Source organism: Flavobacterium chungangensis (assembly GCF_042654045.1).
GTDB classification, from domain to species: domain Bacteria; phylum Bacteroidota; class Bacteroidia; order Flavobacteriales; family Flavobacteriaceae; genus Flavobacterium; species Flavobacterium chungangensis.
In genome coordinates this window covers 57,672-115,342 of the sequence record NZ_JBHSFY010000018.1, presented here as the reverse complement: position 1 = coordinate 115,342, position 57,671 = coordinate 57,672, and the positions used below count along the sequence as shown (strand labels likewise).

The following is a 57,671-nucleotide window of genomic DNA, read 5'->3' as shown; positions in this document are numbered from 1 at the left end:
ATCATTATCATGTATAACCAAAACAGGAATATTGATTTTCTGAGCTGCTCGATAGGCTGAAAAATCATCCATTGTAACTTGATATTTACTTTCAAAAGAATCTCTCAAATGATTGCTAATTTCTTTTCGCAAACCCAGTTTAGATGTGAATTCATCTAAAATATCTTGAATAATATCACCACTTCCTATAATTACAGCTTTTTCTGCTTTAAATCCATCTTTAATTGCATTTAGAACAGACATTCCGCCTAAAGAATGACCAATTGCAATTTCAAAAGGGCCAAATTGTTTTTCTATTTCTAATATAGAAGCTATAAACTCTGACATTATCGTTGTTTTTCCTTTTGATTTTCCATGTGCAGGAGCGTCAAAACTAACTGTTGAATAGCCTTTGTTCAAAAGTTCATCAGCAATTTTAAAGAGTTGCGTTCCTCTTCCAGACCAGCCATGTACCAATAAAACTTTGCGTTCACTTTGCCCGTATGCATATGTAACAATACTTTTATCAATTGAAGGGACATAGATTAATTCTTGAATGCTTTTAGCATTCATTTCTAATTCTCTTTTTGGAACTTTATGCTTGATAGGAGTTGTAAAAATCTTTGCAGCAAATTTTGTAACTAATTTTGTGGATATAAAAGCACAAATTTTCGCAGATATTATAATAATCTTAGGAATTTTTAATGATTTAGTAGGATTGATTGCCTTTTTTGCCATTTCAATAAAACTTATTTAAAAGAAGGATTTTGCTTGTTTTTTTGCTAAATTTAAAAAACATAAAAGTAGTATATAAATGATTGCTTCTTATGATAATCCTAAATTAATTTCTGAAATGGAAATATTTCATATTAGCGCAGAATGTTATCCTGTAGCAAAGGTTGGCGGATTAGGCGATGTAGTCGGTGCATTGCCAAAATATCAACAAGCTGCTGGCCATTCTGTTAGAGTTGTAATTCCTTGTTATGACACAAAGTTTAAAAAGGAAAATGATTTTGAATGTGTTCATTGGGGTACAGTTGAATTAGGAAATTTTAGTTTTCCGTTTAGTGTTTTAAAAGAAAAAACAGATAAGTTAGGTTTTGAATTATATCTAATAGAGATTAATGAATTATTTAATCGTCCGAATATTTATGGTTACGAAGATGATATCGAGAGATTTTTATCTTTTCAGATCGCCACATTGGATTGGATTATAGCGCGCAATAAAACGCCAGATGTTATTAATTGTCATGATCATCATACAGGCATTATTCCATTTTTGCTTCAGTTTTCTTATAAATATGAAAGTTTAAAAAATGTAAAAACAGTTATAACGATTCATAACGGTTTATATCAAGGCTGGTTTGGTTTTGATAAACTATATTATCTGCCAAAATTTGATTTAAAACATGTTGGATTTTTAGAATGGAGCAATTCTATTAACTCTTTAGCAGTTGCCATTAAATGCGCCAATGCCGTAACTACAGTATCTCCTAGTTATTTAAATGAAATTAATATTTCAGCTAATGGTTTAGAGTCTTTATTTAATTCTGTAAGAAATAAATCTAAAGGAATTTTAAACGGAATTGATATTGAAGTTTGGAATCCGATGAAAGATCAAATGATTGAGGAAAATTATTCGATTGAAGATTTTGAAGCTGGAAAAAGAAAGAATAAAGAGAAACTGTGCGAACAATTTGAGTTAGATCCATCAAAACCATTATTTAGCTTTATTGGTAGATTGTTCGAAGAAAAAGGAGGCGATTTGCTTCCGCATGCTGCTGCTTTGGCTTTATCTGAACATTTTGAGGAAATTAATATCTTGATTCTAGGTTCAGGAAATTCAGAGATTGAAGTGCAGTTGACTCAGCTGAGAAATGATTATAAAGGAAATTACAATGTTTTTATAGGTTATAATGAAGATTTAGCGCATTTGATTTATGCAGGTTCAGATTATATTTTAATGCCTTCTAGGGTAGAACCTTGTGGATTAAATCAGATGTATGCGATGCGTTACGGAACAATTCCGATTGTTAGAAGAACTGGAGGATTAAGAGATACGGTTGTTGATTTTGGAGATGAAGGAAATGGCATTTGTCATGATCAGGCTTCGGTCGCTGATATTTGCTATTCAATAAATCGTGCTGTTAGGTTGTATGAGGATAAAATAAATTTCAATAAAGTTTTAAAAAGAGGAATGTCAGCAGATCATTCCTGGGAAAGAGTTTGCCAAGAATATATCAAAATATACAACTTAATAATTCAGCAAAATGAAATTTAAAAAGAAAAATGTAGTTGCCATTATTTTAGGAGGTGGACAAGGTTCACGTTTATTTCCATTAACAGAAACAAGATCGAAACCTGCAGTTCCGATTGGAGGAAAATATCGTTTGGTCGACATTCCGATTTCTAATTGTATCAATTCTGATATTTTTAAAATATTTGTTTTGACGCAATTTAATTCCGCCTCTCTAAATGCTCACATTAAAAACACTTTTAATTTTAGTATTTTAAGTCAGTCCTTTGTAGATATTTTGGCGGCAGAACAGACTCCAGACAATCCAACCTGGTTTCAAGGAACAGCTGATGCCGTAAGACAATGTATGTCACATTTTTTGAAACATGATTTTGATCACGCTTTAATTCTTTCGGGCGATCAATTATATCAAATGGATTTTAACGAAATGCTTGAAGCGCATATTGCTGCTGATGCTGAAATCTCTATTGCAACGTTGCCTGTAAATGCTAAAGACGCTCCCGAATTTGGAATTTTAAAAACCAATCACGAAAGTGTTATTGAAGCTTTTATTGAAAAACCACATCCATCGCTATTACCTGAATGGGAATCGGAGGTAAGCGAACAAATGCAGGAAAAAGGTAAAAAATACCTTGCCTCAATGGGAATTTATATTTTCAATAAATCTTTGTTGCAGGAGCTAATGGCTGACCAAGAAACAAAAGATTTTGGTAAAGAAATTATTCCGCAATCGGTTGGAAAACATAAAATATTAAGTTATCAATATGAGGGATATTGGACAGATATCGGAAATATAGAATCATTTTTTGAAGCTAATATTGGCTTAACAACAGATATTCCAGAATTTAATTTATTTGATAACGAAAATAAAATTTTCACTAGACCGAGATTATTGCCTCCGTCTAAATTTAGAAATTCAATAATCAACCAATCTTTAATTTCTGAGGGATGTATTATTAACGCCAAAGAGATTAAAAGTTCCGTTATAGGTATTCGTTCTCGAATTGGCGAAGGGACTGTTTTAGAGAATTGCTACGTTATGGGGAACGATTTTTATCAAGATCTAGAAGAATTGAATCACGAAAGCAGCATCAATAAAATACATGTTGGTATAGGTGAAAACTGCTTTATTAAAAATGCTTTGGTTGATAAAAATGTGCGTATTGGAAACAATGTTCATATTAGTGGAGGTAAACATTTAGATAATTTTACTAACGAATTGTACAGCATTAAAGACGGAATTGTCGTAGTAAAAAAAGGAGTTACACTTGCAGACAATTTTAGAATTGAATAAAGACTGAAAATTCCAATATAAATATTCCAAATTCCAAATTCTATAATAATTATCTCTTAAACCAACCATATGACTAAAGTAATCCCACATTCTCTTTTTACTGACTTTGACATAGATTTATTCAAAGCGGGAAAGCACTTCAGATTATATGAAAAACTTGGAGCTCATTTAATTGAAGTAGATGGAATAAAAGGTGTTTATTTTGCTGTTTGGGCTCCAACGGCTCATTCTGTTTCAGTTGTTGGAGATTTTAATTATTGGACACAGGGTGAACATGTTTTAAACGTTCGCTGGGATTCTTCTGGAATCTGGGAAGGATTTATTCCTCATATTTCAAAAGGGGCACTTTACAAATACAAGATTCAATCTAGTGTAAATGGCGTAATTACCGAAAAGGCCGATCCATTTGCGCATTATTGCGAAAAACCGCCTCATACTGCATCTGTAGTTTGGGATCTAGATTATAAATGGAAAGATGATAATTGGATGCAAAATCGTCAGGATTATAATGCTTTGGACAAGCCCTATTCGGTTTACGAAGTGCATTTGGGGTCTTGGAGAAGAGGAGAACATAATCGTTTTTTGACTTATCTTGAACTTGCCGATGATTTGGTAAAATATATAAAAGAAACTGGTTTTACGCATGTTGAGTTTATGCCAATTATGGAATATCCTTATGACCCTTCTTGGGGTTATCAGCTTACAGGGTATTTTGCACCAACTTCCCGTTTTGGAAAACCACAAGATTTTATGGTTCTGGTCGATCGATTGCATCAAGAAGGAATTGGAGTGATCTTAGACTGGGTTCCGTCCCATTTTCCTGATGATGCACATGGTTTAGGGTATTTTGATGGCTCTCATTTATACGAGCATCCAGATCGAAGAAAAGGATATCATCCAGATTGGAAAAGTTTAGTTTTTAATTATGGAAGAAATGAAGTTCGAGCTTTTCTAATAAGTAATGCTGTTTTTTGGCTTCAAAATTATCATATCGACGGACTTCGTGTTGACGCTGTAGCTTCGATGCTATATCTCGATTATTCTCGAAAAGATGGCGAATGGGAAGCCAATATTTATGGCGGAAGGGAAAATCTAGATTCGATTAGTTTTCTTAAAGAATTTAATGAAGTAATCTATTCTAATTTTTATGGTGTTCAAACTATTGCAGAAGAAAGTACTTCATTTCCTATGGTTTCAAGACCAACTTCTGTTGGAGGTTTAGGTTTTGGAATGAAATGGATGATGGGTTGGATGCATGACACTTTAAAGTATTTTCAAAAAGAAACCGTTTATAGAAAATACCATCAGAATGAATTGACTTTTTCGATGACATATGCTTTTACTGAAAATTTCATGCTTCCATTTTCTCATGACGAAGTAGTATATGGCAAAAATTCTCTTATTTATAAAATGCCTGGCGACGAATGGCAGCGCTTTGCAAATTTGAGATTATTGTACGGGTATATGTTTACACATCCAGGAACAAAACTTTTGTTTATGGGAGCTGAGTTTGGTCAGACAAGTGAGTGGAATTTCGAACAAAGTTTAGATTGGCATTTGCTTCAGTTTGATTTTCATTCTGGAATAAAAAGTTTGATTACCGATTTAAATCAATTGTACAAATCACAGCCAGCATTATACGAAAAACAATTTAGAGGAGATGGTTTTGAGTGGATAAACTATTCAGATCATCAAAATGCTATTTTATCTTACATCCGTAAAGGAAATAATCCAGATGAAAATGTGATTGTGGTCTGCAATTTTACTCAAGTCGTTCGAGAAAATTATAGAATTGGTATTCCTAAAAAAGGCAATTTAAAAGAGATTTTTAATACTGATGCCAAAATATATGGAGGAAGCGGGATAGAAAGTACTAAACCATTAAAAATCGAATCAATTTCCTATGATGGCCGAGATTTTTCTGCAGAATTGATTTTGCCTCCTTTGAGTGTTACCGTATATACTTTAAATTAAGTAAAAATCTTGAAATAAGATTTTGTCATTATATCGTTTCAAAATTATCAAATTGTTGATTTTTTGTTTGGTAATTTGAAGCTCATTCAGAAAAAACGTTTTCGTGAATAAACCTTTTATTCATAGAGCGTTACGAACTTTTTTTGTATGTTTGAGTAGAATGAAAATGTTAAATTAATTCATTGGAGATATGATTACAAACACATCATTAGAATACAAAGGCGATTTATATCCATCAAAAATTGTCTCTTATGAACATGAAGGAGATTCTATTTTCTTTAATACGGATAACAAAGTAATTTTAAAAGTAACTATTCTTCGTGATAGTTTAATCCGATTTCGTTTTACTACAAAAGGCTATTTCAGCAATGATTTTTCTTATGCCATTGATAAAACTCAGCTTCATGGCTATAACTTTTTGGAAGTTACAGAAGAAGAGACCTACTTTCAGATTAGAACTAGTAAAGTAAAATGTAAAATACAGAAAGCAGATCTTCGTCTTTCCATTTACGATTTAAATGATTTTCTGATTCTTGAAGATGAACTTGGTTTTCATTGGGAAGAAAGCTATGAATATGGTGGGAATATCGTAAAAATGAGTAAATATGCTAAAGATGGCGAATGTTATTATGGTTTAGGCGATAAGGCCACTCAAATGAATCTGAAAGGCAAAAGAGTAGAGAATTTTGCCACAGATCAATATGCTTACCAAAAAGATCAAGAACCTTTATACAAAGTGGTTCCATTTTATATTGGACTTCATAATAAACAATCTTACGGTATATTTTTCGATAATACTTTTAGAACCTTTTTTGATTTTTGTCAAGAAAGAAGAAATGTGACTAGTTTCTGGGCTGAAGGGGGAGAAATGAATTACTATTTTGTATACGGTCCTCAAATGCAGGACGTTGTTACCACTTATACAGACTTAACAGGTAAGCCAGAATTACCGCCACTTTGGGTTTTAGGATATCACCAATGTAAATGGAGTTATTATCCAGAAAGTAAAGTCAAAGAAATTACATCAAAATTTAGGGAACTTCAAATTCCCTGTGACGCCATTTATCTGGATATTGATTATATGGATGGTTTTAGATGTTTTACTTGGAATAAAAACTACTTTCCAGATCCCAAAAGAATGGTTTCTGAATTGGCAGAAGATGGTTTTAAAACCATAGTAATTATTGATCCAGGAATTAAAATTGATAAAGATTACTGGGTTTATAAAGAAGCTTTAGAAAAAGATTATTTCTGCAAAAGGGCAGACGGACCTTATATGAAAGGAAAAGTTTGGCCAGGAGAATGTAACTTTCCAGATTATACAAATCCTGCAGTTAGAGAATGGTGGGCAGGGTTATTTAAAGAATTAATTGCAGATATTGGTGTAAAAGGAGTTTGGAATGATATGAACGAACCAGCAGTTATGGAGGTTCCAAATAAAACTTTTCCAATGGATGTTCGCCATATTTATGACGGAAACCCTTGTAGCCATAGAAAAGCTCACAATATCTACGGAACACAAATGGCAAGAGCAACTTACCATGGAGTAAAACGATTTGCGTATCCAAAACGTCCTTTTGTAATAACAAGATCGGCTTATGCTGGAGCACAGCGTTACACATCGTCATGGACAGGTGATAACGTAGCAACTTGGGAACATTTATGGATTGCAAATATTCAAGTTCAGAGATTATCTATTTCAGGAATGGGATTTACGGGTTCTGATATTGGAGGTTTTGCAGAACAACCTACGGGCGAGCTATACGCACGCTGGATTCAATTGGGTGTTTTTCATCCTTTTTGTAGAACGCATTCTTCTGGAGATCACGGCAATCAGGAGCCATGGGCTTTTGATGAAGAAGTAATCAATATTACAAGAAAATTTGTGAGTCTTCGTTATCAATTATTGCCTTATTTGTATACCATGTTTTGGCAATATATTGAAGAAGGAATTCCGATGTTAAAACCTTTAGTTTATTATGACCAAGACGATACACAGACACATTATCGCAACGACGAATTCATCTTTGGAAATCAGATTTTAGTATGTCCTATACTTGAACCTAATGCTGTAGGTAGACGTATGTATATTCCTAGAGGAGAATGGTATAACTATTGGACAAACGAATTGTTTATAGGCGGTAAAGAGATCTGGATTGATACAAAATTTGATGAGATTCCAGTGTTTGTAAAAGCAGGTGCTATTATTCCAAAATATCCAGTTCAGCAATATGTAGGCGAATTAGAGTTTGATGAATTAACGCTTGATGTTTATTACAAAAATGGTAAAGAGCAGTCAGCTGTTTATGAAGATGCACAAGATGGCTACGATTATAAAAAAGGACGTTATAGTTATTTGTCATTGCGAAATATCGGAAAAGAGAAAGAACTTATTATTCAGCTTCACAAAGAAGGAAAATATATAACTCCTTATTCTAAATATAAAATCAACCTTATCGGATTGCCGTTTAAAGTGGCGGAAATTGAAATTGATAACGAAAAGATCGAGTTTGATAAAATTAATTTTGAGCAAAATAATTTCTTACTAATTGATAAAGAGTTTAATGAACTTCATATCGTTGGCGAATAGTTAAATTTTGATATTTTTTTGATTTAATATGTAAAACATTTTATCTTTTTTAATCGTATTTTTGTTATAAAAATAGATAGAATTATGAAAAAATATGTGTTTTTAGGTTTTTTTGGGGCACTTATGATAGCTTGTGCAACCAATCCAATTACAGGTAAACAAAATTTGAATTTTGTTTCGAATAGTGAATTATTTCCATCTTCTTTTCAGCAGTATAACCAGTTTTTAACAGAAAACAAAGTAATTACAGGAACAGCAGATGCAAAACTTGTAGAAACGGTAGGGTATAAGATAAAGGCAGCTGCAGAAAAATATTTAAATTATTTAGGTCAGACACAATACTTGAAAGATTATCGATGGGAGTATAAACTAGTTGATAATAAGGAAGTAAACGCATGGTGTCTTCCTGGTGGTAAAATTGTAGTTTATTCTGGGATTCTACCGATCACACAAAATGAGTCTGGTTTAGCAACTGTAATGGGACACGAAGTTTCTCATGCCTTGGCAAATCATGGAGCACAAAGAATGTCTGCCGCTCAATTACAGCAAATAGGAGGAGCAGCTTTAGGAGCAGCAACTAGCGGAAAATCTGAAGCAACACAGCAAATATTTGCACAAGCTTACGGAATTGGTTCTGAAGTAGGAGTAATGCTTCCATTTAGCAGAAGCAACGAAAGTGAAGCCGACAAAATTGGTTTGACATTAATGGCAATTGCAGGCTATAATCCAGACGATGCTGTCGCTTTCTGGAGTAGAATGGCTGCCAAATCTGGTGGGGCTTCTGCACCTGAATTTATGAGTACACACCCTTCTGATGCAACAAGAATTGCTAATATTAAAGCTTTAATTCCAGAAGCTAAAGCAATTGCATTGAAAGTTGGAACTATAAAATAAACTTTTAGTACACAATAAGCACACAAAATATTCTTTTAAGCCACTCGTTCTCGAATGGCTTTTTTTATTTTGTGAAGTTTATAATTTAATAATGTATGATTTCCATAATTTCCGTTTGATTATCATAAAAAATAGATAAATTCGTAGCCTATTTACAAAACCATTTCTATGAAAAACCTACAAAAAGGAGATAAGAAGCTTTTAAATGCTTGGGCGTTTTATGACTGGGCAAATTCAGTTTATACCTTGACTATTGCATCTGCAGTTTTTCCCATTTTTTACGAAGCATTATTCAGCGACAGAGATCATTATATTGATGTTTTCGGAATGCATCTTAAAAACTCTGCCTTAATCAGTTTTATTACGGCATTTGCTTTTATGGTGGTTTCGTTTATTTCACCATTATTATCTGGAATTGCTGATTATGTTGGAAACAAGAAATCATTTATGAAGTTTTTTTGTTACGTAGGAGCTTTGTCTTGTATGGGATTATACTGGTTTGATTTGGATAATATTTATGTTGGATTATTATTCTATTTCCTTGGATTGCTTGGCTATTGGGGAAGTTTAGTTTTCTACAATTCCTATCTTCCAGATATTGCATTTGAAGAACAGCAGGACAGAATTAGTGCCAAAGGATATTCGTTAGGATATATTGGAAGTGTTATCTTATTAATCATCAATTTAGCGATGATTATGAAGCCTAAAGTTTTTGGAATTTCAGGAACTGATGGCGAAGCGGCAATGAAGGCAATGCGTTATTCTTTTATAATGGTAGGAGTATGGTGGATTTTATTTAGCCAATACACTTACTATTATTTACCAAAAGGAAGTAAAGAATCAGGTCAGAAGTTAACAAGATCTGTAGTATTTAATGGCTTTAAAGAATTAAAAAAGGTTTGGACGTTATTACAAGAGAATATTCCTTTGAAACGATATTTAGGAGGTTTCTTTGTTTCTAGTATGGCTGTACAAACGGTAATGCTTGTAGCAACCTATTTTGGAGCTCAGGAAATTCAGTGGGAAACTAAAGAGCAAAGCACAATAGGTTTAATTGTTTGTATTTTAATCATTCAATTGGTAGCTGTTGTTGGAGCTGTTTTAACCTCTAGAGCTTCAGAGAAATTTGGAAACGTACCCACTTTAATATTTATCAACGCAATTTGGGCAGTATTTTGTGCGCTTGCCTATTTTATTACTTTGCCAACACATTTTTATGTAATGGCAACAGTTGCGGGATTTGTAATGGGCGGAATTCAAGCATTATCTCGTTCGACCTATTCAAAATTATTGCCTGATACACAAGATACAGCATCGTTTTTTAGTTTCTATGATGTTGCAGAAAAAATTGGAATTGTAATCGGAATGTGCGTTTACGGAATTATCGATCAAATTACAGGAAGCCCTCGTGCTGCAATTGTAATTTTAGCAATATTCTTTATTACATCCATATTTCTATTGAGAAGAGTACATAAAAAAGACGTTTCAAATTAATTGAAACGTCTTTATAACACAATATCGCAAATTGCAATTAATTATTGATTGATGATAGTTTTGTAATTTGCGATATTTTTATTTAAATAATTACCCTTTGTAAATTTTTCCAGAACCCGAAACTTTTACATCTCTTTTCTCTGGATTTCCTAGGTACTTAATATTTCCAGAACCAGAAACTCTTCCAGTAATACTACTTTCACAAGTTACGACGCTATTTCCAGAACCTGAAACAGTAACATCTACAGTTTGAGATTTTAAATTGGAAGCATTAACGTTTCCTGATCCCGATATTTTGCTTGTAAAAGAATCTGCTTTCCCTTTTAAAACAATATCGCCCGAACCGCTTAGCGCCAAATCAAAATTTCTAGAATCTACATCTAAATCAAAATTTCCTGATCCAGAAAGTTTTGCAGAAAAACTATCGCTATTGATTTTGTTTTTGCTTTTAACATCTCCAGATCCAGACAATGTAACTGCTGATATTTTTTCGAAAGGAACTGTTACTTGTATCTTTTTGCCCATACTGGTACGAAGTTGTACTCCTCTCTCAACATATACTTTCAATTCATTTCCTTCAACTTCAACTTTAATTTTAGACAATAAATTTTCTTCTCCTTTAAGAATAATTTTCCCTTCTTTTCCAGATACTAAATCTACATCAAAGAATCCAGAGATTCTTATGCCATCATAGTCTCCAGTTGTTCTTGTTTCGGTAGTGACAGTACCGTTTCCGCTTATTTTTGTTTGTGCGTTAGAATTTATTGCCATAAAAAATAGGCTTAATGCTGTAAGTAAAATTGACTTTTTCATTGTTTTGATTTTTAGATGATTAATTTTTTGTTAGGGAAATATTTCCGTAGTTCGAATTGATATTGATTTTATTTTGACCTTTTTTCTTGTAATACCCAGCAATTCTTTTGCTGTTGCTTTTAACCTCAGAGACAGAAATTTCTAAAGAATTATCATGTTTAATGTTTGAATATCTTGCAGAAATATCAAAATCGAATGCATAATTAGGTACGTAACCAATTGAAATATCTGTATATCCTGAGTTTATGGTAATGTTGCCTGCTTTTTCAGTTACAGTCCCGATACTGATTTTACTGTAATTGGTATCGTAGCTAAAGTTACTGGAAATTTCGCCAATAATGAAAGTTAAATAATTTCCTGATCCGCTTAAAGAATTGATTTTTTGAAACTTAAGAGTTCCATAGTTGCAATCTGCTTTAATGTTCTGGCCATCATTAAGATTAATATCTGTATAATTTGCGCTTAGATTTAAATTTCCAGAATCATTAATTTTAAGATTCGAATATCGAGCATCAATATTTCCTGTTTTTATGTACTCTATGCTTGAACTTTGGCAGTATTGAATTGAGATTTGATTACTAGATCCGTTTAGTTTTCCTAAAACAACTTTTCCATACTTGCAGTCAATATCTGTAAAAGCTTCAGCATTTGGAACCGAAATATTACCGTATTTGTTAACTAGTTTAATTGATCCGTTTTTAGGAATTTTAATCACGTAATTGATCTCAAAACTGTTATTGCTTCCTTTACTTTTAAGATTGGAGCTTCCAAGTTTGGTTACCGCAGAAACTAAACCTTTAAGCGCCGTGATGTCAACATCAATACTGTTTAATCGTTCGTTTACCCAATTTTCATTTGGTCCATTCACTTTTATAGTAATATCAAGATCAATTTTATCTTCATCCCAGGTCATTACAGTGATGCTTCCGTATTTGTTGTCAACATCGATTCCGGCATTAGAATTAACGATATAGGTCTTTTTAATGTTTTTTTGTTTGGTAACAAAAGCATCATCATTTGAAAAACCTAAGAAAGGAATCAAAAGAAATAAGATTAGTAAGTTATAGTGTTTTTTCATTAGAGTTGTTTTTAAATTTTTCGTTGTCTTCAATTCTTTTCAAAACGGTTTGTAAAAAAGAAATACGCGTTTGAAGATTACTAATCATCGCATAAATAATTTGTTTGTTCTCACCATTTTTTTGCAGTTCGTTTATGATTTTCTGATAATCAGCGTCAAAAGTTTTCATCTGATTCATAGCATCAGTAATAATCTGCTGATTTTCTGGTGAGTTTTTCTCTTTTAGCTTAACCAGTTCATTATCGATTAGAATATTGAAAATAGAGTCTGTACGTTTAGTTTCTTTAGAAGCAAATTTGAATTCTTTTGGTTTTTCATTTTTATAAAAAAGAGAAATTCCAAGCATCAATACAATCGAAGCGGCAATAGCAGTTGCTAACCAGTATTTTCTCTTAGGCTCTTTTTTGTTCAATTTTTGTAGAAAATCTACCTGATGATCAGAATTTAATTCCTGAATGTCCCATTGGTTTTCAAATCTTTTAAATAAGTCGTCTAAATTGTCTTTTTCATTTTTCATAATTCCAATTCATTTTATATTTCTTCCAATTTTTTTCTCAAACTATCTTTGGCTCTGCTCAAGGTTGTTCTGCAATTTGCATAGGTAATGTTCAAAATCTCGCAGATTTCTTCTTGATCGTAACCTTCAATGTAAAAAAGTGTCAGCACCATTCTGTAATTATCTTTTAGCTGCAAAATGGTATCTAAAACCTGTTTTAGTTTTAGAGCGTTTAAGTCAATATTTTCAGAAAGAATTCCGTCGTTTTCTTCGATTTTATAAAGCTGTTTACTTAAATCTTCTACATGAAAAGAGTTGTTTTTCTTGTAAAAATCGATGCTATAATTGATGATTATTTTTTTTAACCATGCGCCAAAAGCCACTTCTTGTTTATAGTCATTGATTTTTGTAAAAGCTTTTAAGAAACCTTCCTGCATGACGTCTTGTGCAAAATGTTCGTCTTTTACAATACGAAAAGCCACGTTATACATCGCTTTACAATAGCGATTGTATATTTCAAACTGCGCTTTCTGGTTATTGTTTTTACAGAGCGCAATTAGTTCTTCGATATTTTGGTTGTTTATATTCAAGTAGTGGCTTTTGGTTTTTAATATAGACTTGGCTTTTTTTTCTTTGTTACAGTTTTATAAAATTAATTTTATTTTATTTTTAATTTGATGAAGAAGAAAAGTAAAAATATAATTTTTTAGAACTGACTTCTTTTGCTTTTGGCATAATGATTGTCTATTTTTATGCCCTATCTTGTAATTGAAAAACGAAACACGTTTTTGGTAAAACTTCAATAAGCAATACTCTGTTTATAGATAGCACAGAAAATTTAATGACAAAAAGACTTATATTTTATTATGTCAAACCATAAAATACTTACTATTGACAATCTGTCACTTCAAGAATTTGACTCAGAGGCAGAATTAATTCCATTATTGACTCCAGAAGACGAAGAGGAAATGAATAATGAAGAACTTCCTGTTTCTCTTCCGATTTTACCTTTACGTAATACTGTTTTATTTCCTGGAGTTGTTATCCCAATTTCTGCTGGAAGAGATAAGTCTATTAAACTAATTAATGATGCTAATGCAGGCGGAAAAATAATTGGTGTAGTTTCTCAAATTAACGAAGAAGACGAAGATCCGTCAAAAGATGATATTCATAAAGTAGGAACTGTAGCTCGTATTTTACGTGTGCTTAAAATGCCTGACGGAAATGTAACGGTTATTCTTCAAGGAAAAAAACGCTTTGAAATTGACGAAGTTGTTTTAGAAGAACCTTATATGACAGCAACGATCAAAGAAGTTGCTGAAGAACGACCAGATGAAAATGATACTGAGTTTACTGCTATTTTAGATTCTGTAAAAGAATTGGCAATTCAGATTATTAAAGAAAGTCCAAACATTCCTTCAGAAGCTACTTTTGCTATTAAAAACATTGAAAGCCAATCGTTTTTGATCAATTTTGTTTCGTCTAACATGAATTTATCTGTAAAAGAAAAACAAGGTCTTTTATCGATAAATGGTTTAAAAGAACGCGCTTTAGAGACTTTACGTTATATGAATGTAGAACTTCAAAAATTAGAATTGAAGAACGATATTCAGTCAAAAGTACGTTTTGACTTAGATCAGCAGCAAAGAGAATATTTTCTTCACCAGCAAATGAAAACCATTCAAGAAGAATTGGGAGGCGTTTCTCAGGAAGAGGAAATGGACGAAATGGGTTTGAAAGCGAAAACCAAAAAATGGGACGAAAAAACGCAGAAACATTTCGAGAAAGAATTGTCTAAAATGCGTCGTATGAATCCGCAGTCGCCAGATTTTGGAATTCAGCGCAATTACTTAGAATTGTTTTTGGAATTGCCTTGGGGCGAATATTCTAAAGACAAGTTCGATTTAAAACATGCACAGAAAATTTTAGATAAAGATCATTTTGGACTTGATGAAGTAAAGAAAAGAATGATTGAGCATTTGGCAGTTTTAAAATTGCGAAATGATATGAAATCACCAATTATATGTTTAACAGGCCCTCCAGGAGTTGGTAAAACTTCAATCGGACGTTCTGTTGCTGAAGCTTTAGGAAGAGAGTACGTTCGTATTTCTTTGGGAGGCTTGCGTGATGAAGCGGAGATTCGCGGTCATAGAAAAACGTATATTGGAGCAATGCCTGGACGTATTATTCAGAGTTTGAAAAAAGCAGGAACATCAAATCCTGTATTTATTTTAGACGAAATCGATAAATTGTCAAACAGTAATAGTGGCGATCCATCTTCAGCTTTATTAGAAGTTTTAGATCCAGAGCAAAACAGTTCTTTCTACGATAATTTCCTTGAAATGGGATATGATTTGTCTAAAGTAATGTTTATTGCGACTTCAAATAATATGGCTACAATTCAGCCGGCTTTACGTGACAGAATGGAAGTTATCAAAATGTCAGGCTACACCATTGAAGAAAAGGTTGAAATTGCCAAAAGGCATTTATTTCCAAAACAATTAGAAGCTCACGGTTTAACGGCAAAAGATCTGACTATTGGCAAAAAGCAATTAGAAAAAATCATTGAAGGTTATACTAGAGAATCTGGTGTCCGTAATTTAGAAACTAAAATTGCGCAAGTAATTCGTAATGCAGCAAAATCTGTTGCAATGGAGGAGGAGTACAACAAAAAAGTTACAGATGAAGATATTGTAGCGATTTTGGGAGTGCCAAGATTAGAACGTGATAAATACGAAAATAACGATGTTGCAGGTGTTGTAACAGGTTTAGCTTGGACTAGTGTTGGAGGAGATATTTTGTTTATCGAATCTTTGATTTCTGAAGGAAAAGGATCTCTTACAATTACCGGAAACCTTGGGACTGTAATGAAAGAATCTGCTACAATTGCTTTGGAATATATTAAAGCAAATGCTAAGAAATTAGGTATTAGTACAGAATTATTCCAAAAATACAACATCCACTTGCACGTTCCAGAAGGAGCAACTCCAAAAGACGGACCAAGTGCTGGTATTGCAATGCTAACTTCTTTAGTTTCGCTTTTAACTCAGAAAAAAGTAAAGAAAAATTTAGCTATGACAGGCGAAATTACGCTTCGCGGAAAAGTATTGCCAGTTGGTGGTATTAAAGAGAAAATCTTAGCGGCGAAAAGAGCAGGCATTAAAGAAATTATTCTTTGCCACGAAAACAAAAGCGATATTGATGAAATCAAAGCAGAATACTTAGAAGGCTTAAGTTTTCATTATGTAAAAGAAATGAGCGAAGTTTTAGGTTTAGCTTTAACAGATCAGAAAGTGAAAAATGCTAAAGATTTGAAATAAACCTCAATTAAAATTTAAATATTTAAATTCCAAATTCCAATTTTTTTATTGGAGTTTGGAATTTTTTTATTGGAATTTATTTAGTGTATAGTTTTATTTTTAGTGTTATATAATTTTATATTTGCACTTGCGTTATTCCCATATAGGTACGCCAAAAACAAATGCTTAAAAAAGTTGTTTTATTTTTTATACTGTTAATTTGTTCGTCTTCTTTCGGACAAGTTGGAGGGCGCTACACTTACCAGTTTTTAAATTTGACCACTTCGCCAAGACAGGCAGCATTAGGAGGAGATGTTATTACCATATATGATGAAGATGTTAATCAAGCTATGTCGAACCCTGCTCTTATAAACGCAGACATGGACAATCATTTAGCATTGAATTACGGAAGTTATTACGGCGAAGCCTCTTATGGTACAGCATCGTATGCTTATACCTACGATAGACACGTGCAGACTATTTATGCTGGAGTTACTTATGTAAACTATGGCACATTTGAAGGTTATGATGAAAACGGCCAGGCAACTTCTAATTTTACAGGAAGCGAAGGTGCATTATCAGTTGGATATGCGTACAATGTTCCTTATACCGATTTATACATTGGAGCAAGTGGTAAATTGATCACTTCTTCTTTAGAAAGTTATAATTCGATAGGCGGTGCAGTAGATTTGGGTTTTTTATATGTAGATGAAAGAAATGACCTAAATTTCGCCCTTGTATTTAGAAACATGGGAACACAGTTTACTACTTATTCCGGAATTAAAGAAAATCTTCCATTTGAAATTGTAGCAGGTATTTCTCAAGAATTAGAACATGTTCCAATTCGTTGGCATCTTTCCTTAGAAAATTTACAGCAATGGAATATTTCTTTTTCAAATCCAGTTCGTGGAGAAACTAATATCGATGGTTCTACAAGTCCAGAAAAAGTTTCTTTTGTAAATAATGCCCTAAGACACGTCGCTTTTGGTGTTGAGCTTTTTCCTAAAAAAGCATTCAATTTTAGAGTAGGATATAATTTTAGAAGAGGCGAAGAATTAAGAGTAGACGAGCAGCGTAACTTTTCTGGCGTTTCTTTAGGTTTTGGTTTAAAAATGAATAAACTGAGATTTAATTATTCGTATTCTAGATATACGTTGGCGGCCAACACTAGTCTTTTTGGTTTAACATTAAATTTTCAATAAATGAAACTGTTCTATTTGGTTTTATTTAAGAGTATCCAAAAAAAGTAAGAGCTTTTTATTGTCAAATAGTAGTAGTCTTCAATATTTAAAAGTTTTTTATGATTTAAAAGCAGATAAAATTATCGATAAAGGTTTGGTTGCACATGGTTCTGGTTCTGAAACTGGCGTTAAAGGCAAACTTCGTTTTAGCAATGTTCGTAATTCATTAAGTACTTCATTAGGAAAATATTACATTGGAAAGCATTATTACGGAAAGTTTGGTAGAGCCTATAAACTGTATGGATTGGATAAAACGAATAGTAATGCTTTTAAACGAGATATTGTTTTTCATTACTATTATGATGTTCCATATGAAGAGAAAGATGGCTACATTTGCAATAGTTTTGGCTGTCCTATGGTTAATAAAAAATACTTTGATAGAATATCGGGACTAATTGATAGTTCTGAATCGAATATTTTGATGAGTATTTATTATTAAAAATCAACTGTCATTAAAAGAATAAAAATTTAAATATAAAAAATTGAAAAAAATTACCATTGCTATCGACGGATTTTCATCTACAGGTAAAAGCACTCTTGCAAAACAATTAGCAAAAGAATTGGAATATGTTTATGTAGATACTGGGGCGATGTATCGTGCCGTAGCCTATTTTGCTATGCAACATAATTTGATTGAGGCCGACTTTTTTAAGAAGGAAGCTTTGGTTGAAGCATTATCTGATATCAAATTAGAGTTTAAGTTTAATTCAGATTTAGGTTTTGCAGAAATGTATTTGAATGGTGAGAATGTGGAGAAACAAATTAGAACGATCGAAGTTTCTAATTTTGTTAGTAAAGTAGCAGCTGTTTCAGAAGTTCGTTCTAAGTTGGTAGAGCAGCAGCAGGAAATGGGAACCAATAAAGCCATTGTAATGGATGGGAGAGATATTGGAACTGTAGTTTTTCCGAATGCAGAATTAAAAATATTTATGACAGCAAGTGCAGAAACACGTGCGCAAAGACGTTTTGATGAATTACAGCAAAAAGGTGATAATGTTTCTTATGAAGAAGTTTTGAAAAATGTTGTAGATAGAGATTATATGGATACACACCGCGAAGATTCTCCTCTTGTAATTGCTGATGACGCCATTGAGATTGATAATTCTTACTTAAATAAAGAAGAACAATTTGCTGCAGTTCTAGAATTAGTGAATGATGTTGTTAAAACAGTATAATTTTTTGCAGATATTATTTTAAATGGTAGTTTTACCGCTTCATTTTTACTAAAGAACAATTTTTATCATATGGGGATTAAAAATAGATTGATTTTAATGAGCTTTCTTCAATTTTTTGTTTGGGGAGCCTGGCTTATAACAATTGGAAATTATTGGTTTGGAACAAAAAACTGGGAGGGAACTCAATTCGGACTAGTTTTCGGAACCATGGGAATCGCTTCTCTTTTTATGCCTACACTTACAGGTATTATTGCCGACAGATGGATTAATGCCGAAAAATTATACGGTGCTCTTCATATTCTTTATGCGGTAGTTTTATTCGGAATTGCACAAGTTACTACACCAGATACTTTTATTATTGTTATGCTTTTAGCAATGTGCTGTTATATGCCCACAATCGCTTTAAGTAATTCAATATCTTATACTTCGCTTAAATTAAATAATAAAAACATTGTAAAAGATTTTCCACCAATTCGTGTTTGGGGAACAATTGGTTTTATTGTAGCCATGTGGATTACTAATCTAAGCGGAAGTAAAGCAACCGAATATCAGTTTTATATTGCTGGAATAGGAGCTTTAATTCTTGGGATTTATGCATTTACGTTGCCAAAGTGTGAACCACAGCGTTTGATTAAAGAAAATGCTACTTGGATTGAAACTTTTGGTTTAGAGTCTTTTAAATTATTTGCAAATTATAAAATGGCTTTGTTTTTTGTTTTTTCTATGTTTTTAGGAGGGGCATTGCAATTGACAAATGCTTATGGAGATGTATTTTTAGATGAATTTAAACACTTTCCAAAATATGCTGATTCTTTTGTAATTAAATATTCGACTATTATTATGTCGATTTCTCAAGTTTCTGAGACATTATTTATTCTTGCAATTCCGTTTTTCTTAAGACGTTTTGGAATCAAGCAAGTTATGTTGATTAGTATGTTGGCTTGGGTTTTGCGTTTCGGATTGTTTGCTTTTGGAGATCCAGTTAATGGTTTATGGATGATTATCCTTTCTTGTATTGTTTATGGAATGGCATTTGATTTCTTTAATATTTCAGGTTCTTTATTCGTAGAAAGCAATACAGATTCTAAAATTCGTTCTTCTGCGCAAGGTTTATTTATGATGATGACCAATGGAGTAGGAGCGGTTTTAGGAAGTTTAACTTCGGGTTGGGCTATTGATCGTTTCTTTACAAAATCATTTGCTAATACAACAGAATTGGCTGGATTTTTACAAACGGATGTTACTAATGAGAAAATGGTGGAATTTGTAAAAGGACAAGGAAATTCAATTTCTGCAGACGGAATTTTTGCAAATCCAATTTTAATGAAAGACTGGCATACGATCTGGCTTTCGTTTGCAGCTTATGCTTTGGTAATTGCTATTGCTTTTGCTGTTCTGTTTAAACATAAACATGATCCGAAGGAAATTGAGAATTTGAGTCATTAAGTAAAAACTGTTTTTCTTGGATTAAAAATAGTCTAAGAAGACGTTTAAAATAAATTAAGTAAAATATAAAATACCACAAAGTTTCTAAATTTAGAAACTTTGTGGTATTTTTGTTATATGGAAGTTTGATGAAGTATTTTGAAACAAAATTTTTAGAAGAGGCTGACAAATTTTTAGCTTCGCTTGATCGCAAATTAGTTGCTAAAGTATTGTATAATATTGATTTGGCTGAAAAGAAACACGATCCAAAGTTATTTAAAAAACTCAAGGATGATATTTGGGAATTTAGAATTAGATACGTTAATAAGCAAGTTAGGCTTTTAGCATTTTGGGATAAAACGGATAACAAAGAGACTTTAGTTTTTGCAACTCATGGTTTTATTAAAAAGACTAGTAAAGTTCCTTTGAGTGACATTGAAAGAGCAAAGAGAATTAAGGATTATTATTTTGAAAATAAATAAAAGTTGAAATTATGGGAAAGAAAGAATTGAAATCCTATTCGCTTTCGGAAATGAAAGATAGATATATTGGTGAAATAGGCACATCTGAGCGAGATAAATATGAATATGAACTAAATATGGAAATTCTTGGCAGAATGATAAAAACTGCCAGAAAAGAAAGAAATCTAACTCAGGAACAGTTAGGGGATTTAATTGGTGTTAAAAAAGCACAAATTTCTAAGTTAGAAAGTAGTGCAAATAGTGCTACAATTGATACTGTAATAAAGGTATTCAAAGCTTTGAAAGCTGAAATAAGTTTTAATGTAAAGATTGAAAACCAGACTTTACAGGTTTCTTGAGTCTTTATCAAAGTTAAAAAATTGGACAAAGATAGTTGCACATAGTAACGCCAACTGTTTTAAAAGCTTGTCGAGTTTCGTTTCTAAAGATCTTATGAAAAACAAAAAGTTCTAACCTAGCCCCGATAGAAGTGGAAATCCTTTTGTGACGGGGTTCGGCACAAAAGATTACTTCACTTAGCTTTTATTTTAATCGGAGTTCAGTGAACTTCGTTTGCAACGGATAGCGGGACTAAAGGTATTGAAAACATAAATTGTTCTGCTTCTTAAACAATTGGCTGATAATCATATCGGTTTTGTTTTGTTAATTCAGAAAAATGTATTAATTTTGCAGTCCTTTTGGCAGAGAAGAGTTTCTATTAGGAATCAACCATTTATGTAAAACAACTTCTGTATTTTCTATCGCATAGAGAAACTCGAGAAAAACAGAATACAAATTTTTTTATCAGCATGTCTGAACAAACAAAATCACAAGAAGAGTTTTTAGCAAATTTTAACTGGCACAACTTCCAAGAAGGAATCGATGCAGTAGATGAAAAAAACTTACAAGAGTTTGAAGAACTAGTATCAAAAACTTTCATCGCTACAGACCAAGAAGAAGTAGTTGAAGGAGTTGTAGTTAGAATTACAGATAGAGACGTTATCGTTGATATCAATGCTAAATCTGAAGGTGTTATTTCTTTAAACGAATTTCGTTACAACCCTAATTTAAAAGTAGGTGACAAAGTAGAAGTATTAATCGACATCCGTGAGGATAAAACAGGTCAATTAGTATTATCTCACAGAAAAGCACGTACTATCAAATCTTGGGATAGAGTTATTGCAGCTAATGAAACTGGAGAAATCGTTAACGGTTTTGTTAAATGTAGAACTAAAGGAGGTATGATTGTTGACGTATTCGGAATCGAAGCGTTCTTACCTGGATCTCAAATTGACGTTAAGCCAATTAGAGACTACGATGTATATGTAAACAAAATGATGGAATTCAAAGTGGTAAAAATCAACCACGAATTCAAAAACGTTGTTGTATCTCATAAAGCTCTTATCGAGGCTGATATTGAAGTACAGAAAAAAGAGATCATCGGTCAATTACAAAAAGGACAAGTATTAGAAGGTGTTGTTAAAAACATTACTTCTTATGGTGTGTTCATTGACTTAGGTGGTGTTGATGGATTAATTCACATTACTGACCTTTCTTGGAGTAGAATCAACCACCCAAGTGAAGTTCTTGAATTAGACCAAAAATTAAACGTTGTAATCCTTGATTTCGATGATGAGAAAACAAGAATTCAATTAGGATTGAAACAATTAAACGCTCACCCATGGGATGCTTTAGATGCTAACTTAACTGTTGGTGATAAAGTTAAAGGTAAAGTAGTTGTAATCGCTGATTACGGTGCATTTATCGAAGTTGCAGAAGGTGTTGAAGGTTTAATCCACGTTTCTGAAATGTCATGGTCAACTCACTTACGTTCTGCTCAGGACTTCGTGAAAGTTGGAGATGTTGTTGAAGCAGTTATCTTAACTCTTGACAGAGATGATCGTAAGATGTCATTAGGTATCAAACAATTGACTCAAGATCCATGGACTGACATTACTTCTAAATACCCAGTAGGTTCTAAACATACAGGTATCGTTAGAAACTTTACAAACTTTGGTATTTTCGTAGAATTAGAAGAAGGAATTGATGGATTAATCTACATCTCTGACTTATCTTGGACTAAGAAAATTAAACACCCATCTGAGTTTGTAAATGTTGGTGAAAAACTTGATGTAGTTGTATTAGAATTAGATGTTGAAGGACGTAAATTATCTTTAGGTCACAAACAAACTACTGCTAATCCTTGGGATCAATACGAAGATTCTTTCGCTGTAGGAACTATCCACAACGGTGAGATTTCTGAAATCGTTGACAAAGGAGCTACTGTAGAATTCGGAGATGATATCGTTGCTTTCATTCCTACTCGTCACCTTGAAAAAGAAGACGGAAAGAAATTGAAAAAAGGTGATACAGCTGATTTCAAAGTAATTGAATTTAACAAAGAATTCAAAAGAGTAGTTGCTTCTCACACTGCTATCTTCAGAGAAGAAGAAGAGAAAAATGTGAAAGCTGCTGCTGAAAATACTTCATCTGCATCTTCTACAAATGCACCAGCTGCAACTTTAGGAGACAACAATGATGTATTAGCTGCTTTAAAAGCTAAAATGGAAAAAACTGAGAAAAAATAATTCTTAGATTCCTATAAATAGAAAGTCCCACATTACTGTGGGACTTTTTTTTGCTTAGACTTTATTTATTTTTTAAAATTTTAACAAATAAAGTTGTATTATTCTGTTAAAAAGTTATTTTTGTATGAAAATACTACATATGAAAAAACTCTACTTTTTTGTTTTGACTTTATGCTTTTTTAATGGTGCAAATGCACAATTTGTTTCTTTTCAAGATTTTAATCTTAAAATTAAATTACTGTCGTCTCCTGTAAATACCAACTCCAATTCGGAAATTGAAATCAGTGAAGCATTAAATACTACTTATTTAGATATTAGCAACTCTAATATTACTTCATTACAAGGATTAGAAAGTTTTACCAATCTTCAATTTTTAAACTGCAGTGATAATCCAATTATGACTGATATTGATTTTAATGGTTTAAAGAAATTGGTCTATCTAGGATATTCGAATATTCAAAGCAAAGGATATTTATTAATTGAAAATTTACCAGAGTTAACTACAATAATAGCTGATGGATTAACGAATTTGAAATACCTTCAATGTACAGGAAATCCAAAACTAGGAACATTAAGTCTAAATGGAGCAATTAATCTGACCGAAATTACGGCTTCAAATAATAAATTGACTACCTTAAACCTTCAAGGTTTAACTGCACTTAAAAAGTTATATTGTGGAGGAAATCAATTGGCTGAATTAGATGTCAGAAGTTTTACAAATTTAGAATCTTTAGAATGCGGTGGTAATCTGTTGACATCACTAAAAGTGAATGGCTTAACAAAACTTTTTTCATTATCATGTACTTATAATAAACTGTTACAATTAGATCTTAATGGATTAACTAATCTGGGTTATTTGCAGTGTTTTTCTAATCAAATAATGAGCCTTAATGTAAGCGGTTCAGCCAATCTTATTGAGCTTTATTGTGATGGAAACGCTATTTCATCATTAAATTTGAATGGTTTAGAAAAACTTGAATATGTAAATTGCAGTAGTAATCAATTGCAATATTTAAATATAAATGGATTGCCAAAGCTTAAAGGTTTTAGATGTATAAATAATAAGCTTACAGCTTTAGATTTAACGCAATTACCAAGTCTAACAAAATTAGAGTGTTCTTACAACCAATTGAAAATGTTGGATGTAAGTGATTTAGGTAAATTAGAAGAGCTTAACTGCTCAAACAATGAGCTTAACTTTTTGTACATAAGAAATGGCAGTAACGAAGCTAAAAATTTAAATTTTTCTGAAAATCCAAATTTGTTATATGTTTGTGCAGATGAAAGCCAATTGTCGCAAGTTCAAAGTCTTTTAAATAATTATGGGTATACCAATTGCAGTTTAAATGCCTATTGCTCATTTAATCCAGTAGGGCAATATTTTATTGTTTCTGGGGATAATAAAATAGACGCAGATAATAACGGTTCTGATACTCAAGATTTAAGTTTGCCAAATTTAAAGCTTAATATATCTAATGGAACTGATACTTCAAGTTATATAGCCAATGGAAATAATTATTCTATTGCCTTGCCAACAGGAACGCATTCTATAACACCTGTTTTAGAAAATCCTACTTATTTTGCGATTACGCCATCAGTTATAAATGTTGACTTTCCATCACAGACAAGTCCGTTGAATCAAAATTTTTGCATAACTCCAAATGGTTTACATCCTGATTTAGAAGTGGTTGTTTTGCAAACTATTCCTGCAAGACCAGGATTTGATGCATCATATAAAATTATTTATAAAAACAAAGGTAGTATAACACAATCTGGATCAGTGAATTTAAGTTTTAATGATTCTGTTTTGGATTTTATCGTATCAAACCCAACTGTAAATACTCAGAGTACAAATAATTTATCATGGAATTTTACAAATATTAAACCTTTTGAATCCAGAGAAATCTCGTTTACAATTAAAGTAAATGCTCCAACGGCTACTCCAGCTGTAAATAATGGCGATATTTTGGCATATACAGCAACCATAGTATCTTCAAATGCAGATGAAACACCTACAGATAATTCTTTTTGCCTCAATCAAACAGTTGTAGGTTCTTATGATCCTAATGATAAAACTTGTTTAGAAGGCTCTGTAATTACACCAAGTTTAATAGGAGAGTATGTGCATTATATGATTCGTTTTGAAAACACAGGAAGTTATCAAGCACAAAATATTGTAGTTAAAGACATGATAGATTTGACTAAATTTGATATTTCAACTTTAATTCCGACGAGTTCAAGTCATTCTTTTGTAACTAAAATATCAGAGGGAAATAAGGTAGAGTTTATTTTTGAAAATATTAATCTTCCTTTTGATGATGCTAATAATGACGGTTATGTAGCTTTTAAAATTAAAACCAAACCAACACTTATTGTGGGAGATTCTTTTACGAACGAAGCAAATATTTACTTCGATTATAATTTTCCAATTTTAACCAATACTGCAACTTCAACATTTAAAAGCACTTTGAGCACCCAGGATTTTGATTTTTCGAGATATTTCGTTTTATATCCAAATCCATCGGATCAAAATTTAAATATTTCTCAAAATGAGAATATTAATATACAATCTTTTGAGATTTATGATATTTTGGGACAACTAATAATAGCCATTCCAAACGCAAAAACAACTTCAAATATTGATATTTCTAAACTGAAAACAGGTAATTACTTTATAAGAGTAAAATCAGATAAAGGAAGTTCAAGTATGAAATTCATTAAGATTTAAATAAAAAGTCCCACAGTAATGTGGGACTTTTTTTATGTCTAAACTTAGTTTTATTTGTAAAATTTTAACAAATAAAGTTGTGTTATTCTGTTAAAAAGTTATTTTTGTATGAAAATACCACATATGAAGAAACTCTACTTTTTAATTTTATCTTTTTGCTTTTTTAATTTAAATGCTCAGACAATTACAATCTCTGATGTTACTTTCAAACAGACTTTGCTTAAAGCAAATACTACTAATACAATTGCTCAAGATAGTAATGGAAATTCTATCAAAATTGATTTGAATGACAATAAAGAAATTGAAATAAGCGAAGCATTAAATGTATACAAGCTTAATGTGTACATGCCCGTAAGAGAAGGAATCATTTTAAGTTTATCAGGAATTGAAAATTTTACAAATTTGATAGATCTGAATTGTTCGGGTTTCTATAACCAAACGCTTGATCTTACTTTACTCAAAAATTTGGAGAAATTAACTTGTTCTGGAACGCATCAAATGAAAGAGTTAAAAATTTCGGGATTAACAAAGTTAAAATACCTCGATACAAATAATTGCGTCAACCTTACTTCCTTGGATGTTTCTGGATTAACAAATTTAGAGTATTTGGATTGCAGTCGATTAGGAATATCTTCTCTTAATTTATCGGGTTTAACAAAACTTATCGATTTAAGATGTTTTTCTACTGTTATAACAAATTTAGATTTGACGGGATTAGTAAGCTTAAAAAAGGTTTATTGTAATGAGAGTCGTTTAACAGCTTTAACCCTCGGTACTTTAGATAATTTGGATTTTTTAGATTGTAGCAGCAACGGATTAAAAGCATTAAACTTATCAGGTTTGAAAAATTTAACTTATCTAAGATGCAGTTCTAATCTAATTACAAATCTTGATTTTTCACCATTAACAAAGCTAAAAACTCTTCTTGTTCAAATTAATTCGCTAACTAATTTAGATGTTCAAAAATGTTTAGATTTAGAATATTTGGACTGTTCGAGTAATTCTTTTACAAGTTTAAATATTTCTAATTTACCAAAACTTATTACGCTAATTTGTAAAGGTGATACGTTTAGACCTAAATTAAATAGTTTGACTGTTTCTCAATGCAATAGTTTAGCCTCTATAGATTGTAGTCAAAACAAATTAGAAAGTTTGAATTTAGGGGTTATACCTACCTTAAAAACATTGCATTGCACTTATAATTCTTCAATGACTACTCTTGATACGTCGGGTTTTGAAAACTTAGAGTCATTAAATTATGAAGGCAGTGCATTGCTATCTTTAGATGTATCAAAGAGTGTACATCTTAAATCTATTTATGGAGCTTCTGCTAAAATAGAGTTCTTAGATTTCTCTTCATTAAAGGAACTAGAGACCTTATACCTTTCTTACAATGATTCCTTACTTTATTTATTGTTAAAAAATGGAAAAACCTCTAGTAGTTATATTATAGGTGCTCCAAAGCTAAAATATTTATGCGTTGATGATGAAAATATAAAGTATTACCAGCAGTTATTAGGAAATCCGAAAAACTGTGAAATAAATACCTATTGTAATTTTGTTTCGGGTAAAGAGTATTATGTTATCAGCGGAGTTAATAAATATAATTTTGATAATAAAGGATGTGTGGCAAACAATTCAATATTTCCAAATTTAAAATATACAATTACTAACGGAACAAATTCTGGCAGTTTTTATCCTGCGAGTAATTCTTCTTATGCTATTCCTGTTCAGACAGGTGTAACTACTATTAGACCAATTATAGAAAATCCGAATTACTTTACTGTTTCTCCAACTTCTTTAACTGTAAATTTTCCAACTCAGACAAGCCCTTACATACAAGATTTTTGTATTTCATCAAATGGAAATCAGCCTGATTTAGAAGTGGTTTTAATTCCGATAGATGTTGCGCGCCCAGGTTTCGACGCAAAGTATAAAATAGTGTATAGAAATAAAGGAAATGTTACTCAATCTGGCGTTGTAAATTTTACTTTTAATGATAATGTTTTAGATTTAATTGTTTCCAGTGCATCAGTAGAAAGTAGGACAGGAAATACTTTATCTTGGAATTTTACTGATTTTCCTCCATTTGCAACTAAAGAAATTATTTTAACTTTTAAAGTTAACAGACCAACAGATACTCCAGCGGTTAATAATGGAGATGTGTTAAAATATAAAGTATCTATAACTTCGCAAAATAATGATAAAACCCCTTTAGATAACAATTTTACTTTAAATCAAACCGTTGTGGGGTCTTATGATCCAAACGATAAAACTTGTTTAGAAGGTGATGTTATTACTCCAGACTTAATAGGAGAGTATGTGCATTATATGATCCGTTTTGAAAATACAGGAACGTATCCTGCTCAAAATATTGTAGTTAAAGACATGATAGATTTGACTAAGTTTGATATTTCAACTTTAATTCCAACGAGTTCAAGCCATTCTTTTGTAACTAAAATTTCTGGAGGAAATAAGGTAGAATTTATTTTTGAAAATATTAATCTTCCTTTTGATGATGCAACTAACGATGGATATATTGCTTTTAAAATTAAAACAAAATCAACATTACAAGTTGGAGATTCGTTTACAAATGATGCGAATATTTATTTCGATTATAATTTTCCAATTCTGACCAATAAAGCGACATCAACATTTAAAACTAGTACTCTTTCAACTCAGGATTTTGATTTTTCGAGATATTTCGTTTTATATCCAAATCCATCAGATCAAATTTTAAATATTTCTCAAAATGAGAATATAGAGATACAATCTTTTGAGATTTATGATATTTTAGGGCAATTAATAATAGCCATTCCAAACGCAAAGACAACTTCGAATATTGATATTTCTAAGCTAAAAACGGGTAATTACTTTATAAGAGTAAAATCAGATAAAGGAAGTTCAAGTATGAAATTCATTAAGATTTAAATAGAAAGTCCCACAGCAATGTGGGATTTTTTTTGTTTCAGGTTTAAAGTTTCAGGTTTCAAGTTTATCTCGTTTGTCATTTCGAGCGGAGTCGAGAACCTTTTTTGAAAGTGATAGATTTTAATTGTTTTGAAGATAAAAACTTGAATCATAAGGAGTAAAATTGTTAGCAATGGTAAATGTTCCAATTTTTGCAATCGCCATTTCATCTAGAATATCAACAAGATTTTGTAAAGTACTTTGTTTAGTTGGTTTGATAATTACTACAGTTCCTTTAATTGACATGTTTAATTTAGTTGATTCCTGTTTTATTTCGGAATTAATTTTTTGTAGTTCTTTTCTAATTCCATTTCTTCCATAGTATGTTTTAATTACATTTTCTGAGTCTATAAAGTATGGTCTGGAAATAAATATTTTATCTTTATACAACGATATAAATACAAAATTTTGTGCAGGAAGAAGCGAACCATTTTCATTAGTGAAAATCCCATTCTCATGTGTTACAATACAATTCGTTAAATTTTCCCTATTAGAACAATTTGTAAAATAATATACTAAACTATTTGGTCTTTCTAATTGGCTTATATATATTAAAAATATTAGTGCCATATAGAAAACACAATTTATAGCAAATAAAACTGACTTAAGATTGTTGTTCTTTTTATTTATTTTTCTTCTCATTTACTAATCACTTTTCAAATAATTAGTAAAAATACTACAATTTTATAACAAAGAAAAACTAGAGTATTCTATTTGCCTATTTTATAAAATAATAAAATTTCTAGTATATTTTTATTTCCTAAAACCAGTTCGAACGATTTTGAAAACTTTGACATTGATCTCTTTATTTTAAAGCTAATAATTTAGATTCTTCTGGTGTAAAATCATTTACAATTACATATGCGCTTATATTTGCAATATCCATTTCATCTAATATATCAACTAGGTTTTTAAAGTTAGATTTTTTACTTGGTTTTATAACTACTGTAATTCCTCGTCCAGGTTTTCCTAAAGCAGCTGAATATTCGAGCATGCTTTTATTTCTTTTTAGTAATTCTTGGCGAATTCCGTCTTTACCATATTTAATTTCTTTTGGAGAAATTATTGGGGAATTTAAAATTCCCATGTAGTATATCATTTTATTGTTTTCACCTAACATTATGGTTATTGATCTATTTTCGCCATAATGGCGTGGTGGGCAATCGCAACATTCTCTATCTTGGCCGTTATCATATTCCATAGCTTTGGGTTTCGACAATTCCCTAACAACCATAAAAAATATAATCAGCAAAAACGAAACGCTAACCATTGCAGTTAAATCTACTCTCGAACTTAACTTTTTGCTTCGTACTTTCTGTGGTAAATTTTTCATAAAGAATAGTTTTGAATTTAAATTTAATAATAAAAAGAAAGCAAAATTCATGTATTCTTAAAATTTTTAGAATAAAATTTAAAATCTACTAAAGCCTTGTTTTGCTAGTACTTAGAAAGATATAGTTTTCTTTTTCGAAACTAATTTGTTTTAATTTAAAACCAAAACATTTTTTCCTGCGTAAATGAACTTATAACTTAAAATCATTTAAACATGAAAACTAGAAAATTTTTAGCTCTTGCAGTTTTAGCTTTAGGATTTGCATTTACATCAAATGCACAAAAATCAGTAATGGTTGGTGGAGCAGCGATGTATCCGAATAAAAATATTATCGAAAATGCAGTTAATTCAAAAGATCACACCACATTAGTAGCAGCAGTAAAGGCAGCCGATTTAGTTGAAACATTAAAAGGGGCAGGTCCGTTTACTGTTTTTGCTCCAACTAATGCCGCTTTTGATAAATTACCAAAAGGAACTGTAGAGACGTTATTGAAACCAGAGAATAAAAAAATGCTTCAAAATATCCTAACTTATCATGTAGCAGCGGGAAAATGGAGTTCTGCTGATATTGCAAAAGCAATAAAAGACGGAAAAGGAAAAGCAACGATTAAAACAGTAAGTGGTGGAACCCTTACGGCATGGATGAAAGGTAAAGATCTATATATTACTGACGAAAATGGCAGTAAAGCCAAAGTTACCATTGCAGATGTTAATCAGTCAAATGGTGTAATTCATGTAATAGATGCTGTTTTGCTTCCAAAAAAATAAGTAGTTTCAAATTCCAAAAAAGAAATTCCAAATTCCAAGCTTAAATTGGAATTTGGAATTTTTATTTTGAGATTTTTCCAAGATTATTTTTTAGCGGTCAAAGTACTTCCTGCAGAAGCAATTATAACGCAAACTACAGCTAGAATTTCATAGAAGTTTAAATTTTCTTGAAGAAATATAAAAGCGCAAATAGAAGCTGCTGCTGGTTCTAGACTCATTAATATGCTAAAAGTGCGGGGTGGAAGTTTTCCTAAAGCCTTCATTTCTAAAGTAAACGGAATTGCACTAGACAAAAGCGCAAGAGCAACACCCATTCCGAATAATTTTGGAGTAAGATTGTTTAATCCGCTTTCTAGAAAACCAAAAGGCAAGACTAAAATCGCCGCAAACAGCATTCCGGTTGTAACGGCATCACCATCATTCATTATTTTCGAAATTTTACCTCCTAAAACAATATAAGCACTCCAAAATGCTCCCGCTAGAAGCGCGCATATAATTCCGATAGGATCTAAGCGATCGTTTGTCCATGGTGCAATTAATAAAATACCAATTGCAGCCAGCATCACCCAACAATAATCAACCAAACGTTTTGAACCTGCTATAGCGAGTATTAAAGGACCAACAAACTCTAAAGTTACCGCTAAACCAATTGGAATTTTTTCTATTGCGAGATAAAAAATTAAATTCATGGCCCCTAACGACAGACCATACGGAATTACAATTTTCCATTGTTGAGGAGTTATCGCTTTTAGATTTGGTCTATAAGCGAGTAATAAAATTAACGCCGAAATACCAATGCGCATAGATGCCGTACCAGCTGCGCCGATTGTAGGAAATAGTGTTTTGGCAATTGCAGCCCCACATTGAACACTAATAATAGCTAATAATACTGCTGGAACAGGAGGAAGGCTGAATTCTCGGTTTTTCATAAAAAATAGGACAGAATTATAAAAAATAATTGCTGTCGGATAATAAAATGTATTCTAAATTAATTGTCCAGTGCTCTTTTTGTAACATAGGCGCGGTAACCAATAATAGCCATTTGCCATTTCGTAGCCTTAGAAATATCTAGACCCTTTTTGGTAAAGCTTGGCAAAAGTAGTTTATTTAGTTTAGCTAATAATTTATACATAGTAGATTTGTTTGTTCAAAGATATAAAAAAAGACTTTGTGTTTGAAGCAAAGTCTTTTGGGTAGTAAAATGTAAAAGTATTTAAATTTTGAGAATCAGATTTTCGTCGCCTTCGGTTTCCCGATTTATGGCATTTTTGGGAGCTTCCATCCATCCCGTTTTATTGATGACAAATTTGAAAAGATGTGTTTTATTTTTTTCAAATTTTGATTTTGGGACCGATAATTCAAATGTATTTTTACTTTTCTGAATCATTTGAAAATTCTGATCATTTGGATTCCATTGGTCAAAAGAACCCGCTATGGAAACACTTTTAACCAAATTTGGATCTAAATTCTTATCATGTTCATAAACAAAAACAACATTATCGTTAACGATCTTGTAACCGTAAATGCCAGATTGTTTTTTATTTTCGCTCAATAAATCATTAGAGAGTCTTGTAATGGCTTCACCAAGGGCATTGCCAGTATTTTCATCACTTATATTTACAATGATTGAAATTCCTAATTGGCGTTCAGGATAAACAACCAGCATATTTTGAGTTCCAAAAGCACCGCCGTGTTTCCAGCAGTTTTTCCCATTTTCATCTACTTGAATATAATCCCAGAAATAACCGTTCCAAGTTGTTGGGCTATTTAACAGGTTTCGTTGCGATTCTTGAACAATTTTGTTTTTTGTATTAAGCTCATAAGCAATAAATTTAGTCAAATCACCTAAAGTAGATTTTAGCATTCCAGCGGCGCCCCAAAGATTGTCTGAAATGTTAGGCATTAGAACGCCTTTTAGATTATAGCCGTTTGCAATAACAGTATTTGGACTTAAATTTATACCGCTTGATTGCATGTCAAGTTTTGAAAAAATATTTTCTTTCAAAAGCGTTTCATAGCTTTTTCCATAAACGTTTTCTAAAATATGAGCCGTAAGATTAAGACTTCCGTTGCTGTATTTGAATTTTGTTCCTGGTAAAGTGTCTAATTTTATAGTTTTAAGATCTTCAAAAAACTTCTCACGACTATACGTTTCATCCATTTTTTTAAAAGCCAAATAACTACTATCGTTTCTGTTTTTTCTTAATTCGGCAGTATCTGGAAGATCTTTGTCAAAACCAGTTCTAAAAGAAACCAAATCTTTAATAGTGATTGGAGTTCCGTTATATTCTAAGTTGGGGTAGGAGCCTGTAATATATTTTCTAATATCATCGTCTGGATTCAATTTTCCTTCCAAAACCGCTTGTGCCGTCAGTAAACCTGTAAATAGTTTCGTTATAGAGGCAACTTCAAAAACAGTATTGTTGTTCGCAATGTTTTCTTTTCCCTTATCAATTTCGCCGTAATGTCTCGTATAGTTTTTTCCATTCTTAACCACTCCAATTGAAATAGAATTAGCTTTTGACTTTCCTATTAAAAGCGAAGCTGTTTTGTCCATTGCAGTAAAAATATTTTTTTCAGCAGTATTCTTCTGCGCTAGAATTGAAAAGCTAAAACATAAAAACAGGAGTATAATGAGCTTTTTCATTTTCGTAAATATGTTTTTTCATTTATTAAAGAGAAGTATAGATTACTTCGCTAACATTGTGTTGATTTTCTCCAGCATTTCTTTTGCGTTATTGTTATCTGGAGAAAGAGATAATGCTTTTTGGTAGTTTTCTTTCGAAAGTGCCAATTCATTATTTCTAAAATAGCCATCAGCCAAACTATCAAACGCATTTCCAGATTTTGGATTCTCTTTTGCATTAAGTTCTAAAACTTTTATTCCGTCATGCAATCTTCCGTGATCCATTAATGTATAGCCAATAACATTCAGTCGATATTCAAAGTCCCAATCTGGATGATTCTTTTTTATGGCTAAATAATTCTGTTGCGATTTTGTAAAATCTAATTTTAAAAAATTCTGATTGATTTTTTCTCCAGCGAGTAAAAATTCATCTGTAAGTGTTTTATCTACAATCGAAGCCACATGATTAATTACTTGACTTTGTACATATAAGCCCGAATATTTATGCCCATTAGATAAAAAGATTATCGTTAAATCACGATCAATAAATTTTCTAAAAGCAGTTTCATTGCCACCAGTAAAGCCGTATGAAAGGACATTATTAACCGGTACAATTTCCCAGCCAAAAGCAAAACGATCTGTGTTGTTGGCAAACGGAAACGGTTTCCACATATCAAATTGGGTTTCTTTTTGAAGATAAACGGCTTTATCAAGATTTTCATTCCATAGAATAAAATTCGGTAAAGAAATATTTAAACCGTTTGCAGAATGAGCGTCGGTGCCAAAGTTTGAAGTGCTTTTAACGTACTTTTTTGTTTGATCATCATAGTTGTATCTAGAAGCACTATTGGGTACCGTTTCGCCAAAATTGGACGAAAAATAAACACCCGATTTTACAGAAGGAAACTGATTTTGTAAAATATATTCTTCAAAAGGCAAACCTTTAATTTTTTCGATAATTTTAGCCAGAAACAAATAATTAGTTTGATTGTAACGATATTGATTTCCTGGTTTAAAATCCATTGGTTTTTGAGACAGTAAAGCTATTTTTTCGTCAAGTGGCGCCGTTATTGGAATTTCTTGAAACCTAACGACATCAGGAAGTCCAGAAGAATGAGAAAGCAAGTTTTTAATTTTTACCTCTTGCCATTCTTTTGGAGTGTTTTCTAAATATTTTAAAATAGGATCTTCGAGTGATAATTTTCCTTGTTCAATAAGTTGAAATATCCCAACATTGGTAATTAATTTGGTAGTCGAAAAAATTTTAAAAGCAGTGTTTTTATCCACTGCTTTATCATCTTCTATAGAAGCTTTTCCAAAATATTTTTCATAAACAATTTTACCATCTTTTATTACTGCCAATGCCACACCGGGAATTTCATTAATTGCTATTACTTCTTTTATGTAATGGTCAATTTTTTGCTCTGTTGATTTGTCAGCATTTTTTTGACCAAAAGATAAATTAAGAACGAATAGTAAAGAGACGGTAAGAAAGACTCTCATAAGGATTAAGCTTTTTTATTCTGCTTTTCCATTTCTTTCATCTCTTTTTCACGCTGCTTCATGTCTTTTTCATGCTGTTTCATGTTTTTTTCATGTTGCTTCATATCTTTAGCATGTTGTTTCATATCAAGCTCATACTGTTTCATGTCTTGCTCGTATTGTTTCATGCTATTTTCATAGTCTTTAGAATCGTCTCCGAATTTGAAATTAAAGTCGTAGTTGAACTTTTCCATGTTTGCGCTGAATTTTTCCATAGCAATTTCATATTTCGCCATTTCTTTTTCGTAAACTTCTGCTCTTTGCGACATGATAGCCTCAACCTGCTTTTCGTATTCTTTCATTTGAGGCTCAAACGCTTCCATTTGTTTTCCAAAAGCTTCCATGTCTTTTTCAAACTTAGCCATTGCTACTTTATCTTTTGGATTTTTTGGAGCTACAGGAGGTTTTGGCATTTTTGACATATCAATTGCTGGAACAGGAGGCATCGGTCCTGAAGGAAATGCTGGTGGAGTTGGAGGTGCAGGAGCTGCAACATCAGATTCTCCATTGCCAAAAGTGCGAACAATAACTTTGTTATTTTTGATAATCATTGGCGTTCTGAAATTTCCATCGGTATTAATTACAATAGCCTTTGATCCGTTTTCGTTTGTTCCAATTGCCAATTCGCAGTCTTTAATAGCTTCGTCTCCGTCAATTCTGATCATTTGTTTTTTACCAGAATCCGATTTTACTTTGATTTGAATCCCAGTCAATTCTTCTTTTGTATTTCTTTTCACATCCGAAATTTCAACATCCAAATTATGATTTGCCTTTAATTGTCCTGGCAATTCCTTTAATTCCTTATCAGTCGTGTTTTTAGTAATTTTGATTGTTTGCTCTGTATCCTTAACAGTGTCTCTTTGGATTGTTGCAACTTCAGCCTGTTTCTTTTCTTGTGCAATGGTTCTTATTTGAAATAAAAGAACAAACGCACCAAGAGCAGGTATTACTGCCGAATACTTCCAGTAATTTCTTTTGTTTGATTGATTTTTGTTTAACATGACAATTCGTTTTTTGATTAATGATTGATAAAAATGATTGGTGATTGCAACACAAGTTTCGTGTGTTGTGATTTTTAAAAGTGTGTATTGATACGCTTTTTTGTCGGCAATTTTTTTAGAAGCTTCACTATCTGCAATAAATTCAAGATTTTGCAGAATAGCTTTTTTATAAAGCCAGATAATTGGGTTGAACCAAAATAGAATGCAAAAGATTCTAGAAATCAAAACATCAATAGTATGCTTTTGATCGCTGTGCACTTTTTCGTGCTCCAAAATACTTTCCAATTCCGACGAAGTATATAGTGATGAGTTATATACAATGTAATCGAAATAGGAGAAAGGAGCTATGTTTTCATTAACATCGATAAATTTAAAATCTTCCTGCTGTTCAATTTTTTTTCCTTTTAAAACAGAATTCAGACTGTAAAAATCAAGCGCAAATTTGATCATGAAACCTAAGAAACCAATTGCGTAAACGACAGCCGCAACCAAAGTCCAATTGATTTCAAAATTCTCTTCTTCAATAACAGAAACAGTTGTTGGCTTATACTGAGTGTCATAAACAGCAGCTTCATGATTTGAAGTTGAAACACTCGATACCTCCGTTGTTGTAGTTGTAATTATTGGATCTGGCGCTGGCGCTGGAGGCACTTCAACCCAAATTACTTTCGTATAAACTACAAAAGGCAATACCACAGAAGTGATTAATCCCGCAATTAAAAACCAGCGGCTACTGTTAAAAAAAGTTTCTTTGCGAAGTAAAAAGATGTAAGCAAAATAAAACATTGCTAATAACCCGCTTGATTTTAAGATAAAAATGAAAAGTGCTTCCATAACTATTTTGATTACTTACCTGCTTTTGGATTTTCGATCATGTCTAAGATTTCTCGCAATTCGTCTGCCGAGATTTTTTCTTCTTTAGCAAAAAAAGAAACCATGCTTTTGTATGAGCTATTAAAATAATTGTCAATTGCAGTGCTCATGAACCCTTTTCTGTAATCTTCGATGCTTACAGCTGGATAATATTGATGCGTATTTCCAAAAGCATTATGTGCAACATATCCCTTTTCTTCCAGATTGCGAACAATGGTAGATAAAGTATTATAATGTGGCTGATCTTCTAAAATCTCTGCTTGAATTTCTTTTACAAAAGCTTTTTTAAGCTTCCATAAAATATGCATGATTTCTTCTTCTTTATTGGTCAGTTTTTGCATTTTTCAGTGATTTAAAAGATTAAAACTTTTTATTTTTTGGTTTTAATTTCGACAATACCATGCTCGCCTTTTTCACCAAATAAAGCTACGGCATCTAAGCTTTTAAAAACTCTTACCGATTTAATCGTGCTAGGAGGAAGGCTGTTCATATCAAAATCAGAAGGCATGTCTTTTCCATCTAAAATTACAAGCGGAAAACCTGTTTTTACATTCGTTTTTACACCATTTGAAACAGCAACAGATGTTCCTTCATCAGAAGAAGTAGTAATAACCGTATTATTGTCGTTATCTACAATTACAGTAGTGCTAGAATTTGCACTACTATTACTGTTAGTTTTTGTACTAGTATTAGAATTAGTGTTAACATTGGTTTCGGTTTTTAGTTTATTGCTAATTGCTTTTTTAGGTTCTTTGTTATTAGAATTATTTACAGTCTGAATTCCTAATTTTTTATCGCCATTTTTATAAGTAATAATAATTACTCCGAATTCATTTATTGCTTTATCCGAATTTTGAATGGATTTTGAATGTTGTTTTCCTTTCTTTATATCGACTGTAATAGATGTCAGTTGGTTCAAGTCATTTCTCTTAATTTCTGACATTTCAAATTTCACATTGTGGTTTTTCTTCAAATTATTCTTGATTTCATTTAATTCGGCATCTGTAGAATTTTTGCTGATTTTAAAAACATCTACAGATTCAATATTTGAATCGTTTTCTTCTATAATTTGTGGTTTCTCTTTCGCAATTACTTCAACTTGAAATAATAAAACAAATGTGGCAAGTGCAGGAAGCATAAGATAATACTTCCAGGAATTCCTCTTTTTTGATTGATTTTTGTTTAACATGACAATTCGTTTTTTGATTAATGATTGATAAAAATGATTGGTGATTGCAACACAGTTTTCGTGCGTTGTTATTTTTAAAAGCGTGTATTGATATGCTTTTTTGTCTGAAAGTTTTTTAGAAGCTTCACTATCAGCAATAAATTCCAAATTTTGAGTGATTGCCTTTTTGTAAAGCCATACGATCGGATTGAACCAAAAAATGATGCTGAAGATTCTAGAAATCAATACATCAAAAGTATGATTTTGATCGCTGTGCACTTTTTCATGTTCCAAAATGCTTTCTAATTCTGATGCTGTGTAAAGTGATGAGTTGTACACAATGTATTCAAAATAGGAGAAAGGAGCAATGTTCTCGTTGATATCTACAAATTTGAAATCAGCTTGTTGTTTGATTTTTTTTCCTTTTATAATGGCATTCAAACTATAAAAATCAATGGCCAGTTTTAAAAGAAAAACCAAAAGACCAATCCCATAGAAGCCTAGAATAATATAATTCCAATTAAATTCTGCCGATTCGCTGTCTGAGTTATTTATTAATGTTGTTTGGATATTGGTGTCGAAGTTAGAAGCAGCATCAATCCATATTACTTTTGTGTAAGTCAATAATGGTAAAATTACAGAGACTACCAAGCCAGATAAAAGAAACCATCTGTTACTGTTGAAAAATGTTTCTTTGCGCAGTAAAAAATAGTAAGCACAATAAAACATTAGCATTAAACTGCTTGATTTGGCGATGTAAATGAAAACTGCTTCCATAAACTGATTATTTTTTTTCGTTTTTATTTTCGATCATTGATAAAATCTCACGCAATTCATCTGCTGAAATTTTTTCTTCTTTAGCAAAAAAGGAAACCATACTTTTATAAGAACTATTGAAGTAATTATCGATTGCGGTTTTCATAAATCCTTTTCTGTAATCTTCAATTGCCACAATTGGAAAGTATTGATGTGTGTTTCCAAAAGCATTGTGACCAACATATCCTTTTTCTTCCAGATTACGCACAATAGTCGATAATGTGTTGTAATGTGGCTGATCTTCTGTTATTTCGGCTTGGATTTCTTTTACAAAAGCTTTTTTCAGCTTCCATAAAATCATCATAATTTCTTCTTCTTTGTTTGTTAACTTCTGCATCTTCTCTAATTTTAATTCAAACCTACAACTATTTTTTTAGTTACGCAACTATAAAAATAGTTATTTAACTAAAAATTAAGTTTGCTTTCAGTTTTGAACGCAGAAATACTATTCAAATTTGTAATAAATTGAATGATAAGGCTTTAAAAAGTTAAAAGTTTTTTTACGAAATCTTTTCGTTGGTCAAAGCGTTCTTAATCCAAATGCAGCATCCTGTTGCAACAACTCCGATGCAGGCCATAAAAAGCCAGTTAATTTGATAACCGAATCGGGTAATAATTTCAAATCCTAGCTTAGAACTAATAATATGAGCAAGGCTAAAACTCATTGTGTAAAGCGCCATGTATCGGCCTTCTTGTCCGCGTGGTGCGCGGCTTAAAGCAAATGCGTTAGAAAAGGGAAAAGTCAGCACTTCTCCAATAGAAATGCAAACCATGCTTACAACCAAAATTCCGGCCCAGAAATTAACTAGAAGTAAAAAGAAACTGCTCGCCATAACAAACGATCCAACGATGATAATTCTAATCTTTGGAAAAGCTTTTCGCTCTAAAAATCCAACTGTTGGCATTTCTAGAGTAAAGATTAAAAGTCCGTTTAAAGTCATTAACAAACCAGTTTGGAATTCGCTTAAGCCAAATTTTTCATTATGATATAAAGGTAAAGTGGTAAATAACTGGAAGAAAATCATTGCCGTAATGAAACTTACAAACAAGAAAACCCAGAAAATTTTATCGTGAAAAACCGATTTTACATCAGTAGCACTTTCTGTTTTATCATCATGCGTTGCTTTTTTCTTTTCTTTTACCAATAAAGCAAAAATTGAAATCGAAATAATACAAGAAGCTCCGTCAACCCAAAACAAACCTGAATATCCCATTCCCATAATAATCAAACCTCCAAGCGCTGGTCCGGCCGCAAAACCAAGATTTACAGCAAGACGCACAAGCGTAAGGGCACGAGTACGGTTTTCGGGTTTGGCATAAGCGCCCAGAGACACAAACATAGCAGGACGAAACATATCTGCAATCGTCATAAGAACAAACATGGCGGCACAAAGCGCCCAGAAAGTGGTAATATATTGTACAAAAAATAGAGAAACACCACTGGTGAATAAACTAAAAATCATGATTTTATAGAACCCAATCTTATCTGATAATTTACCGCCAAGCCAAGAACCTAGCATAGATCCAAAACCAAAAGCCACCATAATCCATCCGACTTGGTTATAGGTAAAATGAAGATCTTCTTTTAAATATTTAGATAAAAAAGGAAGAACCATTGTTCCAGCGCGGTTAATAAAAGTGATGATAGCAAGAATCCAAACTTCTCTGGTAAAACCTCGAAAGTTGTTAATGTAGTGAGTTAAGGCAGTTTTAAACATTTTGTTTGATAAATTATCGTCACAAAGTTAGGAAACTTTGTCTCGTTAAGTGGTTGGTGTTTTGTTACTTTTGAACTATTTTTGCAGAAAATTTCTAAGATGAAAACTATAAACGCCCTTGCTTTATTGTTGGTATTTAATTTTGGCTTTGCACAAAAAAAGTTCAATAAGACCGATGTTCAAAAATTTCAAAAGAAAATCAATACCGAGTTTGCTGATTCTAAGACGAGTCCGTTGATGGCTGAAGATTTGAAAACCTTTAAAAGCTTAGAATTTTTTCCTATTTCAGAAACTTATTTTGTAACTGCTACTTTGGAAAAAGCCAAAGGAGGAAAAGTTTTTGAAATGAAAACTTCAGGAAACTATACTCCAAAGTATATTAAATACGGTACTTTAAACTTTAAAATAAACGGAAAAGCTTTTAAACTTGCCGTTTACCAAAGTTTAGAACTTATCGTTCAAGAAAAATATAAAAATCATCTTTTCTTGCCTTTTTCAGATTTAACAAGTGGAAAGCAAAGCTACATTGGAGGCCGTTATATTGATTTAGAAATTCCGAAAGGAAATACAATAGCAATCGATTTTAATCAAGCTTATAACCCGTATTGCGCTTATAATTACAAATATTCTTGTCCGCTTGTACCACAAGAAAATGATTTGAAAATTGAAATTAAAGCAGGAGTAAAAGCGTTTCATTAATGGAATATTTTAATTTTCATACGCATCAATTTACGAATCAATCTAATGTCGTAGAATTGGTTAATCAGTATCCAAAAGATTTTGATGAGACGATTTCGTTTTATTCTATCGGAATTCATCCTTGGTACATTGATGAAAATCGAATTGATGAAGATTTGAGAATTATTGAAGAAAAACTGCAAACTCCAAACTGTTTGGCCATTGGCGAATGCGGTTTAGATAAAAGAATTGAAGTTCCGTTTGACTTGCAGATTTCAGTTTATGAAAAACAATTGGAATTAGCAGAAAAATTTAATAAACCTGTAGTAATTCATTGCGTTGCGGCTTTTCAGGAAGTAATGGCAATCAAGAAAAAAATGAAGATTGGAGTTCCAATGATTATTCATGGCTTTTCAAAAAATAATCAACTGGCAGAGCAATTAATTGCAGCTGGATTTTATCTTTCGTTTGGAAAATATTTATTGAAAAATCCAGATTTGAAAATGGTTTTTCAGAATGTTCCAAATGATCGTTTTTTCTTAGAAACCGATACAATTGAAGAATCGATTCAACAAGTTTATGAATTAGCTTCAGAATATAAAGGATTAAATTTAAAAGAATTACAAGACGTTATTTTAAGTAATTATAAAAGGTTATTTAAATAATGAAAGGAATATAGAATATAGAGTAAAGAGTAAAGAATAAATAGTATATAGTTTTTATGTTCAAAGTTTGTCACCCTGAGCGAAGTCGAAGGGCGTTCCAATTAGGCGAGGGCTTCGACTTCGCTCAGCCTGACAATGGGGGAAAACGTAAAACGTAAAACTTGAAACCTGAAACTTGAAACATCATAAACCTGAAACAAAAAATAAAAAAAGAGAATATATGGCAGAATGGACAGAAAGAGCAGAGCTTTTGTTTACTAAAGAAGGATTAGAAAATTTGCAAAAATCTAATGTTTTAGTCGTTGGACTAGGAGGAGTTGGATCTTTTGCGGCTGAATTTTTAGCAAGAGCAGGAGTGGGTAATATGACAATTGTAGACGGAGACGTTGTAGATATTACGAATATTAACCGTCAATTGCCAGCTTTGCATTCTACAGTTGGTCAGCCAAAAATTAAAATTGTAGGTGATCGTTTGATGGATATTAATCCAGAATTGAATTTAACTCGTGTTCAGGAATTTCTTTCGCCAGAGCGTGCTTTTGAGATTGTTTCTCCAGAATTTGATTATGTTTTAGATTGTATTGACAGTATTACTCCAAAATTAAACCTAATTATTGCCGCCAAACGCAAAAGAGTAAAAATCATTAGCAGCATGGGAGCGGGAGGAAAAATGTTGGCCTCTAAAGTAAAAGTAGCAGATATTTCAAAAACGATTAACTGTTATTTTTCTAAAACAGTCCGTAAGCGTTTAAAAGAAGTAAAAATCAATAAATTGAAAGTAGTTTTCTCTTCTGAAATTCAAGACGAAAAAAGCTTAAAATTAACAGACGGTAAAAACTTTAAAAAGTCATTTTACGGAACAAACAGCTATATGCCAGGATTATTTGGCTTGCACGCTGCAGAAACAGTGATTAGACATCTGCTTAAAAAATAAAGGTTCTAAGATACTAAGATTCTAAGGTGCTAAGGTTTTTATAGCTGAAGCATTGGATCTTAATTCCTTGAACTTATAAATAGAACTTAAAATAACTTTGACAAAGTTAAATACAAAAGAGAGAAACCTTAGAATCTTAGTATCTCAGAACCTTAGTACCTTAAAAAAAAATGATTAAAACAGTAATTTTTGATATGGATGGCGTAATCGTTGACACGGAGCCAGTTCATCGTTATGCCTACTATTTACAATTTTCCGAATTGAATATCGAAGTTCCAGAAGAAATGTACACTACGTTTACTGGATTTTCGACTCGAAATACATTTCAAACTTTAAAAAGTTATTTCCCTACTGTAGAGCAGGAAGTAGAAGATTTGATTCAGCGAAAAAGAACTATTTTTAATGAAGCTTTTGATACTAAGGAAGATTTGTATCTTTTGGATGGAGTCGAAGATTTGATTAAAGATTTGTACAACAGCGGAATGCAATTAATTTTAGCTTCTTCGGCTTCAAAAGTAACTATCGATCGCGTTTTTACAAGATTCAATCTGCATCAGTATTTTACGCATATTGTAAGCGGAGAAGATTTTCCTCAATCAAAACCAAATCCAGCGATATTTATTCATGCGGCTTCTCTTTCTGTTGCGCCAAAAGAAGAATGCGTTATTATTGAAGATAGCACAAATGGAATAAAAGCAGCAAAGGGGGCAGGAATTTATTGTATAGGATACAATAGCGAGCATTCTCATCTTCAAGATTTATCTGAGGCTGATTTAGTTATAGAACATTTTAACGAATTGAATGCTGAAAAAATATCACAGCTAAAGGACTGAATTATATTAAATTTAACATTTGTTCCCTAATTGAATTTGTAAATTTGGATAAAAAATAAAACTTAAAATAATGAAGAAACTACTTATTGCTTTAGCCTTGATCTTAGCGCCATTAGCATCAGAAGCGCAAGTAAAAACTCCACAAGCAAGTCCAAAAGGATATATCAAACAAACTGTTGGTTTAACTGATGTTGAAGTTACGTATTCAAGACCAGGAGCAAGAGGAAGAGCTGTGTTCGGAAATTTAGTTCCGTTTGGAAAATTATGGAGAACTGGAGCTAATGAAAATACAATTATTAATTTTAGTGATGACGTGATTATCGACGGAAAAACGCTAAAAAAAGGAAAATATGCAATTTATACAGTTCCTAGAATCGAAAGTTGGGATATCATTTTCTATCTTTCTACGGATAACTGGGGATTGCCAGAAAACTGGAGCGATTCTTACGTAGCTTTAAAAACTACAGTTAAAGAAGATGCTTTGCCAACTCCAATTGAAACTTTTACAATAGGAATCAACGGATTAGATCCTAATTTTGGATATTTAGATATCGCTTGGGAAAATTCTCATGTATCTTTAAAATTTGAAGTTCCAACAGCTAAAATTGCTACAGCAAGTATTGAGAAAACTTTGGCTGGTCCAACATGGAATGATTATTTTGCAGCATCTCAATATTTATTCCAGTCAAACGGAAATATTGAAACGGCTAGAAATTATGTAGACAAAGCGCTTGATATGAGTTCAGATAAGCCCTATTACGTAACAAGATTGAAGTCTCAAATTCAGGCAAAACAAGGAGATAAAAAAGGAGCAATCGAAACAGCAAAAGCTTCTCTAGCATCTGCTGAAGCGGCAAACAACGCCGATTACGTAAAATTGAATAAAGATAGTATCGCTGAGTGGAGCAGATAATAATTCTTTCGAATTCTTAAATTCCAATTTTTAAAATATCAAAATCCAAAACTGACGAGTTTTGGATTTTTTTTGGCATTTAAAATAAAACAGACAGACTTGTCTGTTTGTATAAAAATGTTTTTTATATTTGCAGATATAAATTAAGATGTTATGTTACCAAAAGAAAGAATATTAGAAAAAACATTTACTTTATTTCACACACAGGGTTATAACGCAACGGGCATCAATCAAATTATTGAAGAGGCAAAAGTTGCAAAGGCAAGTTTTTATCAGCATTTTAAATCTAAGGAGGATTTGTGTGTGGCCTTTTTAAATAAGCGTCATTTCTTTTGGTTTGAAGAATTGCAAAAGTTCACATCCAAAGAAGAGGATAGCAAACTAAAAATTTTAGCTTCTTTTGATTTCTTAATTTATATGAATAAAAAGGAAAATTTTAGAGGTTGCAGTTTTCTAAATATTCTATCAGAAATTCAATCCGATAATATTAAAATTTTAGACGTAATTCAAAACCATAAAGCTGATTTACGCGTCTATTTTGCTGAAACTTTAAATGATACTATTTTATCAGATCACGTGTATCTACTTTTTGAGAGTTGCATTATAGAAAGTCAACTTTTCAAATCCAATCAACTTATTGAGCAAACTAAAAAAATTATTCAAACTTTAATCTAATTATTATGGAACAGAAATTGCCATTGCCGCCTTTCTCATATGAAACAGCAATAGAGAAAATTCAGCTAGCAGAAGATGCTTGGAATAGTCAGGATCCAGAAAGAGTTTCAAAAGCCTATACGATTGACAGTGAGTGGAGGAACAGAAATCAATTTGTAAACGGAAGAGAAGAAATTGTACAGTTCTTAACGCAAAAATGGAAAAAGGAGAAAAATTATAAACTTAAAAAAGAGTATTGGGCGCATACCGAAAATAGAATTGCGGTTCGATTTGAGTATGAATATCAAGACCTTGAAGGAAACTGGTTTAGAGCCTATGGAAATGAAAACTGGGAGTTTGATGCAAATGGTTTGATGCAAAAACGTTTTGCCAGTATAAATGATCTTTCAATAAAAGAAGAAGAAAGAAAACTTTAAGAAATTTAATTCATAGAGGGCGGTTCAGGAATTTTTACCGTCCTTTTTATTTTCTTTATAATTAATAAATAAAAAGTAATGCCTCCTAAAACAATCAGCAATGCGATTTGAAGTTGGCCAAGTACATTGTTTCTGCTGTACATAGCATTTGCAACAGCCAGTTTCGCTTTCCCTTCTTCAATCTGAATTTGCGAAAGAGATTCGAGAGTTTTTAATGCTTGCGCACTCGAATTGGCTATTTTCTTCCAATCTTTATTTTCAACCTGTTTATTGATTTCTTTGCATGAAAGTAAAAAAGCATCAAAATACTGTTTTTCTTTATTGGTCAAAACCGTTTTGGCATACAAATCATCAATATTGTGAATAATGTCTAAGGTGTGAATGATTTCATCTTTCTTGATATTATCACTTAAATCTAATTTTTCAGCTTCAGCTTTTATAAAATGAAGTTCTTTAGAATATTGAAAAATATAATGCGCCACAACCAATCGGTCTTTGTAAATAGCATTGATATTATCATTTACGTTTTTAGAATTTCGCAACGTATTAAAGTTACCAAGCAGAATGATAAGCATTACAACTAGTAATATAAAAGCAGCTTTGGTTTTATTGCTGTACCTTCTATGATCTTTCATAAAGCTTTTTTTTAGATAACAATAATTAATCAATCATTCTGTTCTCAACGAGTTCAATGTTTTTTATCGCGGCTAGCGGAGTAATTTTTACTTTTTTATCTCCTTTGACAAAATAAAAGTAGTACAAACTATTGTTTCCAATAACAAAAACGTTTTTAGATTCTCCTTCGTTAAAATCCATTTGATAGCTGTAATCCAATTTGTTTTCTTTTAGCTTTTTCTTAGTAAAATAACCTCCTGCCATACCATAGCCAAGAAAAAAAGACAACAGAAAAAGTATAAGTGATTTTATGGCAATACCATTGTAGTAGCTTTTAGTTTCTTCTGGAGATAATGCATCAGTCGATTTTAGTTCAAAAGATCTTTTTACAAAGGCCAAATCTTTATTCTTCGCTAAAAAAGAAGGAAGATAAAAATGCACCAAAAAAAGGATTATGATGGCTCCAAGAATAATTGGGTTTGAGGTAAATTCAGCAATCGGACTAATTAAAACGTCCATAATAGTAGAATACCTTAAGATATTAATTCCGAATTGATAATAATAAATACTGTCTTTTAGTATTCCCATTACAATCAAAAAGAGATAGCCAAATGGCAATAGTTTTTCTAAATCGTCTGAAATCTTCATTTCTTCAGCTTAAAATTGGTTAGTTTTAGGTCCGTTTTACAACTTACTAAAATAGTCTTTTTTACTTACAATAAATGAAGAATTGTATTGGAAGAAAATAGTTATCCGAATTTTAAGCAGCTATTTCCTGCTGTCCGCTGTATCTTTTGTGGCGAACCCCGCCACAAAAGGATGCCGCTCCCATCAGGGCTAGGGCATCAGGCCTTATTTGAACGATTTTTGTTTAATTAATGAATCAGCCACTAAAAACAGTTTTCGAATCATCTTTTATTCAAGCATTAACTCATTATCATCCGATTTTCCTTTAAAGAACAAAAACTGAAGTAAAAGCGCCAATACAATAGTCAAAATAGCTCCAATAAAATTAAGCCATAAATAACCCAGTTTCTCCTGTCTGTAAACCATAAAATAATAAATCACAAAAATCGTAAGCTGACTTATGAGAGCACTGATAAACATTGGTTTTGCCTGAACTCTTTTGGTATAAAAAGCTACAAGGAAGATTCCTAAAACAGTTCCGTAGAAAATAGAACCAATAATGTTTACAAGCTGAATTAAATTTTCAAACAAAGTTCCAACGCAGGCAAAAAGTATTGCTATAACTCCCCAAAAAAGAGTAAAAAACTTGGTAACATGCAAATAATGTTTCTCCGACTTTTCTTCTTTCTGATTTCGTTTGTAAATATCTATTGCTGTTGTAGAAGCCAGTGCAGTTAATCCAGAAGCAGTAGAAGACATGGCAGCCGAAATAATAACGGCCAATAACAATCCGATTAGACCTTTTGGCAAATAATGCAGAATGAAATGAAAGAATACATAATCTTTATCGTTGGTTTCTGAATTACTATCGGCTCTCGAAATTATTTCCTTTGCTTTATCACGAAGATCTTTTTCTTTATTCGATAAAGCAACCAGTTCTTTACGCAAAATCGGATTGTCATAATCTTGATTCAGCTGATCGATGTACAATAAATTAATAACTTTTTTATCTTCAGAAAGCTTAACTAGCTTTTCTTCTAAAACATGATATTCTTGTTTATAAGCCGACTTCTCAATTGCAATTTTATTATTCGGATTAAAATTTAAAGGAACCGGATTGAATTGAAAAAACACAAAAACCATAACTCCTGTAAGAAGAATAAAGAACTGCATTGGCACTTTTAGAAGTCCGTTCATGATTAATCCCATTTGACTTTCTCGAACTGATTTCCCAGATAAATAACGTCCCACCTGTGATTGGTCTGTACCAAAATAGGCAAGTGCCAAAAAGAAACCTCCTGTAATACCACTCCAAAAAGTATATTTTTCTTCGGGATTAAAAGAAAAGTCCACAATATTCATTTTGTCATTTGCTCCCGCAATATGTAGCGCACTATTAAAAGTCATATCGTTTGGAAGATAATGCAGAATCAAGAAAAACGTGATAAACATTCCAGACATAATGACAAACATCTGCTGTTTTTGCGTAACGTTTACCGCCTTTGTTCCTCCAGAAAAGGTATATATGATTACTAGAACTCCGATAATGATATTCATTACAGTTAAGTTCCATCCTAAAAGTGCAGACAAGATAATTGCTGGTGCATAAATAGTTAAACCAGTTCCTAAACCTCTTTGTACTAAAAATAAAATTGCAGCAAGCGAACGGGTTTTTACATCAAATCTTTTTTCTAAAAATTCATAAGCCGTATAAACTTTGCTTTTATGATATAGCGGAATAAAAGTCAAACAAATAACAATCATTGCAATGGGCAATCCAAAATAAAATTGCACAAAACCCATTCCGTCGTGATAAGCCTGTCCTGGAGTCGATAAAAATGTAATTGCACTCGCTTGTGTTGCCATTACAGAAAGACCTACAGTATACCAAGGCGTTTCGTTGTTTCCTAAAATAAAATCTTCTACGTTTTTACTTCCTCGGGTTTTCCAAGAGCCGTATCCAACAATAAATAAAAGTGTGACAATAAGTACGATCCAGTCAAATAGCTGCATAGGTTATGAGTATAATTGCATGATTAAGAAAAAGATAGCAATATAAATTGCATTTGCTACTAAAACATAAGTGTAGCTTTTTTTCCATTTTTTTGTTTTTTTAGCTTCCATATTTATTGCTTTAAATCTTGTTTAGGAGCTTCAATTGGCTGTTTTAGAGAAATAATATTCGATAATAATCGATAGGCTCCAGAAACACCTTCTGGCAATTCTCTAAAGAAACTTAAACCAGTGTAGATGTAATATCCTTTTCCGTAAGGTGCGACAAGAAGAGCTCCATCTTTTGGAGATTCTCCTTTATCGTGCGACGAAATAATAGGAGTGAAGGCAGGATCATATTCGTTTGGATAATATAACCCTTGTTCTTGTGTCCATCCTTGAAAATCTTTTTCAGAAATTTTATTAGGCGTATTTAAAACAGGATGATTTGGTGCTAAAAATGTAATTTTAGCATTTTCTTCTGTTACACGATCGTTTGATAATTTCAACGGATAAGGAGCAATTTTATCTGTCACTAATTTTCCGTTTGTGTTGTATTGAACAATCATGTTTTTACCGCTTTTTACAAAATTGAAAAGTATATTTTGCTTGTTTGCCAAAGCATTTACGGTATTATAAGCACGAATTCCGGTAATTACAGTACTGAAAGAATCTAATTTTTCTGGAGTAATTTCTTCGGGTTTTAAGATCGAAACTTTATATCCCATTTGAGTCAAACTTTCCGGAACTTCGTCTCCAGCGCCCATGATATAAGCAATGGCATCGCCAGAGATTTTTAAATCAATTCTAATGCATTTTGATTCAGCTGGTTTTAAAACCATTTGTTTGGTAATATGGCTGAAATCAATAATAGTTTGGTCTTTATCAAATCGTTTCTTGTCTACAATTGCGACACTTTTTACTGTCGCTTCATCTGGATTTAATGGAGGTGTTACTTCAAAATAGAAGATTTGCTCGTTGCCTTTTTTGTCTAAAACAAACGGAATTTCTTTTGGAGAAACAGACCAGCTTTTAGGCAACTCTAATTGGAGATTTCCTTTTATATCATCTTTTCCAGCGCGAACTTTTACTGGAACCATTTTGCTTTTGGTATTTCCAAAAATTAAAACTTTTTCTAAAATTGAAGTTGTAACTTCTGGAACGATATCAAGAAAATTATACATTTCGCCTTTTACGCCATCATTGTACTTATACACTACAGTGCGCTCAAACGGAATCTCTATATCATTGATTTTGATGTTAAAGACCACTTTTGTGTCTCTAATAATATCTGGTGTACCAATAATTTCTTGATTAGAAACGGTATACATTCCAACTGTTGCTTTTTCTTTTAGCCAATAAGGTTGAGTGTATTCTATATTGTTTGGAAGCTGCAATTGCAGATTGATCTTCTGATCGTTATTATTCTTCAATACAACGTTTTGGGCTGTTGTTTGATGGTCTGGAAGCGTAGTCACACTAATTAATTGCATTCCGATAGAACATCTATTAATAGCTTCAAGAGTTAATTTTATTGTACTTCCTGGCGTTGCTTCTTGTTCGTTGGCAACCGCTTCAAGATATAAACCAGAACAAGATGCGATAATGTTTTTTATAGCAGCAAGTTTAATCTCTTTCCAATGGGTATCTTCTAAAGCTTGAATCATTGCGTAGGCTTTGACTAAATCTGGAATACTTGCAGAAGGATGGCTAAAATCGTATTTTGAAATGATGGAAGAAATCAAATCTCCAACTGGTTTTCCGTTTTTAACACGGTTCCAGCTTGTATCTATGCCATCAAATAAATTATCACGTTCTTTTGGGGTTTCGCCATTAATTAGTTCTAAATATTCGGTTTCTTCACCACGAATACCAGTACTTCCAAAACCTTGTGACTGATGACGGCTTCGGCTTAAAGCTGCGATTTCCTGATTTGATTTTCCGATTCCTGTGTAGTAAACACCTGTTTCTAGTTTGGTGAATTTAGATTTATTGGCAGCATCAAATTTTTCTTGGCTTCCGTAAAACCACCAAGAAGGATTAAAGAATTGGCGTTTTACCTGCCAAGGAGAGACATATTTTAATTGTTCGGGATAAACTTTTGGATCGTTTGTTAATTTGAAACTTTCGACACTCAGCATTGCAGAAGAGGTATGATGCCCGTGTGTTGTACCAGGAGAACGATGATCAAATCTATTAATAATAATGTCTGGCTGAAATTTTCTAATGGTCCAAACTACATCAGCAAGCACTTTGTTTTTGTCCCAAATATCTAAAGTTTCAGATGGATTTTTTGAAAAACCAAAATCGTTTGCTCTAGAAAAAAATTGCTCGCCACCGTCTATTTTTCGAGCTTCAATTAATTCTTGAGTTCTAATAACACCTAGTAATTCACGCAATTGCGGGCCAATTAAGTTTTGTCCGCCATCTCCACGAGTAAGTGATAAATAACCCGTTCTGGCATTCATTTCATTGGCTAAATACGAAATCATTCTAGTGTTTTCATCATCAGGATGCGCGGCAACATACAATACAGAACCTAAAAAGTTTAGTTTTTTAATTTGATTGTAAATTTCAACTGAATTTGGCTTTTGCGGCTGTTGTGCAAATGAAATCTGAAAACCTATAAAAAATAGAAGAAAGATTTGAATCTGTATTTTTCGCATGGTGAGTGTTAGGTGTTTTTTGAAATTATTCCAAAAATAGTAATTATTTTATGGAAGATTATTTAAATGAAATGTTAACGCTCAATAATTATACCTTTCTTTAAGATGATGAAACAAAAAAAGCTGCCAGATTGGTTCTGACAGCTTCTTAAAAATATATATTTGATGCCGTTTTACTGCTTATTTCAGTTTGTTTTCTGTATCAACGTAGTTTCCTGTAATAGTTACGCCAGTACCTTTTGTAACTTTTCCATAAATAGTGATAGAAGAAGTATTGCCAATGAAATTGATTTTAGCGCCACTATTCAATCTCAAATCTCCCCAAATTACAACAGATCCTTCAACTTGTAATGTAGCATTGCTATTGATAACTAATTCTGTAGGAGATGATTGCTGGTATTTACCTTGAGATAAACTTCCTCTCATGTTAAAAGTACCACCGCTATTTAGTGTTAAGTTGCTAAGAACAGTAATAGAACCACAATGTGTTAAAACTGCACCAGAATTAATGATTGCTGAATTAATAGCTGTTGCTCCTTGGTACGATTTTATTTCATTAGAATTTAAAATCAAATCTCTACCTTGATTGTATAAACCATAAGTTAAACAGCTCGCAAAAGTAGTATTTGGTTTCTCCATTTTAATGATTTTCAAACCTCCAGTTCCGCTTGCTACATAAATGTAATTTCCGCTTGATTTTACATAGTTTGAAGAACCTGCAATTCCAACCGAACCTAATAAATTAAGCTGTGTTGCAGATTGATATACATTAAGGCCTAATGCTCCATTAGCAACAAAAGCATAACCGTCATTAAAAGAAACTGCATTAGTTACGTTATCTTCACCTGCAGTTGTAATTCCGATAGTTTGCAATTTTGATCCACTGTTAATGTCGTATACGCCAAGACCATTTGGACCTTCAGAAACAAAAAGTTTTGTTCCGTCAATATCCATTGTTCTTTTTGCCCCGCTTACATCATTAGATGTTGTAAAGCTTTTTTGCAAAGCAAGAGTAGACTGATTGTAAATGTTAACGCCTTTGGTTCCGCTTAAAGTAACAACTTTATCACTTGTTAAAGCAATAGAACGCAAATCGGCCATAGCGGCTTTTCCTGCAATTACTTTTGTAGAACTGTTTACTTTAAACAAACTTCCGTTGTCTCCCGTTACAGCAAAATAATTAGAAGCATTAGCAGCTACATCTGTTGTGACTCTACTTTCTAAGTAATTTGTTTTCAATTTATCTGTAAGCAATCCTGAACTTAATTCCATATTAAACACAATTGCCGGATTCCCTGCTAGTTGAGTGTCTTTGTCCACATCTTTAGCAGCTCCGATAATTAAATTTGATCCTGAAAAAGTCAGTGAGGTAATATCTGTGCTTGGAATTAGGGCAGAAGTGACCAATTTTGGCTTGTATGGATCAGAAACATCAATCACGTCAATAGCTCCAGAATAAGCATCGCCTCTCATAATATAAGAAACATAGGCGTAATTTCCGTTTACAGTAACGTGACTAGCTTGTAACGTTCTTCCGTTTGCATCAACTGGCGGTTTTACTTCGGCAATTTGAACAAGAGGAAAAGAAGTGCTGGTGGTCTCTGCAGATTTTCCTGCTAAAGCACCATTTTCGATCGAAATTACCCCAGAATTAGTTAAGTCAAGTCTTTGGTTTAATGTAGATTGATCTGAGGTAATGGTAATGTTATTTGACGATTGTCCATCGTTTTTGTTGTCATTGTTATCGTCACAACCTATTAACAGTGACATTGCTAAAAATGAAAGCAAATAAACATTCTTTTTCATAAATTTCTTTTTTGGATTTTAAAATTCGGCGCAAATATATATTATAAATATATTACAAATGAGATTTTTAAGCGAAACTTATTGTAATACAGTTATTTATATTAAATATACAGCATTTTAACAAAAGATCCCATTAAACAAATCATAAAAAAAAGAGAGTATCATTTTTTTGATACTCTCTTGTATTGATTGCTAATAATTTAGCATTATTATCTTCTACCATGTCCATGCCCGCGATCGTGATCATCATGATCATGTCTGTCACGGTGTTTATCATGTTTATTGTGTTTGTCGTAATGTTTGTAATCTTTACGATCGTAGTGACGACGCTCACTGTAACCATAAACAGGTCTTGGTTTGTATGGTCTTTGTGGAGCTCCGTGGTATCCTTTGTAATATTTCACTCTATGACGGTCAAAATAAGTATAAGGAGTTCTACCGTGATAATCTGTCAAAACTACTTTGTAACCTCCATACAAATCATAGTTTCTATATTGTCTTGGCAAGTATGTTGCTCTTACCCATTTTCCTCCTCCGAAATAGATAAATTGAGCAGCACGAACATCGTAGTAAGCCTCAACATCTGGAAGATAGTAATATTCCATTTCTGTATATCCTACTGGTCCCCAAGCCGGTGGAGCACCAATATTTACGTTAACCGATACTTGAGCTTGTGTGGCGTTTGCAACCATTAGAAATAATCCGGCGATTGCTAATTTTATCGTTTTCATCTTTTTTTATTTTATAATGTTAATCTTGAATAGGGATATTCATATACTGTGCCAAAAAATACAAGCAGATGTATTTTGTCGAGTAAAAATGCATTTCAACGAGTGAAGAAAACGATTGATAATGGTTAATTTATTGATTTACAAAGATTTTAATTGTTTTTGGAATTCTTAAAAAAACCAAAAAAATTATCGGTAATTGACAACTCTAGGCTTTGCAAGCTCAAAACTTTGAAGTCTGTAATCGGTAGTTTCAAAAGTATTGGTTTTGAAAACATTATCGCCTTGCTGTGGAATACTTGGATAATAAGATAAAGAAAGCTGAAATGAACTGAAAACCAAGTAGTCATTACTAATTACTAATCCTACGGTAAGCTTAGAATAGGGTTTGCTCTTTGTCATTGCCATTTCTGGACTTCCTAATACTGCAATGGAATAATTGAAAAATGGGTTTAAACGAAATCCAAGTAAAGAGTGTGGCGAATACGTTTGTGTCTGCAAGGATAAAACAGCTTTACTGCTTCCGTACAAGTAACTGTTAAATCCCGGAATTCCGTTTTCTTGATTTATATTCAGCTGATCTCCAATTATGTCATCACGATTTATTCCAATTACTACTTTCGGATTTACGAATTGTCTAATTTTCCAATTTCCGACGCTAAATAGTTTCGTAAAATAATTGGATTCAAATAGAAATGAAGTTTGGTAAGTTTTGGATTGATGAAAAAAAGTTCCCGCTTCAAAATTCATACTTAAAAATCCTAAACGGTAATAATTTCCAAAAGAGAATTGAGCCCCAACATAAGGCCGCCAAAAAGTGTTTTTGTACTGATATCCAAAAGTAACACCATATATTCGTCCTATCGGGACATCTTCTGTTTGTCCATTTCTAAAAATATAGCTGTCTTTGATAAATTTTCTTGTGTTCAATCCAATTCCGCCCAGAATTAGCTTTTCAGAAGAATAAAAATGGTTCGGATCGTAAAGATCAGATGGTGACTCACTGTAGTTGACATTCAAAAAACGAGCAGTAGTAACAAGGTTGGTTATAGCTTCGTGATTGTCTTCAAATACTTTAAAAGCACGTCCCGCCCAAACATCTTGCGAGGTGTATTTTTTGGGCTGATAAGCAAATGTAGAATCTGGAGCCTGAAGTGTATCTTTTCTAAAACTTTCATCCATATAAAATCCGCCCGCCCATTTGGTCAGGGGAGAGTAGAAGTCTCGTTCGATATCGATGCTTTTAATGTAATTGTTATCTAAATCCATTTTGTAATGGAAAACAGTTCCTATATAAGTATTCTTAATATTGGGAACAGTATACGTTACTTCATTGGCATTTTGACCGTCATCAAAACGATTGGTAAAACGATATTCAAGCTGTTGTCCACTTCCAAAAAAATCTTTTTCTTTAAAACCTACCGAAACTTGATTGCTCGAAATAGAAAATCTCGGAATTGTACTCCAGGAATCTAAAACACGAATGGTAACATCTACAGAATCTGAAGCTTGCCCAACTGTCTGATTGGAAATTCTAACTGCAGTAACATATCGTTGCGCACGAATCAAACGCTCAGACTCTATAACTTTATAAGTGTCGTAACGAGTGTTTCTCTTAAAAAGCAACAAGTTGTAAATGGCTATTTTCTTTGTTTTTAAGTGCAGTCTATTACCCATTCTTTCTCCCCAGTTTTTAGGAGTTAGAGTAGTATCGGCAACAGAATATCCAAAAGGATCAAGAGTAATAATATTTATTTTTCGAATAATTTTCCCATCGTAATTTGTTGAATCAATGGGAACAAGCAATTCGTCTTTTTTCTTCGACTTTTTAGATCTAAAGAATAATTTATGCATGGTCTGCGTAAATTTATTTTTCTTAGAATAATTTCTAATCTTAGTGTAAATTTCCGTAGTGTCTTTCTCTTTTTTTGGCTCTTTTTTATTTTCATTTACCTGCGCATACCCGCTTTGTAAACAAAGGCACAGCAAAATAAAAAACAGTATTTTTTTGTTTAAAGACATTCGGTAATTTTCTTCTAATAATTATAAGTTTTATGAATTTAAGGAATAAATAGATGCTATGCTAGCATAACGTTATTTTTAATTTTCTGTTGTAGTTTTTCTTTTTCTCCAAGCAAATTTCCGAGGAACGTGATTCCCCATAAGATAACCCCAAGCAGAGAGCGAATCAATTCGATCAAAAATTATTTTCAAAATAGCTAGAAGAGGAATGGCTAAGAACATTCCGGCAATTCCAGCAGCGGCACCTCCAACAATAATTCCCATAATAGAAACAAAAGCGTTTATTTCTACTTTAGAATTAATAATTAATGGCACAAGGAGATTATTATCAATAAACTGAACAATAACGTTTATAATCAAAATTCCGAGGATTACTGAAATTTCTCCAGATCCAGTTAATGATGCTAAAACGGTTATAACTCCTGCAACAAAAATTCCGATATAAGGAATCAAGTTCAAAATTCCTGTAATCAATCCCAGAAGAACAAAATATTTCACGCCAATGATCCACAAACCTAAACTCGTCAATACCGAAACCACAATCATTTCGATAATTAAACTGACGATGTAATTATTGATCGAAACTTTTATCTGAGACAAAATATCTTGAAGAATACCATGATTTTCCTGTTTGATCAATTTGGCAAAAAACAGTTTAAAATGTTCTTTATAGATTAAAAACAAAAAAGTGTAAATGATCATAATGGTACTGTCCAAAAGAACATCGCTTATCGAAATTATAAACGAACCAAGTTTAGCCTGACCCGTTTTGACCGAATCTTTTGTAACAGAATCCAAATATTTTTTCTGTTCGCCAATGCTTACCTGAAAATTTTCTCTTATAAACTTATGAATTTCGACAATAAAAGAGTTTGCATTTTTCTTTATAGTATCAAAATCATTTGCCATGTAAGTGACTTGGTAGGATATAAAAACTAGAATTCCAACCACAATAGAAATGAAAATAGCAAGACAGACTATAGCAGCGAGATGCCTAGGAAACTTAAGTTTGGTCTTTAGAAAAGTAAAAATCGGAAGGAGTAAAACGGCAAATAAGAATGCCATTAAAATAGGTGTAAGAATATCTTTTCCGAGGCAAAAAATGAATGCAAAACAAATTAAAGTAATAAGAATAAAGGAAAGTTTTGCATAAAAGGGTAATGTTATGGGCCTAGTCATTTTTTATTTTATTTAGCTGAATTTATAAAACAAATATTACACTTTATTTGTCTTTTTACGTTCTAGCTTTTTTCGCGCCCGTTATAAAATTCCCATTACATTTTAGTCAAAAAACTCTCGCTCTTCATATTTTGCTGGAATAATCGAAATTCCTTTTTGAAGCAGCAAATTGTTTGGGAAAACAATTTTTTCTCCTTCTTTTGTTTTTAAGCTCACATGGAAAGTATTAATATCTTCGATTTCAGCTTCAATTGGAAAATCTTTATCATGAATTTTAATAGTATCTCCAATTCTAAAAGGAAAAGAGAAGAATAAAACCAT

General features: G+C 32.2%; 49 protein-coding genes (2 of these 49 cut by a window edge). 24 read left to right on the top strand and 25 right to left on the bottom strand.

The genetic code is table 11. The features are described from left to right. Positions 1-717: the 5' portion of an alpha/beta hydrolase gene (locus tag ACFO3N_RS22735; protein WP_379801131.1), read on the bottom strand. 150 nt of this gene lie to the left of the window's left edge; 717 of the gene's 867 nt are visible here — the first part of the coding sequence; its start codon is at positions 715-717; the stop codon falls past the left edge of the window. 115 nt (positions 718-832) lie between these two features. Between ACFO3N_RS22735 and ACFO3N_RS22730 the strand changes: the two genes are divergently transcribed. From ACFO3N_RS22730 to ACFO3N_RS22705, 6 genes are all read left to right on the top strand, one after another. Then, the gene (locus tag ACFO3N_RS22730; RefSeq protein WP_379801135.1) at positions 833-2,260 is read left to right on the top strand and encodes a glycogen synthase; all 1,428 of its coding nucleotides are present in this window, start codon (positions 833-835) and stop codon (positions 2,258-2,260) included. Then, the gene (locus ACFO3N_RS22725) at positions 2,250-3,530 is read left to right on the top strand and encodes a glucose-1-phosphate adenylyltransferase (RefSeq protein WP_379801129.1); all 1,281 of its coding nucleotides are present in this window, start codon (positions 2,250-2,252) and stop codon (positions 3,528-3,530) included. Before ACFO3N_RS22730 ends, ACFO3N_RS22725 begins: the two co-directional genes overlap by 11 nt. 69 nt (positions 3,531-3,599) lie before the next feature. After that, positions 3,600-5,504: a 1,4-alpha-glucan branching protein GlgB gene (gene glgB / locus ACFO3N_RS22720; protein ID WP_379801128.1), complete on the top strand. Its 1,905-nt coding sequence runs from the start codon at positions 3,600-3,602 to the stop codon at positions 5,502-5,504. A 190-nt stretch (positions 5,505-5,694) separates the two neighbouring features. Next, positions 5,695-8,094: a glycoside hydrolase family 31 protein gene (locus ACFO3N_RS22715; protein ID WP_379801126.1), complete on the top strand. Its 2,400-nt coding sequence runs from the start codon at positions 5,695-5,697 to the stop codon at positions 8,092-8,094. Between the two features lie 84 nt (positions 8,095-8,178). Next, entirely contained in the window at positions 8,179-8,988 is an 810-nt protein-coding gene (locus ACFO3N_RS22710; protein WP_379801124.1) for a M48 family metallopeptidase, read from the top strand. 168 nt (positions 8,989-9,156) lie between these two features. Further along, a complete protein-coding gene (locus ACFO3N_RS22705) occupies positions 9,157-10,482 on the top strand; it encodes an MFS transporter (RefSeq protein WP_250836242.1) in 1,326 nt (441 codons plus the stop codon). Positions 10,483-10,572: 90 nt separating this feature from the next. On the opposite strand, the gene ACFO3N_RS22700 is transcribed toward ACFO3N_RS22705, so the two are convergent. The 4 genes from ACFO3N_RS22700 to ACFO3N_RS22685 are packed head-to-tail and all read right to left on the bottom strand — an operon-like array spanning position 10,573 to position 13,459. After that, the gene (locus tag ACFO3N_RS22700; protein WP_379801122.1) at positions 10,573-11,295 is read right to left on the bottom strand and encodes a head GIN domain-containing protein; all 723 of its coding nucleotides are present in this window, start codon (positions 11,293-11,295) and stop codon (positions 10,573-10,575) included. Between the two features lie 19 nt (positions 11,296-11,314). Beyond that, the gene (locus tag ACFO3N_RS22695) at positions 11,315-12,373 is read right to left on the bottom strand and encodes a hypothetical protein (RefSeq protein WP_379801120.1); all 1,059 of its coding nucleotides are present in this window, start codon (positions 12,371-12,373) and stop codon (positions 11,315-11,317) included. Beyond that, positions 12,357-12,890 carry an anti-sigma factor gene (locus ACFO3N_RS22690; RefSeq protein ID WP_379801118.1) on the bottom strand — a complete coding sequence of 178 codons (534 nt, stop codon included), beginning with the start codon at positions 12,888-12,890 and terminating at the stop codon, positions 12,357-12,359. The genes ACFO3N_RS22695 and ACFO3N_RS22690 overlap by 17 nt, the downstream gene beginning before the upstream one ends. 14 nt (positions 12,891-12,904) lie before the next feature. Further along, complete coding sequence (locus tag ACFO3N_RS22685) at positions 12,905-13,459, bottom strand: RNA polymerase sigma factor (RefSeq protein WP_320495550.1); 555 nt, start codon at positions 13,457-13,459, stop codon at positions 12,905-12,907. A gap of 276 nt (positions 13,460-13,735) precedes the next feature. On the opposite strand from ACFO3N_RS22685, the gene lon reads away from it, so the two are divergent. The 10 genes from lon to ACFO3N_RS22635 all read left to right on the top strand — a co-directional run bounded on the left by lon (position 13,736) and on the right by ACFO3N_RS22635 (position 28,717). Beyond that, positions 13,736-16,189 (top strand): endopeptidase La, encoded by a 2,454-nt coding sequence (gene lon / locus ACFO3N_RS22680; RefSeq protein ID WP_379801116.1) that lies wholly within the window; start codon positions 13,736-13,738, stop codon positions 16,187-16,189. 161 nt (positions 16,190-16,350) lie between these two features. Further along, positions 16,351-17,370: a type IX secretion system protein PorQ gene (porQ, locus tag ACFO3N_RS22675; protein ID WP_379801114.1), complete on the top strand. Its 1,020-nt coding sequence runs from the start codon at positions 16,351-16,353 to the stop codon at positions 17,368-17,370. 58 nt (positions 17,371-17,428) lie between these two features. After that, a complete protein-coding gene (locus ACFO3N_RS22670) occupies positions 17,429-17,848 on the top strand; it encodes a murein L,D-transpeptidase catalytic domain-containing protein (protein ID WP_379801113.1) in 420 nt (139 codons plus the stop codon). Positions 17,849-17,891: 43 nt separating this feature from the next. Next, complete coding sequence (gene cmk, locus ACFO3N_RS22665; RefSeq protein ID WP_379801112.1) at positions 17,892-18,584, top strand: (d)CMP kinase; 693 nt, start codon at positions 17,892-17,894, stop codon at positions 18,582-18,584. A gap of 69 nt (positions 18,585-18,653) precedes the next feature. Next, positions 18,654-20,030 carry a nucleoside permease gene (locus tag ACFO3N_RS22660; protein WP_379801111.1) on the top strand — a complete coding sequence of 459 codons (1,377 nt, stop codon included), beginning with the start codon at positions 18,654-18,656 and terminating at the stop codon, positions 20,028-20,030. A 128-nt stretch (positions 20,031-20,158) separates the two neighbouring features. Continuing rightward, the gene (locus tag ACFO3N_RS22655) at positions 20,159-20,491 is read left to right on the top strand and encodes a type II toxin-antitoxin system RelE/ParE family toxin (protein WP_379801109.1); all 333 of its coding nucleotides are present in this window, start codon (positions 20,159-20,161) and stop codon (positions 20,489-20,491) included. Positions 20,492-20,502: 11 nt separating this feature from the next. Beyond that, positions 20,503-20,829, top strand: coding sequence for a helix-turn-helix domain-containing protein (locus ACFO3N_RS22650; protein WP_379801107.1), 327 nt, complete (start codon positions 20,503-20,505; stop codon positions 20,827-20,829). A 450-nt stretch (positions 20,830-21,279) separates the two neighbouring features. Then, entirely contained in the window at positions 21,280-23,058 is a 1,779-nt protein-coding gene (gene rpsA / locus ACFO3N_RS22645; protein ID WP_379801105.1) for a 30S ribosomal protein S1, read from the top strand. A gap of 124 nt (positions 23,059-23,182) precedes the next feature. Beyond that, entirely contained in the window at positions 23,183-25,786 is a 2,604-nt protein-coding gene (locus ACFO3N_RS22640) for a DUF7619 domain-containing protein (protein WP_379801103.1), read from the top strand. Positions 25,787-25,894: 108 nt separating this feature from the next. Further along, positions 25,895-28,717 (top strand): DUF7619 domain-containing protein, encoded by a 2,823-nt coding sequence (locus tag ACFO3N_RS22635; protein ID WP_379801101.1) that lies wholly within the window; start codon positions 25,895-25,897, stop codon positions 28,715-28,717. 120 nt (positions 28,718-28,837) lie between these two features. Here ACFO3N_RS22635 and ACFO3N_RS22630 read toward each other — a convergent pair whose 3' ends face one another. Both ACFO3N_RS22630 and ACFO3N_RS22625 read right to left on the bottom strand, forming a co-directional pair. Beyond that, positions 28,838-29,398 carry a hypothetical protein gene (locus ACFO3N_RS22630; protein WP_379801100.1) on the bottom strand — a complete coding sequence of 187 codons (561 nt, stop codon included), beginning with the start codon at positions 29,396-29,398 and terminating at the stop codon, positions 28,838-28,840. A 163-nt stretch (positions 29,399-29,561) separates the two neighbouring features. Beyond that, positions 29,562-30,089: a biopolymer transporter ExbD gene (locus tag ACFO3N_RS22625; protein WP_379801097.1), complete on the bottom strand. Its 528-nt coding sequence runs from the start codon at positions 30,087-30,089 to the stop codon at positions 29,562-29,564. Positions 30,090-30,302: 213 nt separating this feature from the next. Here ACFO3N_RS22625 and ACFO3N_RS22620 point away from each other — a divergent pair, with 213 nt between their 5' ends. Continuing rightward, positions 30,303-30,857 (top strand): fasciclin domain-containing protein, encoded by a 555-nt coding sequence (locus ACFO3N_RS22620; RefSeq protein WP_250836226.1) that lies wholly within the window; start codon positions 30,303-30,305, stop codon positions 30,855-30,857. Between the two features lie 83 nt (positions 30,858-30,940). On the opposite strand, the gene ACFO3N_RS22615 is transcribed toward ACFO3N_RS22620, so the two are convergent. From ACFO3N_RS22615 to ACFO3N_RS22575, 9 genes are all read right to left on the bottom strand, one after another. Next, positions 30,941-31,786, bottom strand: a complete 846-nt coding sequence (locus ACFO3N_RS22615; protein WP_379801095.1) for an EamA family transporter — start codon at positions 31,784-31,786, stop codon at positions 30,941-30,943. Positions 31,787-31,845: 59 nt separating this feature from the next. Next, positions 31,846-31,989, bottom strand: coding sequence for an SsrA-binding protein (locus ACFO3N_RS22610; RefSeq protein ID WP_095931140.1), 144 nt, complete (start codon positions 31,987-31,989; stop codon positions 31,846-31,848). Positions 31,990-32,070: 81 nt separating this feature from the next. Continuing rightward, on the bottom strand, positions 32,071-33,504 hold the full coding sequence (locus ACFO3N_RS22605; RefSeq protein ID WP_379801094.1) for a serine hydrolase: 1,434 nt from the start codon (positions 33,502-33,504) through the stop codon (positions 32,071-32,073). A 42-nt stretch (positions 33,505-33,546) separates the two neighbouring features. Continuing rightward, complete coding sequence (locus tag ACFO3N_RS22600; RefSeq protein ID WP_379801092.1) at positions 33,547-34,986, bottom strand: serine hydrolase; 1,440 nt, start codon at positions 34,984-34,986, stop codon at positions 33,547-33,549. A gap of 5 nt (positions 34,987-34,991) precedes the next feature. Next, positions 34,992-36,860, bottom strand: a complete 1,869-nt coding sequence (locus ACFO3N_RS22595; protein ID WP_379801090.1) for a M56 family metallopeptidase — start codon at positions 36,858-36,860, stop codon at positions 34,992-34,994. 11 nt (positions 36,861-36,871) lie between these two features. After that, positions 36,872-37,240: a BlaI/MecI/CopY family transcriptional regulator gene (locus ACFO3N_RS22590; RefSeq protein ID WP_095931144.1), complete on the bottom strand. Its 369-nt coding sequence runs from the start codon at positions 37,238-37,240 to the stop codon at positions 36,872-36,874. Positions 37,241-37,269: 29 nt separating this feature from the next. After that, positions 37,270-38,844: a M56 family metallopeptidase gene (locus ACFO3N_RS22585; RefSeq protein ID WP_379801087.1), complete on the bottom strand. Its 1,575-nt coding sequence runs from the start codon at positions 38,842-38,844 to the stop codon at positions 37,270-37,272. 7 nt (positions 38,845-38,851) lie between these two features. Further along, complete coding sequence (locus tag ACFO3N_RS22580; RefSeq protein ID WP_095931146.1) at positions 38,852-39,220, bottom strand: BlaI/MecI/CopY family transcriptional regulator; 369 nt, start codon at positions 39,218-39,220, stop codon at positions 38,852-38,854. Between the two features lie 163 nt (positions 39,221-39,383). Beyond that, positions 39,384-40,601: an MDR family MFS transporter gene (locus ACFO3N_RS22575; RefSeq protein ID WP_379801085.1), complete on the bottom strand. Its 1,218-nt coding sequence runs from the start codon at positions 40,599-40,601 to the stop codon at positions 39,384-39,386. A 99-nt stretch (positions 40,602-40,700) separates the two neighbouring features. On the opposite strand from ACFO3N_RS22575, the gene ACFO3N_RS22570 reads away from it, so the two are divergent. From ACFO3N_RS22570 to ACFO3N_RS22540, 7 genes are all read left to right on the top strand, one after another. Beyond that, positions 40,701-41,300 carry a DUF1684 domain-containing protein gene (locus ACFO3N_RS22570; protein ID WP_379801083.1) on the top strand — a complete coding sequence of 200 codons (600 nt, stop codon included), beginning with the start codon at positions 40,701-40,703 and terminating at the stop codon, positions 41,298-41,300. Beyond that, on the top strand, positions 41,300-41,944 hold the full coding sequence (locus ACFO3N_RS22565; RefSeq protein ID WP_379801081.1) for a TatD family hydrolase: 645 nt from the start codon (positions 41,300-41,302) through the stop codon (positions 41,942-41,944). The genes ACFO3N_RS22570 and ACFO3N_RS22565 overlap by 1 nt, the downstream gene beginning before the upstream one ends. 220 nt (positions 41,945-42,164) lie before the next feature. Further along, the gene (locus tag ACFO3N_RS22560) at positions 42,165-42,878 is read left to right on the top strand and encodes a tRNA threonylcarbamoyladenosine dehydratase (RefSeq protein WP_250836263.1); all 714 of its coding nucleotides are present in this window, start codon (positions 42,165-42,167) and stop codon (positions 42,876-42,878) included. 170 nt (positions 42,879-43,048) lie between these two features. Next, positions 43,049-43,711, top strand: a complete 663-nt coding sequence (locus tag ACFO3N_RS22555; RefSeq protein WP_379801079.1) for an HAD family hydrolase — start codon at positions 43,049-43,051, stop codon at positions 43,709-43,711. 70 nt (positions 43,712-43,781) lie between these two features. After that, a complete protein-coding gene (locus ACFO3N_RS22550) occupies positions 43,782-44,624 on the top strand; it encodes a DUF2911 domain-containing protein (RefSeq protein ID WP_379801078.1) in 843 nt (280 codons plus the stop codon). A 153-nt stretch (positions 44,625-44,777) separates the two neighbouring features. Next, complete coding sequence (locus ACFO3N_RS22545) at positions 44,778-45,299, top strand: TetR/AcrR family transcriptional regulator (protein WP_379801077.1); 522 nt, start codon at positions 44,778-44,780, stop codon at positions 45,297-45,299. A 5-nt stretch (positions 45,300-45,304) separates the two neighbouring features. After that, the gene (locus tag ACFO3N_RS22540) at positions 45,305-45,715 is read left to right on the top strand and encodes a DUF1348 family protein (protein ID WP_379801076.1); all 411 of its coding nucleotides are present in this window, start codon (positions 45,305-45,307) and stop codon (positions 45,713-45,715) included. A gap of 5 nt (positions 45,716-45,720) precedes the next feature. Here ACFO3N_RS22540 and ACFO3N_RS22535 read toward each other — a convergent pair whose 3' ends face one another. The 9 genes from ACFO3N_RS22535 to ACFO3N_RS22495 all read right to left on the bottom strand — a co-directional run. Further along, complete coding sequence (locus ACFO3N_RS22535; RefSeq protein WP_379801075.1) at positions 45,721-46,350, bottom strand: MCP four helix bundle domain-containing protein; 630 nt, start codon at positions 46,348-46,350, stop codon at positions 45,721-45,723. A 25-nt stretch (positions 46,351-46,375) separates the two neighbouring features. After that, positions 46,376-46,978, bottom strand: a complete 603-nt coding sequence (locus ACFO3N_RS22530; RefSeq protein WP_379801074.1) for a hypothetical protein — start codon at positions 46,976-46,978, stop codon at positions 46,376-46,378. Positions 46,979-47,245: 267 nt separating this feature from the next. Beyond that, entirely contained in the window at positions 47,246-48,970 is a 1,725-nt protein-coding gene (locus ACFO3N_RS22525; protein WP_250836207.1) for a sodium:solute symporter family protein, read from the bottom strand. 113 nt (positions 48,971-49,083) lie between these two features. Beyond that, on the bottom strand, positions 49,084-51,615 hold the full coding sequence (locus ACFO3N_RS22520; protein ID WP_379801073.1) for a PIG-L family deacetylase: 2,532 nt from the start codon (positions 51,613-51,615) through the stop codon (positions 49,084-49,086). Between the two features lie 180 nt (positions 51,616-51,795). Beyond that, the gene (locus tag ACFO3N_RS22515) at positions 51,796-53,421 is read right to left on the bottom strand and encodes an LVIVD repeat-containing protein (RefSeq protein WP_379801072.1); all 1,626 of its coding nucleotides are present in this window, start codon (positions 53,419-53,421) and stop codon (positions 51,796-51,798) included. A 209-nt stretch (positions 53,422-53,630) separates the two neighbouring features. Then, on the bottom strand, positions 53,631-54,152 hold the full coding sequence (locus ACFO3N_RS22510) for a hypothetical protein (protein WP_379801071.1): 522 nt from the start codon (positions 54,150-54,152) through the stop codon (positions 53,631-53,633). Between the two features lie 186 nt (positions 54,153-54,338). Next, the gene (locus ACFO3N_RS22505) at positions 54,339-56,171 is read right to left on the bottom strand and encodes a hypothetical protein (protein WP_379801070.1); all 1,833 of its coding nucleotides are present in this window, start codon (positions 56,169-56,171) and stop codon (positions 54,339-54,341) included. A gap of 78 nt (positions 56,172-56,249) precedes the next feature. Beyond that, on the bottom strand, positions 56,250-57,350 hold the full coding sequence (locus tag ACFO3N_RS22500; RefSeq protein WP_379801069.1) for an AI-2E family transporter: 1,101 nt from the start codon (positions 57,348-57,350) through the stop codon (positions 56,250-56,252). Between the two features lie 102 nt (positions 57,351-57,452). Next, a protein-coding gene (locus tag ACFO3N_RS22495; RefSeq protein WP_379801068.1) for a mechanosensitive ion channel domain-containing protein crosses the window boundary here: on the bottom strand, positions 57,453-57,671 show its 3' end. Its footprint extends 312 nt past the window's final position; the window shows 219 of its 531 coding nt (coding positions 313-531); its start codon lies beyond the right edge, outside the window; it ends in the stop codon at positions 57,453-57,455.

Bases quoted from the DNA above. Each gene is read 5' to 3' on its own strand.
- ACFO3N_RS22610 (WP_095931140.1), bottom strand. From the start codon at position 31,989: ATGTATAAATTATTAGCTAAACTAAATAAACTACTTTTGCCAAGCTTT.
- ACFO3N_RS22555 (WP_379801079.1), top strand. From the start codon at position 43,049: ATGATTAAAACAGTAATTTTTGATATGGATGGCGTAATCGTTGACACG.
- ACFO3N_RS22545 (WP_379801077.1), top strand. From the start codon at position 44,778: ATGTTACCAAAAGAAAGAATATTAGAAAAAACATTTACTTTATTTCAC.
- ACFO3N_RS22700 (WP_379801122.1), bottom strand. From the start codon at position 11,295: ATGAAAAAGTCAATTTTACTTACAGCATTAAGCCTATTTTTTATGGCA.
- ACFO3N_RS22600 (WP_379801092.1), bottom strand. From the start codon at position 34,986: ATGAGAGTCTTTCTTACCGTCTCTTTACTATTCGTTCTTAATTTATCT.
- ACFO3N_RS22625 (WP_379801097.1), bottom strand. From the start codon at position 30,089: ATGAAAAATTTACCACAGAAAGTACGAAGCAAAAAGTTAAGTTCGAGA.
- ACFO3N_RS22715 (WP_379801126.1), top strand. From the start codon at position 5,695: ATGATTACAAACACATCATTAGAATACAAAGGCGATTTATATCCATCA.
- ACFO3N_RS22530 (WP_379801074.1), bottom strand. From the start codon at position 46,978: ATGAAGATTTCAGACGATTTAGAAAAACTATTGCCATTTGGCTATCTC.
- ACFO3N_RS22595 (WP_379801090.1), bottom strand. From the start codon at position 36,860: ATGGAAGCACTTTTCATTTTTATCTTAAAATCAAGCGGGTTATTAGCA.
- ACFO3N_RS22695 (WP_379801120.1), bottom strand. From the start codon at position 12,373: ATGAAAAAACACTATAACTTACTAATCTTATTTCTTTTGATTCCTTTC.
- ACFO3N_RS22655 (WP_379801109.1), top strand. From the start codon at position 20,159: ATGAAGTATTTTGAAACAAAATTTTTAGAAGAGGCTGACAAATTTTTA.
- ACFO3N_RS22615 (WP_379801095.1), bottom strand. From the start codon at position 31,786: ATGAAAAACCGAGAATTCAGCCTTCCTCCTGTTCCAGCAGTATTATTA.
- ACFO3N_RS22500 (WP_379801069.1), bottom strand. From the start codon at position 57,350: ATGACTAGGCCCATAACATTACCCTTTTATGCAAAACTTTCCTTTATT.
- ACFO3N_RS22605 (WP_379801094.1), bottom strand. From the start codon at position 33,504: ATGAAAAAGCTCATTATACTCCTGTTTTTATGTTTTAGCTTTTCAATT.
- ACFO3N_RS22515 (WP_379801072.1), bottom strand. From the start codon at position 53,421: ATGAAAAAGAATGTTTATTTGCTTTCATTTTTAGCAATGTCACTGTTA.
- ACFO3N_RS22505 (WP_379801070.1), bottom strand. From the start codon at position 56,171: ATGTCTTTAAACAAAAAAATACTGTTTTTTATTTTGCTGTGCCTTTGT.
- ACFO3N_RS22590 (WP_095931144.1), bottom strand. From the start codon at position 37,240: ATGCAAAAACTGACCAATAAAGAAGAAGAAATCATGCATATTTTATGG.
- porQ (WP_379801114.1), top strand. From the start codon at position 16,351: ATGCTTAAAAAAGTTGTTTTATTTTTTATACTGTTAATTTGTTCGTCT.
- rpsA (WP_379801105.1), top strand. From the start codon at position 21,280: ATGTCTGAACAAACAAAATCACAAGAAGAGTTTTTAGCAAATTTTAAC.
- ACFO3N_RS22630 (WP_379801100.1), bottom strand. From the start codon at position 29,398: ATGAGAAGAAAAATAAATAAAAAGAACAACAATCTTAAGTCAGTTTTA.
- ACFO3N_RS22690 (WP_379801118.1), bottom strand. From the start codon at position 12,890: ATGAAAAATGAAAAAGACAATTTAGACGACTTATTTAAAAGATTTGAA.
- ACFO3N_RS22725 (WP_379801129.1), top strand. From the start codon at position 2,250: ATGAAATTTAAAAAGAAAAATGTAGTTGCCATTATTTTAGGAGGTGGA.
- ACFO3N_RS22650 (WP_379801107.1), top strand. From the start codon at position 20,503: ATGGGAAAGAAAGAATTGAAATCCTATTCGCTTTCGGAAATGAAAGAT.
- ACFO3N_RS22570 (WP_379801083.1), top strand. From the start codon at position 40,701: ATGAAAACTATAAACGCCCTTGCTTTATTGTTGGTATTTAATTTTGGC.
- ACFO3N_RS22525 (WP_250836207.1), bottom strand. From the start codon at position 48,970: ATGCAGCTATTTGACTGGATCGTACTTATTGTCACACTTTTATTTATT.
- ACFO3N_RS22705 (WP_250836242.1), top strand. From the start codon at position 9,157: ATGAAAAACCTACAAAAAGGAGATAAGAAGCTTTTAAATGCTTGGGCG.
- ACFO3N_RS22660 (WP_379801111.1), top strand. From the start codon at position 18,654: ATGGGGATTAAAAATAGATTGATTTTAATGAGCTTTCTTCAATTTTTT.
- ACFO3N_RS22620 (WP_250836226.1), top strand. From the start codon at position 30,303: ATGAAAACTAGAAAATTTTTAGCTCTTGCAGTTTTAGCTTTAGGATTT.
- ACFO3N_RS22710 (WP_379801124.1), top strand. From the start codon at position 8,179: ATGAAAAAATATGTGTTTTTAGGTTTTTTTGGGGCACTTATGATAGCT.
- ACFO3N_RS22580 (WP_095931146.1), bottom strand. From the start codon at position 39,220: ATGCAGAAGTTAACAAACAAAGAAGAAGAAATTATGATGATTTTATGG.
- ACFO3N_RS22635 (WP_379801101.1), top strand. From the start codon at position 25,895: ATGAAAATACCACATATGAAGAAACTCTACTTTTTAATTTTATCTTTT.
- ACFO3N_RS22540 (WP_379801076.1), top strand. From the start codon at position 45,305: ATGGAACAGAAATTGCCATTGCCGCCTTTCTCATATGAAACAGCAATA.
- ACFO3N_RS22510 (WP_379801071.1), bottom strand. From the start codon at position 54,152: ATGAAAACGATAAAATTAGCAATCGCCGGATTATTTCTAATGGTTGCA.
- ACFO3N_RS22535 (WP_379801075.1), bottom strand. From the start codon at position 46,350: ATGAAAGATCATAGAAGGTACAGCAATAAAACCAAAGCTGCTTTTATA.
- lon (WP_379801116.1), top strand. From the start codon at position 13,736: ATGTCAAACCATAAAATACTTACTATTGACAATCTGTCACTTCAAGAA.
- ACFO3N_RS22585 (WP_379801087.1), bottom strand. From the start codon at position 38,844: ATGGAAGCAGTTTTCATTTACATCGCCAAATCAAGCAGTTTAATGCTA.
- ACFO3N_RS22560 (WP_250836263.1), top strand. From the start codon at position 42,165: ATGGCAGAATGGACAGAAAGAGCAGAGCTTTTGTTTACTAAAGAAGGA.
- ACFO3N_RS22575 (WP_379801085.1), bottom strand. From the start codon at position 40,601: ATGTTTAAAACTGCCTTAACTCACTACATTAACAACTTTCGAGGTTTT.
- ACFO3N_RS22550 (WP_379801078.1), top strand. From the start codon at position 43,782: ATGAAGAAACTACTTATTGCTTTAGCCTTGATCTTAGCGCCATTAGCA.
- ACFO3N_RS22640 (WP_379801103.1), top strand. From the start codon at position 23,183: ATGAAAATACTACATATGAAAAAACTCTACTTTTTTGTTTTGACTTTA.
- ACFO3N_RS22730 (WP_379801135.1), top strand. From the start codon at position 833: ATGGAAATATTTCATATTAGCGCAGAATGTTATCCTGTAGCAAAGGTT.
- ACFO3N_RS22565 (WP_379801081.1), top strand. From the start codon at position 41,300: ATGGAATATTTTAATTTTCATACGCATCAATTTACGAATCAATCTAAT.
- glgB (WP_379801128.1), top strand. From the start codon at position 3,600: ATGACTAAAGTAATCCCACATTCTCTTTTTACTGACTTTGACATAGAT.
- ACFO3N_RS22520 (WP_379801073.1), bottom strand. From the start codon at position 51,615: ATGCGAAAAATACAGATTCAAATCTTTCTTCTATTTTTTATAGGTTTT.